Genomic DNA, 41,565 nt, shown 5'->3' with positions numbered 1-41,565 from the left:
CGGTCAATTTATGATTTAATTCTTTATTTGAAAAATAAGGATAAATATGTCCTTCCAACTTATTGTTATTATTTTTTATAGTAGTAAACTCCTTGTCTAATCGCAAACCATATAATCCTTTTTTTAATAGAACAGCTATGAATTTAAAACTGAACTTACCTGAATCAAATTCGAAATCAATAGAAGGGGGAGTTCTGGGAAAGAAACCTTTCTCAGCAATAAAATTAAAAGTAGAAGGTCTATCTTGAAACGGTACTACGTCTCCTATCACAGTACTATTCTCAGAAAATTGGGTTAATCCAATTACAAACCCTAAACTGCCAGAAAGTGTACCTTCAAATGTTTTTTTTCTTTGTCGGCTAAGGTCTGTCACTTCTACGGGATTGCTTATAGCTGCCGAAAAAATCAAAGTATCCCCTATGTTCAAGGTATCTTTAAGATTTGAAACCAATACGGGTACATTAACTCGATGCTGATCTTTATCAAAACCAATATCGAAAATACATCCATATAGGGTCACAGAAAATGCAATAAAAATAATAGCTATCTTTTTCATAGTAACTGAATGTTAAAATCCCTGCCAAGCGACAAAACTCTTGGCAGGGGCTAAAGATTATGGTTTTATATAAATTAGATTTTGACCATTATCATCATAAGGCCACCATTTTAGTCGGTCAAGAGCTTCGTTAGGGTCGGCATCATACCGTTGGAGTATAGTGTCAGGTCTATTGTCATAATATTTGAACTCAGTCTGACTATCCAACTTTAAATCCGGTCTGACTATCGTCTGACCTTGCCCTTCACTATCGTCTGACCTACACCTTCACCACTTCGTTTCGTTCGATATAGACCAGCAACGCCTCTACCTGCTTTTTCCCCATTTCTTTGAACAAATTCACGTACCGTTTTATTTGTCTATTATGGCTGTCGAGCGGAATCCCCGTTTTGTAATCTAAAATTACGACACGCTCTTCTGGTAAAAACACAACGCGGTCGGGGCGATGAAGGTTACCATCGGGCGTTAATATTTCGCGCTCGTTGAGTACCATATTTTCAGCGTCGAACAACCCTTTCAAATCAGGATGTTTCAAAATATTTTCGAGGCTTTTCTGAATTTCTGCGGATTCGGAGGCATCAATAACGCCGTCGGTTTGCATTTGAGCCAAAGCCATTGGAACATCACTGGGCGTTTTAACCTTCGATAACGCGTAGTGAACTTTATTTCCGTGGTCTTTTTTTCTTTCAAAAGTCTCCACGTCAAACACCCTATTGGCCAACCGACGAAGGCGCAATTCACGACTTCGGTCGGTCGAAATGACATTGGGAATGTAGAAGGAATGTCGAGGGTCGAGTGAAGAATGTCGAGTTTGGAAGCCATCCCCTACTAAAGGCTGACTGCTAACTGGCAACTGCTCCTCGCTGCCCGCTGACTGCTGGTACTGATACAACCAATAACTGATGCGGCGAGGTGTTTTGATTTTTTCAAAATTTTCCCCTTTGGCCAGTACGTACAACCGACGCGTAGGGCGAGTAAAAGCCACGTACAACAAATTCAAGTTTTCGACAAATACCCGCTCGCATTCTTCGCGGTACTGCGTTGCGATGGCATCGGGGGTTTGGTCGAGGGCAGAAGTGACTCGTACAGAGCCTGTTTTTAAGAATTTTTCTTCCATGTATTCTATCGCCTCTCCTGCCTCTACCTTTCCTGCCTCCCACGACGACACGCCCAATGCTTCAGCTGGCTCTAAATTTACCCACATAGTATCCCGTTTGGCACTAGGTACAAACTCCCAATCGGCATACGGAATGATAACAATGGGATATTCAAGCCCTTTGGAACGGTGGATGGTCTGGACGGTAATGGCGTTGGGATCGGAAGGAGCCGAAATCGAAATTTTGTCTTTTTGGGTTTCCCAATACTCTAAAAAGTCGGCTAAGTGACTACCGCGTTGCGTACTAAATTCGAGCACCACGTCCAAGAAGCGGAATAAATAGTCTCTTTCGTCCACCAGTTGAAATAAACGAAACACCTGAATTAGTTTTTCCGAAAGCTCATAAGCGCTCATTTGCAGAAACTTATAAGGCGTTAGTTGAGTGTCTAGGGTAGAAGGCAGAGTGTCGAATGGTTTCACGCCATAAACCGTATTTTGCAACTTATTTACGTATTCATAAAATACGTGTACGTCAGTCGATTCTACAGCCGCCTTGATGAGTCGATTATCGTTGGCATCGGGAATCCGCTCCAAAATCAAACGGAAGTAAAGATACAGTGCTTCGTATTTGTCCAAGCGACTGTCGGGTTTTACCAACACCCGCATAAACGCCGTCACCAAGTTGACCGCCGCCGAAAACCGCAGCGATAGAGAATCATCCGAAATAATATTGTATCCGTTTTCTTTTAAGTGGTTGGCAATCTTTTTGGCATCTCGTTTAAAACGGCACAACACCGACACGTCTCCCAACGAAAAACCCTCTTGCTCTGTCACTTGCCGAATCAACTCCAGCGTTCGGGTAATCATCACGGGGGTGTCGTTTTCGTCATCGCCTTCTTTCCCTTCTACAAATTCGATGTTCACTTGGCCGCCCGTTTTAGGGCTAGGCGGAATTTCTTGGGCAACTTGGGCAAACACTTCCTGCGCCAAAGGAAATTGGTCGCGATATAGTTTTTCAACCGTTTCAAAAAAGGCATTGTTAAATTCAATGACTTCGCGGGCGCTTCGGCGGTTGGTACGAAGCACGTCGTCTTTGAGGTGCCAGCGAATATTTTCGAGGCGCTCCACTGTCAGTTCACTGTCGCCCAAAGAACGGTACAAACGATCCATTTTTTTGGAATGAAGCGCAATAATCTGGTCCATGTCCCCTCCGCGAAAACGATAAATCGCCTGCTTAGAATCGCCCACGGCCAAGTTGAAATGCTCATACCCTAAACTGTTGTCAATCAGTGGCAAGAGGTTAGCAAACTGCAATTTTGAAGTATCTTGAAACTCGTCAATTAGTATGTGGTTAAATTTCTCTCCCAGTCGTTCGTAAATAAACGGTACGGGGTCTTCGGTGACGATTTTGAGGATTTTTTGGTTAAATTCCGAAATGTGGACGCGGTTATTTTCTCGCAGCTGACGGTCAAATTCTTCCTTAATTTCGTTCAACAACGACAAATGGTACAAGTGCGGAATCAGCTGTTGATACAAGAAATACTGTTTGCTGTTTTCGAGACGAATTTTCTCGATGTGTCCGTAGCAGTCGGCCAATTGCGGTTTAAGGGTTTCAACTGCCTCCACCACAAACGGACGTGCCGACTTTGTCAACCATCCTTTGTCATTTTCAAACGCATCTTTTTCGCGACTTCCTGGCTCAGTCATCGTTTCCGAATCTTCGGTGCGTTTTTTAAAATACTTAAAGACGGTTCCGTACGCAAAATCTTTCTCGTCAAGCCCTTTTTCCAAAATTAGCCGTTGCCCTTCCTCCGCCCATTTTATGATTTGATTCTCCCACATTTTGATGGCTGCCACTAACTGCCGACGGATTTTTTTAAAATCTTTGGCCGTTAACTCCGAATTTTGAACAATGGCCGCGTAGCGTTGTTCGTTGAGCAAATCAGTGGCAAAACTCGCCAATGCTTCGGGCAAATTATGATAATTTTGACCATCCTGTCCTGCTTCCAAGTAAAAAGACTCCAAAATATCGGTCAATTCTCCGTAGGAATCATCGCCCGTATGTTCGAGCAAGCGTTCTACTGCCATCAATAAAAGTTCACCCGCTTCCATCTCCACTTCAAACGAAAAAGGCATTCCCAGTTCGTCCGTAAATGCGCTCACTACCCGTTGGACGAAGCTATCAATCGTCATCACTGCGAAGTCGCTATAATCGTGCAAGATTTGCTTAAAAACGCGTTCTGCACGCATCCTCAGCGACAGTTCTTGCACTTTGTAGGCACCTTCTAGGTCATTGAGTGTTTCTGGGTAAAGTTCACGAATAATGTCACCTAACATAGGGTCATTTCCGCCTTCGGCAAATACCTGCAAACGTCCCAAAATACGTTCCTTCATTTCGCGGGTAGCGGCTTTGGTAAACGTAATGGCAAGAATGTGCTTAAAATAATAAGCGTTATCGTTTTGGAGAACGAGCTTGAGGTATTCTTTGGTGAGGGTATAGGTTTTGCCCGACCCCGCCGATGAACTAACGATTTTGAACATAAAGCAACAACGAACTTGTTTTCGAGGTATGCAAGTTAGTCCATTTATAGGGAATCTGACAGAAAACAGTATTTTTGTAAAAACAATAAGTCCTACAAAGCAATGAGTGTAGTTGAAGTATTTGGAAACGTAGCCCAGCTAATTGCACAAATGGCCCCCGAAAAAGTGGCCCATTTAAAAGCCCCAGCCCAGTTATCTGAAGAAGTAGAGCGCTTGGTGAAGCTAAAAAAAGACGGAAAAATAAACCAAGAACAGTCGAGTGAACTAGAACGCTATTTGGCGCTTGACTTATTTATCAGTCTAGCGAAAGCTCAAGCTAGGACATTTATTGCCCAATGAGACAGGCTATTTCGGCTAAAAATCGTCGATTCGTTGCCCAGCGAGCCAGCTTTCGATGTGAATATTGTCGCTTGCACGAAGACGATATGTTCTTAGCCTTTGAAATTGACCATATTATTCCAATAAAGCACGGAGGGACAAACCAAGTTGAAAACTTAGCCTATGCCTGCCCTCACTGCAACCAACACAAAGGAAGTGATTTTGCTACGCTCATCGACGATGAAATTGTACGACTCTTTCACCCTCGATTAGACGATTGGCACAAGCACTTTGAAACTCAACAAGGAAAAATCATTGCCAAAACACTGGTTGGAGAAGCAACCTTAAAAATATTTCGCTTTAATCATCCCGACTTACTCATCTTACGACAACTACTCAGCCTACAAGGCAGGTATCCATAGAGTTTCACTTCAAGACGACAACCTTCTGCGAAAACGTCTGGTTATCAAGATAAACCCGAATCGTATAAGTGCCATTGGGTAATAAACGAGGCAGTGTACTTGATTTTTCACGCGTCGAAATGTTGTTTTCCTGTAAAACCACCCGACCTAAGGCATCTAGCAGCTCAAAACGCCATGGACTGCCTGTTTGCCCCGTTACTTTCACCACAATGCCTGATTCGGCAGGATTAGGGCTTACTGTTGCTGAAACCCGCTCGCTTGGGGTGAGTTCAATCCCCGTAATTGTCGTGCTTGGAGGTATCACAACTACGCTCGTTTGGCCTACCAATTTATCCGAAAGTTCATTGAGGTAACATTCCAAATTGGTGTAACCTTCTACTCCCGTAAACTTTTTAGAGAGTTGTGTCCCGTTGTGGTCTTGTACACTGGGATTCAATCCATTGGCAGTTTCCCAGTCGTTGGGCATTCCATCGTTATCGGTATCAGCAGGTGGCGGTGGGGCGGTGGTAAAATCTAACGTAAATGCGTCGTTGAAATAATCGGTACCGTTGATGGCTTGGGAAGCCATCGTATTTGAGGCAATTGGTGCCAACAAACGCCGATCCATCGGGTCACGGGGGAATGCTCCCACGTTTTTGGTGGCATACATCGGCAAGTCAGTCGCCGTTGTAGGCGTAATCAATGGAAACGAATGGCGCGTTGTAAGGCGTTGGGCGATGCCTAAACTGGTGTTGGGGGCGTTTGTATTAAAATCATTGCAGCAGTAAAACAACTGATAATCTGAATATTGCGTATATCTATTCAAACGATTTCCCGAAACGAACAGCCGATTAGACGCGTTGGACAAGAAATCGGCCGAGGCTAATGGGCCGTTGTAAGTAGAACGAACCACCGAATAGTTGTTAGTAAAATTGAGGTTCAGTCGAAAATTTGTACAGTCACTCCCACCCGACGTACAAGCGTTGTACCACGTCTGAATTTGCTGATCCCAAAAAAGATTCGAGGTGATTTCGATATTGAGCGGTGCCGAACTACAAAAAGGTGACTCACACGACAATTCAGGGAAACGCCCCCCAATCCGATTCCAAACATTGTGGTGAATGCTGATATTGTCTTGCGGGTGGTCGGCACGCGAATAATTGACCAACATTCCCCCCAAATGAAAGTGCTCGCCGAGGGTTTCGGACAGCATACTGTTTTGAATAGTAATATTGCGTGAATGCGAAATCTGCACGCTTTCGTCAATGGCATTGGCAAACGAGCAATGATCCACGATGACGTTTGAAGCGCCGTCGAATCGCAAGCCGTCGTCGAGTACGTACCCTTGGTTGGGCAATGTTTGGGTAGGTTTCGGGCGTGAACGCAGGTGACGAATAATCACATTGCGGGAATTGGTGTTTTGCTCGTAGATTTCGTCCAAAATAATGCCCCGAACGATGATTCCTCCTGGCGAAGTTTGCCCTGCAATGGTGACATCGCCCTTAAAAATTTCGGCGGCACACGGAATAACCCCACTCACTTTGAACAAAATATACTTAGCTCCCGCTTGGTTCAAACCGTTTTGTAACGACCCCGCGCCTGAGCAATTGAGATTGGTGACGTAATAAACGTTCCCACCGCGCCCTCCCGTGGCCACCGCTCCAAAGCCTTCAGCTCCTGGAAACGCGGGAATGATTTGCGCCAAAACTGACCATGAAATACCTACAATCGAGACAATACTCAACAATAGCTTTTGCATACAACTTTGTGTTCTATTTTGAAAACAAAGCTCGCTTTTTACCATAAAACGCAGACCTACAAACACGACAAAAACTGGTACAATCGCGTCAAATTACGTTTTTTGGGCTTTTTCTTGAAAATCAGAGGGAGTTTGTCCAAAGTGTTTCTTAAAAATTCGGGAAAAGTAGGCAGGGTCAGAAAAGCCCAATTCGTAGGCAATTTCGGTAACGTTTTTTGGAGAAGATACCAGCCAGAGCGCTGCTTTTTCTAATTTGATTTTACGAATAAAATCCGTGGGGGTCATATCCGCTTCTTCTCGCAACTGGCGCTGAAGCTGGCGCAAACTTAGATGGAGGTGTTCAGCAAGGTCAGACGGAGAAAGTTCTTGTTGAAGATTTTGCAGCACAAATCGCTCTGCTTTTCCAACAAGAGTCGCGTCGTCCACAGGTACGTCCGTGGGCGCAATCACTCGATAGACTTTTTCTTCGACGGTCACAATGGTCGGGGAACGGCGCATCCATTGCCAAATTCCGAAAGCGATGACAATCAAAACGATACCCAAACCCACTCCCATGCCCTTGGTAAAAGTACGTTGAAAGCCCGTCCACCAAGTTGCTTCTCCCACTAACGCGGCCGCTTGCCAGGTAGTCGGAAAGCCAAAGTCTTTGCCACCGCTGATACTTTCATAATCATAAAAAGGAATAGACGCTTCTTCCGCCAAGGGGCGAATGTCGAGGTAATGGTCGGCGTCGTTGAGGCAAATATCCACCTTAAAGCGTTTTTGCGTCTGAGGGCGAACTCCCAAAGCAGCCCATGCCACCCGAAACTCAATAAGATACCCCTCGTCTTGGTCAGTTGCATCATTGACAGTTCCCTTACGAACCACTTGATAATCCATCACAAAATGTGACGTCATGGTGTCTTTGGGCACTTTCGATTCGTTTACTTTTATCAAAAACTTATCTCCTCCCCTAAACACAGTCAAATTTCCCATGGCATCAATAATCAACTGATAGTCATCATCTTCCATCAGCGATTTGCTATTATTTTGGGTATCGATGTAGAACTCCACGCCATCATTAAACGTAATACGCGGGCTACCACTTTTATCGTTGGCAAGATTGACCAAATGGGCATCTTTGACCTCAAAAAAGCCGTACAAATACATTTCATCAAAGCCCAGCGCATACCGCATTTCGTTAGGAGATTTTGCCAAACGGCTTTGGGGGCGATACCTCCGCAAAAACTCCTGAGGCCATTCGTTGGACTGACCGTCGATGGTTGGGAGTTCGTCAAGGTAGTGAATAGGTAGTTGAGCGCAAACGCAATGCACGAGAAGCACGAATACCAGCTGTAAAGCGAGTTTTTTCATAGAATTGTGCACAAGTTAGCTATTTTTTGTTTTTTTGTAAATAGCCCTAAAATAACAAACCTCTTTCCTTTTGTTACATGCTCACATCGCCCTCCGATTGGCCACTTTGGCGTAAAGTCATTTTTCGGTTCACAGCCATTTACCTTGGTTTTTACTGTATCAATTTCTTTGGTTTTGCGCAGCTACCTTTAATAAACACGGTGTACGGCCTTTATACCGCCACTGAAAAAGCAGCGGTAGAATGGCTCAACCAGTCCTTGTTTCATATCAAAGACACATTGGTTCCCGTGGCGGGCAGCGGCGACACCTCGTTTGGGTACGCAGAGCTATGCTTTCACAGCCTCATGGCCGTCGTCGGAACGGCACTTTGGTCGCTGCTCGACCGCAAAAGGCCAAGTTACGAAACTGCCTATTATTGGCTTATTGTAGGGCTTCGGTATTACGTCAGTATGGTTTCGTTCGTGTACGGGATTATCAAAGTGTATGCCCAACAAATGCCTTTTCCCAATTTGAGCCAGTTCGCCACTCCCCTTGGCGAGTTGTCACCGATGCGCCTTGCTTGGTTTTTTATTGGGTATTCGCAGCCCTACGAGGTATTTTCGGGGGTGATGGAATGCCTTGCGGGAGCGTTGCTCATTTTCCGACGCACAAGTACCTTGGGGGCGTTGGTGGCTGCGGGCGTTTTTCTAAACGTGGCAATGATGAATTTGGCCTACAACATCCCTGTAAAGCTGTTTTCGATGCACTTGTTTGTGTTTAGTTGTATTTTATTATTTACCGATGCCCAACGCCTTCTTCGCTTTTTTGTTCTAAATCAGCCTACCGAGCCACTTCCACCCGCCTATGTATTTTCGCAAAAATGGATGCAGACGTCTCGCATTTTGCTAAAAATTGCTTTCATCGGTTTATTTATCGTTTTTCCTTTTTACTCCTCCTACCAATCAAGCCTTCATCCGTTTAATTACTCCCCGCCCAAAGACGTATTAACAACAGGTATTTTTGACGTGGCCTCGTTTGAAACCTCGGGGCGAATGGCGGCCGATAGCCTCCGCTGGAAGGATGTGATTTTTGAGAAAAACAACAGCGGAAGCATTCAGACCACCGACACCCTGTTCAGAATTCGGTACGGGCGGGCGTATTTTGGTTATAAATTGGATTCTCTACACCAAACGATTTCCTTCAAAAAACGCTCCAGCGATAGCGCTCATTTGTTTATTCTCCAATGCACTTTACCCGACACCAACACCCTAATCCTCAAAGGAAAAGTGCAAAATGACTCGTTGAAAGTGGTCTTAAAGAGAAAAAACAAAACATTTCCCTTGGCTAAAAAACCATTTGATTGGATGTTGGAGACAGTGCCTTGAGGACGTTTATTTAAGCTTGATTACAAGTTGCTCTACATCTTCAAAATCTTGCATCAATTTTTTCAACGACAATTTAGGAAGCAGCTGGGAAGCTGTTTGAATTTTGCTGTATTTTACTTTTTTCCATTTGCCTTTTTTTTCTTCTTCAAAACACCCCAATAAATATCCTAAAACACTATCTGGGCTCGGAATCTGGCTCACAACTTTGGAACTCAAATGCGTATTTACTTTCTCTTCCCAAGCCTCTCTACGATGTTTTAGATAGCGAAACTCATTGTAAATTATGTCAGGCTGGGAAAGTATCCAAGCTTCCATCGTCTGAATCATAAAAAATATAACATCCTGATAATATGTCCATTCTTTTCGTGGTTGCGGCCAATACCCAGATGCTATTTTTTCATCCGCGAAAGCAAGCAGATTCTTTTTATGTTCTTCTGCATTTTCTCCTCCAAAATCACGTTTTAATTCTTGAAAATCAAGAACTGTATAGGCTCTTACATCTGAAAATCTACTCAGAAAATTTACAAAGGCAAATAACGTTTGCTTATATCCACCACTCGGGCGTATATCAAAAACTACTTTTAAATTGGGAATTTCTTGCTCAAATAAGCGATAAAATGCCGTTTGCAGCAAAAAAGCTTGCTCTGTTAACCCTGCAAACTCTCCCTTCAACTCAGTAGTAGGTGGCCCTCCTCCTTCAATAAATACCGTATCTTTCATCTACCCCCAGCGTCTGCCTCCTAACAAACCACTCAACCACAATTTACCAGGTAAAAACTCTTCGAACCAGTTTTCAAAATCTTCTTCCGATTTCGAGGTTATTAATGTTTGGTTTGCCTCATCTTTTTCAAAAATCCAAACATCATCTAACTCAAAGCAATTTAATAGCATTGGCGAATGAGTCGCAATAATAAACTGCTTCCCTAACTTTACCCCTTCTCGCAACGTTTCAGCAAGAATACTAATCATATCAGGATGCAACCCCAATTCTGGCTCATCAAAACAAATCAGTTTTCCAGCACTCGGGTTGTAAATAATCGCTAACAAAATCAAGTACCGCAATGTCCCATCAGAAATACTTTCCAATGGAATATTCTGAATGAGTTGTTTTTCGGTAAGAATAATCCGAAAATTGCCCCCTATATAATCAAAAGTAATGTTTTTAAAATAAGGATTAACCTTTGTAACAGCTTCTTGAATTTTTCCAAAAGCCAGCGGATATTTCGCGTTAAGGCGCTGAAAAACAAGCGACAAATTACTAGCATCACCATGTAGTCTATCCTCGCCTAAATCTTTATTCCATTGACGAGCTCGACTATTCAATGTCACATCAAAATAAGTATAAACATCTAGGTCTTCGATAGCCTTACGAATTAAAAACAGAGGAAAAAAGCGTAGTGTATCGGTTCCTACCTGACTAAGTACCAATTCTTTATCATCAAAAACGCCCCCTACTTCCTTGTATTCTATCTGTATTGTATCCGTTTCTTTCCAAACCAGCCTACTTTTTCCATCTTTTCTTTCAGAGATAAACCCTTTTCCATTTTGCATGTCTAAATAGACAAATGGGCGTTTTCCTCCTACCCCTTCATTGTATAGCTTTTCAGAAATAAAATAAGAAGAATCGTTCCCCAAGCTGTGAATTACAATTTCATAAAATGGGTTATTCGGGAAAGCGAACCCCTTTTTATCTTCTATTACTGAATTGAGGTATGTTTTATCAAACTCAAAAACCATCCTAATTTGTTTGGACGCTTCTTGAGAAAAGTTAGCTACCGAATTGAATCCTCCCCACAAATTAAATGTCTCTTGAAATCCATTTTTCTTCCTTATGGCATTATTGAGTAAGGTAAATGCTTTGATGAAATTTGATTTCCCGCTCCCATTAATACCTACCAGAAGGTTAATTCCTGCATTAAGACAAACCTTCTGGGAAGTTCTTGTACCAAAGAAATTTTCTACCTCAATACTTTTAATCATGCGCAAAGAATTTATTATTATTTATCACAAAAATAGCTAAAAGGTCTTTAAAGCCTTAATCCTCCCAACGAATTAAACGTTTTCCGTAAAAATAGTGTTAGACCATCATACCAAACAGCAAACGTAACCAATTCGCGCGCCTTTGAAAGCACTTGCCCACCTCAACAAATATCTCGTCAAATACAAGTGGTACCTTATTCTTGGAACACTTTTCACCATTATTTCCAACCTTTTTGGCATCATTCCTGCCCAATTGGTACGCTATGCCCTCGACTTGGTAAAAGATACCCTCGACGTCTATTTTTTGTTTGAAGGCTCCAAAATTCAGTCCAGTTTTTACGACATTTTTGCCTTCAGTATCTTATTGTACGGGATGCTGATTTTGGCCATGGCGCTGCTGAAAGGGGTTTTCTTGTTTATGGTGCGGCAAACCCTCATTGTGATGTCGCGGCACATCGAATTTGACCTCAAGAACGAAATTTATACGCATTACCAAACCCTGCCGCTGAGTTTTTATCGACGCCACAACACAGGCGACCTCATGGCGCGGATTTCAGAAGATGTCAGCAAGGTGCGGATGTACGTAGGGCCGTCGATTATGTACGGCATCAACCTCATAACGCTGTTTATTTTGGTGATTAGCTACATGGTATCGGTCAACGCCAAACTGACTTTTTACGTTTTGCTGCCGTTGCCTGTCTTGTCGTTGAGTATTTATTACGTCAACAACATCATCATGAAACGCTCAGAGGCATTGCAAGCACAGCTTTCATCGGTTTCGACGTTTGTGCAAGAATCATTTTCAGGGATTCGGGTGGTCAAAGCCTTCGTTCGGGAACGGGAACAACTTCGCCATTTTATCAATCAAAGTAACGATTATCGCAACAAATCGCTTGGATTAACGCTCGTCGATTCGCTTTTTTATCCCTTTATTGTTGTGTTGGTAGGCTTGAGTAATATTTTGGTCGTCTATATTGGTGGGCAGGAAATCATGGCAGGACGGCTCACCCCTGGCAACATCACTGAGTTTATTTTGTACGTAAGTATGCTGACATGGCCCGTGATGGCCCTCGGCTGGACAACCAGCCAAACCCAGCGAGCGGCGGCGTCGCAGGTACGTATCAATGAGTTTTTGACCACCAAAACTGACATTGTTTCGGAGAAAAATACAGTACGCGAGATTCAAGGCGCCATCCGTTTTGACAATGTTTCGTTTGTTTATCCCGACACGGGCATCAAAGCCATCAAGCAATTTAATCTAAGCGTGAAAGCGGGGGAAACGGTAGCTATTTTGGGAACAACAGGTTCGGGGAAAAGTACCGTAGCCAGCCTTCTTACACGTTTGTACGACCCTACCGAAGGGCAGATTTTGATTGATGGTGTTCCTCTCAAAGAGTATAACCTTCAATCGCTCCGAAGCCAAACGGGCTACGTGCCCCAAGACGTCTTTTTGTTTTCAGATTCTATTGCTCAAAACGTAGCGTTTGGAACAACAGGCTTGCCATTTTCTAAAATTGAACAAGCGGCCAAAGACGCTGATTTGTACGCCAATATCATTGATTTCCCCGAAGGTTTTGATACGAAGGTGGGTGAGCGCGGCATCACGCTGTCAGGAGGTCAAAAACAGCGACTTTCGATTGCGCGCGCTATTGCCCGCGACCCTAAGATACTGATTTTGGACGATTGCCTTTCTGCCGTAGATACGCAAACCGAAAACACGATTTTGAGCAACCTCCAACGCATCATGCAAGACCGTACGTCGGTGATTATTTCTCACCGCGTGTCGTCGGCCAAACTCGCCGATTTCATCGTGGTCTTAAACGACGGCGAAATCATCGAACAAGGCACGCACACCGAGCTTCTCGAACGAAACGGCCCTTATAAAGAATTATACGACAAGCAGTTGCAAGGCGAAGAAGTGTAAAACACGCCAAACCTTGCTTACTTTTCGTCCAAACTCATCAAATAGAGCGTTTCTACTTTTTGCCTAGCCCACGGAGTTTTACGAAGGAATGCTAGGCTTGATTTGATACTTGGGTCAAATTGAAAGCAGCGGATGTTGACGTATTCGGCCATAGTTTCCCACCCATAATGTGCCACCAAATGATGCAACATCATTTCAAGGGTTACGCCGTGTAACGGATTATTGGCTTGCGGATTATTCATACATACTTTAAGGTTATTGTTTCTTCAAAAATCAGTTAATTATTTAGCATCTGACACAAAATAACGCACTTCCATTGCGGTATCTTTCAACAATTCACGCGTTCGGTCAGGACGGGCATCGGTCAAAAAAACTTGCCCAAAGGTATCTTTTTCAATGAGATGAATCAGTTTTTGAATGCGACGGTCGTCGAGTTTATCAAAAATATCATCCAGCAACAACAACGGTTTCATTTCTTTTTCAATCGAAATCAGGTCAAATTGCGCCAATTTCAGGGCCAACACAAACGACTTTTGTTGTCCTTGAGAACCAAATTTCCGCAGTGCGACCCCGTCCATTTCAAAACCAAAATCATCTTTATGGATACCCATTAGGGTACGTTGGGCGTTCAAGTCGCGCGATCTGTGCTCCCTAAAATGATCACGAAAATCGAGGTTTTCAACTTCTGATTCATACTTAATCGTTACCGCCTCTCGCCCCTCTCCCAAAAACGAATAATAATGCTGCACCAAAGGTTCAAAACCCTCTAAAAATCGCTGACGTCGTTCAAAAATTCGATTAGCAAGAGCAACGAGTGGCTCGTCGTAAGTATCTAACAAGTCATCGTCCACGTAGCGGCGGTCATAAAAAATCTTCAAAACCCCGTTTCGCTGCGCCAATAATTTATTGTATTGAAGTAAATCTTGGAGATAGTGTTGATCAAGCTGCGACAATACCCCGTCAAAAAAACGGCGTCGTTCTTCGCTCCCGTCGCGGACTAAATCAGTATCATTGGGCGCTACCAACACCACGGGATACAGCCCAATATGGTCGCTGATACGCTCATACGGCTTTTTATCTGACAAGATTACTTTTCGCTGACCACGCTGCAAACTGCACGTAATCTGCGTAGTTTTATAATCTTTCCAAAACACCCCATCGACCATCATAAAATCAGCTTCGTGCTGAATGCTAAAAGCATCTTGCACCTGAAACGCGCTTTTGGTCAGCCCCAACCAATAAATAGCATCGAGCAAATTGGTTTTGCCACTACCGTTTTCCCCCACGATACAGTTAAGGGAACGACTAAACTCAAAACGTCCCTCTTCGTAGTTTTTAAATCCCATAAGTTGGAGTTTTTCTAGGTATAGCTGTGGCATTGAATGGTTTTATGCTTAATTTCGCGTGGCAAAGATAGAACAGTCAACAGTTCACCGTTCATTGTTTGACCAGAAAACCTTATTTATTGTAAAAAATGGCAACCAAAACCAAAGCAACCCCAGCTAAAATAACCCATCCCAAAGAGAGATACATGTATTGGTATGAGTCGATGTTGCTTCAACGTAAGTTTGAAGAAAAAGCAGGACAACTCTATGGGCAACAAAAAATACGTGGTTTTTGTCACCTTTATATTGGTCAGGAAGCCTGCTCGTCAGGAAGTGTCAGTGCCCTTACCAAAGACGACAAGTGGATTACAGCTTACCGCGACCACGGCTTCCCATTGGCGCTAGGTACAGAACCTAAAGCCATCATGGCCGAGTTGTACGGAAAAGCAACTGGTACCACCAAAGGAAAAGGCGGCTCAATGCACATTTTTGACAAAGAGCACAATTTTATTGGCGGCCATGGTATCGTAGGAGCGCAAATTCCACTAGGTGCTGGTATTGCTTTTGCGGAAAAATACAACAAGACATCAAACCTCTGTATGTGCTTTTTTGGTGACGGAGCCGTTCGCCAAGGTGCACTACACGAAGCCTTTAACATGGCAATGACGTGGAAACTCCCCGTGATTTTCGTCGTTGAAAACAACGGATACGCCATGGGTACGTCAGTTAATCGTACTTCTAACGTGACCGATTTATATACCATTGGAGAAGGTTACGATATGCCATCAGAACCCGTGGACGGCATGGATGTAGAAGCTGTACACGATGCCGTTAGCCGTGCCGCTGAACGCGCTCGCCGTGGCGATGGCCCTACTTTCCTCGAATTCAAAACGTACCGTTACCGTGGTCACTCTATGTCTGACCCCCAAAAATACCGTACCAAAGAGGAGGTAGAAGAGTACAAAAAGCGTGACCCAATCGAAATGACGAAAGACCGCATTTTGACAAATGGCATCGCAACTGAAGAAGATCTTGCTGCGATTGATGCAAAAATCAAACAAATTGTGGAAGAATCTGTAAAATTCGCGGAAGAGTCTCCGTGGCCAGATCCATCTGAAATCTTTACGGATATGTACGTAGAACCTGATTATCCGTTTATTGTTGATTAGCCGATAGTCGATAGTCCACAGTCGATGGTCGATAGTAAAATTACTGTGGACTATCGACCATAAACTATCGACTGTCTCAAAAACCATGAAAACGTTAGGAAGGTATTTTATTTTTTTAGGGTCTTTGCTACGAAACCGTGAGAAGTTTCGGGTCTATGTAAAGTTGGTGCTCGACGAATGTATTGAGATTGGTATCAATTCCGTCTTTATCGTGGCAATCGTGGCGACCTTTTTGGGGGCAGTAACCTGCGTCCAAACGGCCGACAACTTAGTAAGCCCTTTTGTTCCCAATTATATCATTTCGCTCATTGTGCGCGACAGTAGTATTTTGGAATTCGCCCCCACAATTACGTGTATCGTACTTTCAGGAAAAGTAGGCTCTCACATTGCAGGTGGACTGGGTACCATGCGTATTACGGAGCAAATCGACGCCCTTGAAGTAATGGGAATCAACTCCATTTCGTACTTGGTTCTCCCCAAAATCGTAGCGGCCATCGTCATGTTTCCCATGTTGGTCATCCTTTCGGGTTTTCTCTCCATCTTTGGAGGATACGTGGCAGGCGTAGCAACGGGCGTAATTACCCCCGAAGATTATATTCGTGGTTTACGTTTCGATTTCCGTACGTTCAACATTCCTTTTGCCATCATCAAATCGGTCTTTTTTGCCTTTTTGATTACGTCTATTTCTTCTTTCAAAGGCTTTTTTACCCAAGGCGGAGCACTCGAAGTAGGCCAAGCCTCTACCGCCGCTGTGACCAATAGCTGTATTGCGGTTTTGATTGCCGATTATTTGCTCGCCCAACTCTTACTTTTGTAGGGTGTGTTGGGTTGCTCACAACCCAACCTTTTTCCTCCTTTACCAAACAATTTCTTCCAATCCTCGCCCGCGAAGGTAGTTGTTGGCTTGGCTAAAATGTTTGGTTCCGAACCACCCTCCACTGTTGGCCGACATCGGCGAAGGGTGTTTGGCCTTCAGCACAAAATGGCGTTTGGGGTCGATAATCTTACCCTTGTCCTGCGCATACCGCCCCCAAAGCATAAATACAACGCCTTCCTTTTGGTCGTTAATACATTTAATTACGGCATCCGTAAAACGCTCCCAACCACGCCCTTGGTGTGAGCCTGGGCTTGCTTCTCGTACGGTGAGGGTGGAGTTGAGTAACAACACACCTTGCTCGGCCCAACGTTCCAAGTTGCCCGACACAGGGAAAGGCTGCCCAAGGTCTTCCTGAATTTCTTTGAAAATATTAATGAGCGATGGTGGTTTGGTAACACCGTCGTTGACCGAAAAGCATAATCCATTGGCTTGTCCGCGCCCGTGGTAAGGGTCTTGTCCCAAAATCACCACTTTTGTGTTGTCAAACGGGCACTTGTCGAACGCATTAAACATCAGTTTCCCAGGCGGATACACTTGTTGCGTTTGGTATTCATTTCGTACAAATGTCACCAAATCAGTAAAATACGGTTGCTCAAATTCTGATTGCAAATGAGCTTTCCACGAAGCGTCGATTTTAACGTCCATTTTTCTAATTTTTGCGTCAACTATTGGTTTTTCAACTACAACGACCTAATTTTGGTTACAAAGTTAGGAAAGTATCAAACAACCATGACATCAGCGATAACAGAAGGTGTGAGAGTAAGCGTCATGACGCAGTATCAGCCCGAGTATTCGAGCCCAGCGCAAGCCCATTTTGTGTTTACGTATCGCATTACCATCGAGAACCACAGCGAGCATACGGTTCAGCTTTTACGTAGGCATTGGCATATTTTTGATTCCAATGGCACCATCCGCGAAGTAGAAGGGGAAGGCGTAGTGGGTCAACAGCCCACGCTCGAACCTGGCGAAATTCACGAATACGTATCAGGTTGTAATCTTCGTACCAGCATTGGTAAAATGGTAGGCACTTATTTAATGGAACGCCTTGTCGATGGCAAGCAGTTTAACGTAGCCATTCCAGAATTTACCATGATTGCGCCCTATCGTTTGAATTAAAGAAAACTTCTTACCTAATTACCCTATTTTGCAATTACGTTCGCTTTTCAACTACTTTTTGAAAGCTCAAGATGAGCATGGACTTCACTCACCTTTTGTATTTGACTTGTACCTTCAAATCATCAAGCAAGATACAAAAACCGCTTCCTTTGAACCAATTGAAGCCATTCGCCAAACGATGCTTCACAGCCAAGAAACCCTCCAAATCACTGATTATGGCGCAGGTTCTCGGGTCAATACTTCCTCTACCCGACAAGTAAAAGACATTGCCCAGCATTCTAAAAAATCGGCGCGATTGGCGCGGTTGTTCTATCGCCTCATTCAGCGTTTTGAGTATAATTCTATTTTTGATTTAGGCACGTCACTTGGCCTTACCACTCTGTATATGGCGCAAGCCAATCTTTCAGCCCAAATTACCACCTTTGAAGGCTGCCCCGAAACGGCAAGCGTTGCGCAACAAAATTTTAAGACCTGGGCCAACCGCGCATTGTCTCCTCAACACCCCCTGCCTATTCAGACGGTTGTAGGGAATTTGGACGAGACACTTCCCAAAGCCGTTGAAAACGCACAACGCCTTGATTTTGTCTTTTTTGACGCCAATCATCGCTACGAACCTACAGTAAGATACTTTGAAACCTGCCTTACCAAAGCGCACAACGATAGTCTCTTCGTTTTTGACGACATTCATTGGTCGCCCGAAATGGAACAAGCCTGGGAATACATCAAAGCCCACCCTTCCGTTTCAGCGACCATCGACCTGTTTGCGGTAGGTTTGGTGTTTTTTCGGCAACAACAACCAAAACAGCATTTCGTGCTTCGTTGGCCTTTTTGGAAGTAAAAACAAATGGGCAAAAGGCAAGTTTACAAATAGCATTCTAAAGCGCGACAAACTCTACTCGGCGATTTCTTTTGCGATTTTCTTCCGACGTATTGGGGGCAATTGGGTCAAGGGGACCTCGGCCGCGACTCTCTAGGCGGTCGCCACTGATGCCCTTTGTTTTTAAATATTCTACCACCGCTTGACAGCGTTCTCGCGAGAGCTTTACATTCAAGTCAAAATCTCCTGCATTATCGGTATGTCCCCGAATTTCGATACGTGCCGCTGGATTTTTTTGCAAAATCGCGACCAGTTCATCCAATTGTGGCGCCGACTCGGGGCGTAGTACGGGACTACTTTGGTCAAAATAAATATTATTTAGCGTAATGACCTTCCCTTTCACCAACTCGCTGAAAGGCGATGGTGCTGGTGGTTTAGGCGGTTCTTTAGAAAATACCGACGTTCTAGGTGGTTCGTTGGTCGCAGCAGTAGCCTTAGGAGCAGCGGGGGGGGGCGTGGTCGCTACCGCAGGAGGGGGCGTAGGGGTTGGCGCGGGTGGTGCAGGAGCAGCAGCTGCGGCCGTTTTATCCAATCGGTAAGTTAGTTCGTACGATTTACCAGTAAGGGCTGTTTCTATCGTTATTTTTTTGGTATCAGGAGTGAATCCTTTCGCCGATGCCTCCACTTCCAGTTGCTCTTCGGCATCGTAGGTCAGTTCAGTAAAACCATCTTTTAGAGCCATAAACTCAACGTCATTATTGCTTTTGGTACGTACATTGAGAATACTTCCGATAATGGGACGGTCAGTCGCTTTGTCTAACACCCTAATTTTCAGTACTGATGGCTTTATTTTTTGAAGCTCAAACCCCAACACTCGGTCGTGCTTGATGTCATTGATATTGGCCGAAGCCTCGGTATATCCTTTGGCCGTCACGTAGATGCTAACGACGGTATTGGGCAAGACATTGATGGAAAAATTTTTATCCGTGCTGTTAAATTTAGGCTCAAACTCCTGACCTGTTTTGGCATCTTTGGTTTTCAATTTAACCCGTGTAAGCAGCGCATTTGTTTCCACGTCTCGAATCGCAAAGGTCACTTTAATCAACCCCGACTGTTTTTCTGAATCAACAATCTGAGCATCTCTAACTTTTAATTCCCCTTTGTTATTCTCCAGCGTTGACTTTACGACCGTTTCTTTGGTCTTCTTAGGTTTGACCGTATCAGCAACGGTCAGCGAAATCTCCTCTTTTTTGGTAAAATAACGGGTTGGGAGAGCAAATGAACCCCATGCTTCTCCTACACACACCCCCACTAAAAGCAACATCGTCTTCATATAGGCCAAATATCGGGCTTATTTTTTGTTCATCAAACAGTTTTTTAACACGGTTTTAGTAGCAAATTACCGTCTATCGTGGCTTACGATTTGATAGTCAGATATTCTTGTTTTATTTTGCAAATCAATAGTTAGTAAGCCAACTTGTGTTTCTAGGTCTATAGTAAACGATAAAAATGACTCACCCATCTGATTCCCGTGCTTATTTTTTTAAAATCGACACCACCATTAAAAAAATCAGGAACGTCCTACAAAAGCGTTTTAATGAAGCTGGCTTTGACCTGACAGTGGACCAATGGGTGCTCATCGACCACGTGGCTCGAAACGAAGGAATCAGCCAAAATACCCTTGCCGAGCTTACCACCAAAGATGCCCCCACCGTTACTCGGATTCTGGATTTGCTCGTTAAAAAAGATTTGGTCGAACGGCGCATGTCGGAAGAAGACCGTCGGAAATTTAATATTTATTTAAAACCCGAAGGCCAAAAGACCTTTGAAACGGTATTGCCTGTCGTCAAAGAGATACGTCGGCAAGGCTGGGGACAGCTTAGTGAAGAAGATTACGGGCATTTTGTTCGGATTATGGACTCGATTTATCAAAATTTTAGCGATTAAGCACTGGCCTTTTCGTCGAAAAAATCCCCTTTTCTAGCATTATTTATTACCAGTTAGTACCTGTTTAACCCCTTAAATCGTCTGCTCAAAATAAGGATTTGATATTTTTTACATAAAACCCTCCTATATTTGAAGGCAGAATTGGGACCAAACACACCCTCCATGTCAAAAAACTTAGTAATAGTAGAGTCGCCGGCTAAGGCCAAAACCATTGAAGGATACCTCGGGAAAGACTTCACCGTCAAGTCCAGTTTTGGGCACGTGCGTGACTTACCCGATAAAGATTTAGGGGTAGATGTCAAAAATGGTTTCCAACCCCTCTACGAAGTATCGCCTGATAAAACCAAAGTTATCAACGAGTTGAAAAAGCTTGCCAAGTCTTCTGAAGAAGTATGGCTCGCTACCGACGACGACCGTGAAGGAGAAGCCATTTCGTGGCACCTCAAAGAAGCATTAGGCTTGTCTGATGGCACCAAGCGGATCGTTTTTAGGGAAATTACCAAAACCGCCCTACAAAAAGCGATTCAAAGTCCACGTTCGATAGACATGGATTTGGTCAACGCCCAGCAAGCACGTCGTATTCTCGACCGCCTGGTGGGTTATGAGCTTTCGCCTGTCTTGTGGCGTAAAATCAAAATCGGCAACAACAGCGCCCTTTCTGCGGGACGGGTGCAGTCGGTGGCCGTACGCCTCATCGTAGAACGCGAGCGAGAAGTGGATGCCCACGAGTCGAAGTCCACCTATAAAGTAACGGCACGTTTCGATTTGGCAGGGGGCAAAGTATTGGAAGCCGAACTTCCTAAAAACTTTGAAACCGAAGCCCAAGCACGCGCATTCTTGGAAAAATGTAAAGGAGCTACGTTTAGCATCCGTAACTTGGAAGTTAAACCTGCCAAAAAATCACCTGCTCCACCATTTACGACCTCTACCTTGCAACAAGAGGCTTCGCGTAAGTTGAGTTTTTCGGTGGCCCAAACCATGACGGTAGCTCAAAAACTTTACGAAGCAGGTAAAATCTCGTACATGCGTACGGACTCTACCAACTTATCGGAAGAGGCACTCCAAAAAGCAAAAGACCAAATTACGACCGAATACGGCGACAAATATCACCAACAGCGGGTTTTCAAGACCAAATCGGAATCGGCACAGGAAGCCCACGAAGCCATTCGTCCGACCAATTTTGGAGAACTTAAAGCCAGTAGCGACCGCAACGAACAACGCCTCTATGAGTTGATTTGGAAACGTGCCATTGCGTCTCAAATGTCTGATGCGCAGCTGGAACGTACCATTGCGACCATTGGCATTTCGACTGCCTCGGAAGAACTCGTGGCCCAAGGAGAAGTTATTAAATTTGACGGTTTCTTAAAGGTATATCTGGAATCAAAAGACGACGAAGAAGAAGATACCAAAGGAATGCTTCCTCCGCTCAATATTGGGCAAGTGTTGGCCTTAAATATCCTTAAAGCAACGGAGAAATTTTCACGTCCAAAACCACGCTATACGGAAGCAAGTTTGGTGAAGCAACTCGAAGAAATGGGTATTGGCCGACCATCCACCTATGCGCCTACGCTTTCGACCATCATTCGCCGCGAATATGTGGTAAAGCAAGACAAAAAAGGGCAAGAACGCGAATACAATGAGCTTTCGCTCCGCAACGACCAGCTGACCGAAACCAAAGGCAAAGAGACGTTTGGGGCCGAAAAATCAAAACTGTTCCCTACCAACACAGGCATGGTGGTGAATGACTTTTTGGTGGACTTATTCCCTGATGTCGTTGATTTTTCTTTTACGGCCAATGTCGAAAAAGAATTTGACGAAATTGCCGAAGGTAAACTGTCGTGGCAACAAATGATTGATGGTTTCTACCAAGGTTTTCACCAAAAAATCGGGGATGTAGAAGGCTCAAACATTGTTAAGAAAAATACAGTTCACGACCTAGGAATCGACCCTAAAAGCGGGAAGCCAGTCTCGGCACGGATCGGCAAATTTGGCCCATACGTTCAGATTGGAGAAAACATCGAGGGTGAACCCAAACCGCAATACGCCAACCTCAAAAAAGGGCAGTTGGTAGAAACTATTTCGCTCGAAGAAGCACTCGAACTCTTTGCCCTACCGCGGGAGGTTGGGTTCTTTGAAGACAAACCGATGATTGTGGGGGTTGGAAAATACGGGCCTTACGTAAAACACGACGATAAGTTTTATTCGCTCGACCGCAACGACGACCCTTATACCGTAGGCGAAGAGGCGTGTGTAATGGCCATTAAGCTCAAACGCGGCGACCTTGCCAACGAAGGCGAAGGACTCGGAGAGCTTGAAGGCAAACCGATGACAACAGGCACAGGAAGATACGGGCCGTTTATTAAGCACGATGACAAGTATTACTCATTGCCCAAAGGCTCAAGTTTACAGCGCCTCACTCGCGAAGAAGCACTGGAAATCATCCAGAAAAAGCGGGAAGCAGAAAGTAATAAAATCATCAGAGAATTTCCCGAGAATACAACGGTGAAAGTGCTTCGTGGCCCTTACGGCCCATACATTGCCGTTGGAAAACGTAACATTAAAATACCAAAAGATACCGACCCAACGACGCTAACCCTCGAAGACTGCTTAAAGTTGGCAGGAAGCTAAGGCGAGTTTAGGTAGGTTTAAAAAAGTACGGGGTTGTCTCAAAAGTAAAAGTTTACAAAATATTCTTTGGTTTCAACCTCATCCCAACCCTTCTCCTTTCTGGAGAAGGGCTCTAAAAGTCCCCCTCTACTGAAAGGAGAGGGGGATTTAGGGGGTGAGGTTGAACAGAGACCGAAGATAATTTGGTGATACTAGACTTTTGAGACAGCCTCTTTTTTATTAAAAAATTCTTTTGAGCGTGTCTTAAAATCTCCAAAAAAACAAGTAGTTTTCACTCCAAATTGTGTTATTAACTTACTCACAATCAATACCCATACTAAACTACTTACCATCATGGATCAACGCATTATTAACCTCTTCGACGAGTACACCCACAAACCCCTCAAGCGCGAAGATTTCTTTCAACGTCTTACTTCCCTCACGGGTAGCACCGCCGCTGCCATGGCCGTTTTGCCTCTTTTGGAGGTCAACTATGCCAATGCAATGACGGTCAAACGCAACGATGAGCGTCTTACGACCGAGTACGTTACTTATCCAGGGGAAGAAACCCAAATGAAGGGCTACTTGGCTCGTCCTGCGGGAACTGGCAAATACCCTGCCGTGGTGGTCATTCACGAAAACCGTGGGCTTAACCCTCACATCGAAGATGTAGCTCGCCGTGTGGCTTTGGCGGGTTTTATTGCCTTAGCACCCGATGCGCTATCGCCCTTTGGAGGAACACCCAACGGAGACGACGAAAAAGCCCGTTCCTATTTTGGACAACTCGACGCAAAGAAAAACCTCAGTAATTTCATCAAAGCTTTTGATTACTTAAAAGGCCGCGCCGATTGTACGGGCAAAACTGGCTGTGTTGGGTTCTGTTGGGGCGGCGCCATGGCCAATCAGCTCGCCGTAAACGTGCCTTCACTCAACGCTGCCGTCGCTTACTACGGACGCCAAGCCGAAGCAGCCGATGTCCCTAAAATCAAGGCGTCGTTGATGCTCCACTACGGCGGTCTCGACGAGCGCGTTAATGCGGGTATTCCTGCCTATGAAGAAGCCCTCAAAAAAGCAGGTACTGACTACCAAATTTTTGTGTATGAAGGTGCCCAACACGCTTTCAACAACGATACAGCGCCTACCCGCTACAACGAGGCCGTGGCCAAACAAGCTTGGGAACGGACAATTGGGTTGTTTAACAAAAAACTGAAATAAATTTCAAAAAATCGGGGTTGTAAGCAACCCCTGTCATAGGAGGTTGTGAGCAACCTCCCGCACAGTGAAGAGCAACCTTCTGCCCAGTAGTTGGTGAGCAGCCTCCCGTACGGTGGAGGAGGTTGCTCACAACCTCCTCTATCACAAGCAAAAGCCCCTCCGATTGCTCGGTAGGGGCTTTTTTCTAACGATATGGATATAATCAAAAAGCTGTCCTAACCACCACGGCGTCCACCCATGCCGCCTCCACCACCTTGGCCACCGCCATCGTTGGAGTTATCACCGCCTTGTTTCGAGTCGTCGTTGTTTACGCTTTTCTTACGTTGGAAGAAGTTGCCATCAAATGACATCTTACCAAAACGCTTGCGGAACGTGATACGGAAACCACGGTTGTACATGTAGTTAACTTGCTCCTGAGTAAATACGTTACCCGGTGTGCTGCTGCTTAAATTAGTACGCTGTTTGAAGGCATTTTGCAAGAAGTTCTCAGCTCCAAAGCCAAGGCTTGCTTGTTTCTTTTTAAATTCTTTCAAGATGTTGAAGCTATATCCCATAAATCCACCTTGCGTTCCTTGCAACTGAATTTCACGCGCACGGCCAAATCCGAACAACTGAGCGCTCCAGTCTTTACCCAATTGGTATTGCACTTGCCCAAAAAGGTTAAATGTCCAGTTTTGGTTACTGATACCCAACGCAGGGCTGTTCAACATGATATAACGCACATCGAAGTTACCATTGATGGTCAATCCACGGGCTGGTTTTACCATCGCAAAAACGTTAAGTCCATACGCACGGTTGCTTCCGATGTTTTGGAAAGTCGTTAATAGAGTATTATTACCAACGACGACCGTTCCAGTATTTACCCCTTGTGCTAAGGTCAGTTGGTTGAACAACTCTTGGCCACCGCGATAACGAACAGTCTCAATTGAATTGTCGGTCATACGGGTATAAGCCGAGAAGTTCAAGGTCGTTGTTTTGAAGAACGTACTCAAGTTTACTTCAAAGTTGTTAGTGTATTCAGGATTCAAGTTCGGGTTACCAAACGAGATATTGAATGGATCACTTTGTGAAACGTTAGGATTCAAGAACTGAATCGAAGGACGCTGAATACGACGGTTGTAGCTAAAACGGATTGTTTTTCCACCTCTCAAGCTTTTCGATATCGTCAAGCTTGGAATCAATGAGCCAAAATCAGGCAAGTTTGTTTCGGGAGCATCTTGGTACTTAGCAGCCAATTGCGTGTATTCGTAACGAAGACCAGGTTTGAAGCCCCATTTATTTTTTGTTTGAAACAAGAAAGACAAATAACCTGAATACACATTTTGGTCGTAGCTAAATACGTTGGTACGAAGCGGATTGGCTTTCAATATACCTGTTCCTGTGCTGTCGTAGTTGAAACGGAAATCACTTTCGATGTGGCGCAAAATCATTTTAGCCCCTGTTTCGATTTGTACGTATTGGCTCAACGGGTCTTGGTAGTCAATTTGTACCGTGCGTTCTTGCGTCTTGCTTTTGTTGGGGTTGCTTTCGCGGTAAGTGATTTCTCCTACTGACAATCCTTGGTAAAGGTCACGCGTGTAGCTATTGTCACCTGCATTTTGGCTAAACTGTGCCAAAACACTAAACTCTTTTCCTTCTTTCTCAAACTTGCGGGTATAGTCCAAGTTGAGGTCTAAGTTGTTTCCCAAGTTTTTGGTATTAATTTCGTTACCAAACGTTGGCGTTTTTACGCTATTAATGAAGCTATACGACTGCTGAGTGTTATCAAGGTTAAACGCACGGCGGCTATTGCGGGCACTAAACGTAAGGCTATTTTTAGCGTCAATCGAGTAGTCTAAGCTCAACTGAACGTTTCCAAAACCACCCAACTGTTGTCCGTTATTTTCTTGACGTGTACGAAGTGTTTCACCGTTGGCAAGTTGGCGGCTGATGTCGATATAACCACCCGTTGGCGGGTACATCATACGTCCACCTGCATTGAGGCCAACCCCCAATTTCTTGGTCCGCAAGTTGATGTTTCCAAACAAGTTGCTTGAACGGTTACCACCTGCTATATCAACCGACCCTGTGATTCCTTGAAGGTTATTTTTCTTGGTAATGATATTGATAATACCTGCCGAACCTTCCGCGTCGTATTTTGCTGAAGGCGACGTGATTACTTCAATCGTTTTGATTTGGTCAGAAGGAATCATTTTCAACGCATCTGCTACGCTGTTGGCAACGATGGTCGAAGGCTTGCCATTGATAAGAACGCGAATGTTTTGGCTTCCACGCATCGACACGTTTCCGTCCAAGTCCACCGAAAGCATCGGCACTTTACGAAGTACGTCTCCCGCATCACCACCCGCGTTTGAAATGTCTTTTTCGGCATTATAGACCAAGCGATCCACTTTGTCTTCGATAAGGGCTTTTTCACCTTTTACCGTTACTTCGGTCAGCGTAAGTACATCTGGTGGAAGGCTTACATTGCCTAAGTTTTGCTCTTTTTGGCCTTTACCAATGGTCAATTTAGCAACTTCGGTGTTTTTGTAACCGATAAAACTTACCACAAATTTAAAATCACCATCGGGCACACTCTTTAACAAAAATGCTCCTTTCACGTCCGTTACTGTTCCATCAACAGGCTTTCCTGACTTTACATCAAAAATGGCCACAGTAGCATATTCCACTGGCTTGCCTGATACTGAGTCAACCACAATTCCTGAGATACGACCGTTCCCTTTAGGAAGATCAGGCAACGCTTTCTGTTGCTGATTCATTCCTCCCATTGAACCGTTGCGATCTCCTCCTCTTCCCATACCTCCACCGCCAAAGCCTCCTCCTCCTGGGAACTGAGCAGAAGCGGCGTAATTCATACCTAAAACGGCTGTTAGAATGTAAAATATTCTCTTCATTGTTGTATTTATAAAAGGTCTGTCTATGTATTAGACAATAATTCAAGTACAAATGTTGCTGACTCTCTGTTAGTATTCAGAGAAAAACGACCAAATGCAAGGTCTGGACGACTAAATGGGGGTAAATTATAGACGAACTATTAGTCAAATAGCGGCCAATTGAGACCAAAGCCCAAAGAGCGCCCCACAACGGGATAAAGCGGAGTAGAGAAATAACCACGGTTAAAAGGCCCTTGAAAGCCTTGACCCGCGTTGGCCATTTTGAGAAATAAACGCACACGATTGATACGGGCATTCACAAAAAATTCAGTGTAAACCACACCTTCCGCTTTTGTTGAGTTTTGAAGATGGAATTGTTGCGTTAGCGGCATGTATGTATCCGCATAATACGTTGATTTATAGTGAATTTCCGCCCCTAATTGCAAGAATAATACTTTATAATAAACGAAGTCAAAAGTAGCTCTAAAGTTGGCCATGAAGCGGGGAATCCGCAGTACGTTGTCGTTCGACACAAGTGTATAGTAAGTTTGACTCAAAAACTGAAATTTCCCTGGTTTCCATTGCGTCAATGCCCCAACCTTTATTACACTAAAGGGAGACGTAAATTGTCGTGCCACCGCCGCCGTATCATAATAAATATAATTGCTAATTAAATGATAATCAAGGCGTGGGCTGAAATGCACTTTTTTGGCCGCTAGATTAAGTTGGCCATAAATGTTATTAGAATTGACTAATCTCGACGTATTTTCCCACTTTAGGTGATTACTGGTGTACATCAATTGAAGCATCGTCGGCGATGAAAGCACCGAATAATACCCCGCCGTAAACCACTTACTGACAATCTCACCTTTTATTTTAAAATCCCGCCCCAACGAATACTCAAATTCGGCCGTAGCGCGCTGTGTACTGTCTTTGAGGTAATACGCTAACCAAAGCCCTACAAAGTTTTCAAAGCGATTCAACTTGTACGTTGCGTTCGTAGAATCCGACAAGTTGTACGTGCCATTCATCGACAAAATTCGTTGACGATAGTGCGCCCGATAGTTAAACCCTTGGTAGCGCCCCTTGATACCAAACTTATTTTCAAACAACCTAAACCGCACCTTTTGAAGCGTATTTGTATTGCTATAGTAATAATTAGGGTAAAAATTATTGGCTTGAGCTTGTGACAGGTCAGTATCAACGTACTGATCTATCGTTCTTTTATAATCAAACACATGATATACCTGAAAACCTTGCGCCAATACGTATTGCTGGTAAATATGCCAATTGTTACGGCGTTCCCACGATTGAGCCGTTTTTAGAATTGCCGAAGGGTTGTTGTATTCTATCGTCCCATCTGACCGAAAATTCAGTGTATCCGACGACATCCCACCTTGCTCGTATGCGCTGTGATTCAGGTGGTTAAACTGCCCCATTAGCAGATATTTCTCATCTTTGGAACGATAATTTCCGTGAAAAACAAAGGCCCAGTTTTGCGTCAAGTTGTTTTGGGAATCACTGGTCCCACTGGTGCCGAAGTACTTGTTGGTTGTAAAACGCTGGGCGTTGATGCCCAAATTGAGGCGAGGCGTAATGTTTTGGCTATGGTCAAAACGGGCGATATTTTGCCCTAAACCACCCAGTGCTAAATACAGATTGGTGTAAGGCGATTTGGTATCGTAGTATTTTACATCCTGAATGGCATACGCGTACGGAGTATAAGCGTCATAGCCAAACTGCGTCCCAATCTGCTCCACAGGACGGTAAAAGAGGGAACGAGAAGCCGTTCCCAAATTTCCCAAATCGACCAGCTGAAAATCGGCCCGCTGGACGAAATTATAGCGATGAAAACCGTCATAAGACGTATCTATGGCATAGAGCGTCTTGCGGTTGTTGAAGACATCTTCTTCCAAAAAATAGCGCGACGTATGCGGCCCATAAATCATTTTGGTCGAATCGTCGAGTTTGACTTGTCCACCTTGACCTAAGCCACCTCCTCCGCCGCCGCCAAACGACCCATTTCCTGGCATACGAATTTGGCCGTAGCTTACTGCCGACCAAATGCTACAAACGATGATGAATAACCACTTTTTCACACCGCAAAGTTAGCATAAGTTTCTGCTCAATGCGTTTTCAAAAAGGATTTAAGAAAATTTAACCAATCAAAAATTAATCTGGCAGTATCTTTACCATGATGTCTTTGTACATCACTTTGCTTTTGGGGTCGTGGGCTTGGAGCGCAAAGGTACCACTGCTGATTTTACGCCCTTCTTCGATTTTCTGACCTACTTCATCGGGTTCGGTATAATCCATCACCGTCTTGTCGTTGATTTTGACCCGAATACGCTTGCCTTCGACGATGATGTGCTCAGTGTACCATTCGTTATCGTTGACAAATACATCTTTCAAATCTTGAATTCCATACACACTTCCCGTGCGGCGCCAGTCAGAATGGGAATTATTTACTTGAATTTCGTATCCTTTGGAAGGCCAGCCTTTTTCTTGGTATTTGGTGTGAATATACATACCAGAATTGGCACTTGGGAAGGTCATTACTTGGGCTTTGTATTCAAAATTTTTGAAGTCGTGGCCGTTGATTTCGCCGTCGTAAAACAAGTGACCGCGTGGGCCATTGACCACAATAGCGCCGTCTTCAACTTTGAATGAAGCCGCGTTTTCGCCTACTTTCCAGCCTGCCAATGATTTTCCGTCAAAAAGTGAAATCCATTTTCCTGTTTTTGCTTTTTGGGCAAACCCAGCCGTCGCCAAAAAGAGTAGTGCGACAAGACTAACCGTTTTTTTCATCTGTGTTATGGATATAAAGGTTTAAAACTGTATAAGGATGTCGAGGGGTTATTACTACTTTTGTTGTGTCAATTCTTTTTGTCAACCATCGTAATTTTAACTTGTTTTGATTGAGCAACTACTTCTTCGTCATGACTTTGCACCTGTGGTTCCTTTTCAGTGGTCGAAAGGCAATTACCTTGTGCTTGATTTTACGGACAACAATCCCGACCTAGCCACCATCGATTTACAAAACAGTGAAGCCTTCTCTGACTATGTTTTTGGAAAGCTGCAACAAGCCAAAGTGGTGGTAGGCATAGGTGGGTACAACGAGCACCGCACGATTTACCGCCGCAGTGCGCATTTCCAACAAACCGACGAACCGCGTTGTATTCACTTGGGCATTGACATTTGGGCCTCGGCTGGTACACCCGTTTTTGCTCCACTCGACGGCAAGGTGCATAGTTTTGCCAATAATGATAACTTTGGTGACTATGGCCCAACAATTATTTTGGAACACCAACTTGAAGGAACGACTTTCTATTCGTTGTACGGCCACCTCAGCGAAGAGTCGCTGCGAGGGCTGTATGAAGGCAAGGTCATTGAAGAAGGGGAACGTTTTGCCAGTTTTGGCAATTATCCTATCAACGGCGACTGGCCGCCTCACCTTCATTTTCAGCTAATGACAGCTACGCTTGGCCTCAAAGGCGACTTTCCTGGCGTATGTTCATTGGCAGAACGAGAAAAGTTTTTGCAACTTTGTCCCAATCCGAATCTTATTTTGAAAATCGAAGAACTGTAATAGGGAGTGTCGAGGGTCGAGTGCAGACGGGGTCGCCCGAGCAATGTCGAATGTGGGGAGAATTGCTCTCGTGGGAAGGGTTGCTAATGTGGGGAGGGTTGCTCTTGTGAAGAGGGTTGCTCACAACCCGACGAGCGCTGCGAATGTCGAGTGCAGAAGGTAGAATGTCGAATGTGGGGAGGGTTACTCTCGTGGGGAGGGTTGCTCACAACCCGACGAGGACGTATTGTCACCCCGACACTAGGAGGGGTCTATAGCCTTAGATTCCTCGAAATGATAACAGAAACTAGAAAAAAGTAAATATAACTATGGGAAATCGTCGTTTGCGAATGGGACAGTATAACCGCTTGAAGGTTATTAAGCAGCTGGATTTTGGAATTTATCTCGATGGCTACGAAGACGAGATTTTGGTTCCCAAACAGTACGTTCCAGCCGATATACAAATCGGGGATTTTTTGGATGTCTTTATCTATCGTGACTCCGAAGACCGTGCCATTGGTACTACACTTGAGCCCTACGGAACGGTAGGCGAGTTTGTGTATTTGACGGTTACAATGGTCACTTCGTTGGGCGTTTTTATGGATTGGGGACTTCCTAAAGACCTTTTTATTCCGTTCAAACAACAACGGGATAACATGCTCGTGGGTAAAAGTTTCTTGATTTTTATCCACCTCGATACCAAAACCGACCGTATTGTGGGTTCGGCTAAAATTGAACGTTTTTTGGAAGAAGATATTTCGGAACTGTCGGAAGGGATGCAAGTCGATCTTTTGCCCTACGAATACACCGACATGGGTATCAAAGCCCTTATCAACCAGCGGCATCTGGGGGTTTTGTACCGCGACGAGGTTTTCAAAAACATCGAATTAGGAAAGCCTACGGTAGGGTACATCAAGAAAATCAGGGAAGATCAAAAGATTGATTTGGCACTGTTAGAGCAGTCATACAACCGCATTGAAGGTAGTAAAAGTGACCTCTACACCCAACTCCAAGAAGCCCAAGGATTTTTGCCTTTTACGGACAAATCAGCCCCCGAATTGATTTATAAAACCTTCGGAATGTCGAAAAAAGACTTCAAAAAAGCCGTGGGTGGATTGCTCAAAGAACGTAAAATTGAGCTAAAAGACGACGGAATGTACTTGCTGTAAAGCAAAAAGAGCGTGGCCATAGGTCACGCTCTTTTTCACTAATTTCTATTGTTTACCCCAATAGATGTCTTTATATTCAAACGGGAATGTCAGCGTTAATAGGTAGCTACCACCCTAAAGACGCACCTACTGAGGAAAAGGTTGGAATCGTTTTCAATTATTTTTCACTTTCTTTCATTTTTTTCAAATCTTCCTTCTGATCGTCGCGCAAAGTAGGGTATTTGATGCCTAATTGTTCCAAATACGTCTTGTACTTGGTAGGGTCATAATAATACTTCGACAACTCAGGTTTGAATTTCTCCATGATGTTGCGATTCAAATACACCGCAGGTACTTCTTTGGGCGAAATCAACGGCTCATACTTCTGATCTTTGGTTTGCTCGTTGCGATAATACTCCCATGCTTCTTTAATAATTTCGGGTTTCAGCAACATATCAATCAAGGTCATCGCTTCGGCTTTGGCTCCGTACACCACGCCTTTGTGCGCAATCGGCGTCGCCATTGAAATAGCGTTCGACCAGTGGTGACCTGGCAAGCCAGGAATGTTGGAAGGGTAGCGCAGCACAATGGTTGGCAACGACCACGAAATATCCGCAATGTCGTCGGAGCCACCACCTACCGACATGGCCTGTCCACCCATCATGCGCGTGGGTGAATCCGCAGGCAAACTTAACGTGTCGAGTTTTGTGGCCAATCCTGAAATTTTCGGCGCTTCAAGTTCTTTTTGGGATGCTTTTGCCAACATTTGATCTTCTTCCGACCACGTAGGTAATCCTACTTTTTTGATGTTTTGGTACATCGCTTCCGCAATTGGCTTATTGAAGTGCCCAGGCCAAGCCGACCCCAAAATTTCGTAGGTAAACTTCGTATCAGTCATCAAAGCCGCACCTTCCGCGATTTTCACGCCGATGTCAAACAGTTTTTTGATTTTAGGATAAGAACGCTCGCGGAAATAATACCAAACCGCCGCTTTAGATGGCACAACGTTGGGCTGATCGCCCCCATCTGGAATGACATAATGCGAGCGCTGCGTTACTTCCAAGTGCTCACGACGAAAGTTCCAACCTACGTTCATCAATTCGACCGCATCCAAGGCGCTACGACCGCGCCACGGTGCACCCGCAGCATGGGCAGCCGCCCCTTCAAAATTGAAACGAACCGACACCAAACCGTTGTTGCCTGCATCGCCGTAAGAAACGCCCAAATTGTTAGCTACGTGCGTAAAAATGCAGGCATCCACATCTTTGAAATACCCATCACGCACATAAAATGCCTTCGCTCCTACCAATTCTTCGGCTACGCCAGGCCACAACACCAACGTGCCTGGGATTTTCTCACGTTCCATGATTTCTTTCACGGCCAACGCCGAAATTATATTGAGTGCCTGCCCCGAGTTGTGCCCTTCACCGTGGCCTGGTGCTCCTACCACGATGGGATCTTGATAAGCTACCCCAGGTTTTTGGGAGGCTTTGGGAATGCAGTCAACGTCCGAGCCAATCGCGATAATGGGCTTACCACTGCCCCATTTTGCCAGCCAAGCCGTAGGCATATTGGCAATACCCCGCTCGATAGTAAATCCATTTTTTTGAAGCAGTTCGGTCAAATAACGCGCACTTTCGACCTCTTGAAACCCTAATTCAGAGAAGCTAAACAGCATGTCGTTGATTTGTTGTCCCAATTCAGCACGTTTTTCAACGCCTGAGACGGCTTCTTGTTTGAGTTTTTCGAGGCGAGCCTGTTCGGGGGTGAGCTTGGGCGCTTTTTTGGATTGGGCAAAACTAACGATGCCTAATCCCACCAAAAGCACTGCGGTGTAGAGCGTTTTTTTCATAGTTTGGGTTAAGAAAAAGTGTAACTTACCCAAATGTAGGAAAAAACGCTCATTTTGGCCTATTTTGCCCTTAAAAGTAATTTTTAGCGGGTAGTTTTTAGTGCAATTCCCCCGTCGTATCCTTCAATAAGCGTCGCGTATTGTTCTTCAAATTTGGATTTACGGTCACTTTTTTTCCACGAAACCGCTGAGTAAAATTTACCTTCGTAACGATTGATTTCTTCCTCCTGCACGGGTCTGCCGTCCAACATATAAATCAGCCTAGCATTTTTTTCAAAACCCGAAAAAAATGGTTGATTATACACAAACCCTCGCACGACAATCATCATCACCTCATTGCCCTCATTGTTTTTAAGAAAACGCTTGCTCAATCGTTTATTCGTCCTATTCAATATTTTTCTTATGTTTTCTACAGCCAACATTCGTTCTTGTTCCGTTTTGAAAAAGCAATCATCAATCGTCTTTATATCCACCACTCCGTCCACTGCCCGAATTCCGTATTTTAAAATGGCTTTAGAGTCATTAGGTTTTACTATGTAAGTCATCCCAAATTTACTTGGATCAACGCGCGTCAGGACACTTGCTGGAAATTCTTCTCCATTGATAAAAACTAACGGATTTTCGCCCAATTCATTTGCTGGTAAAAAAGTACGTATGGTATCTGCAGGCCCTCCTGAGCGAAGCGATAATTTCTTATCAAGCTTGGGAGCTGGAACTTTTTTGAAATCAAACGCTTTTCTCTCTATCCACACAATTTTTTCATTTTTCACCTCTAGTTTGTGTTTCTTTACAAACGCAGAATATCTATTATACTCAGGCTCAAGTATATCTACTTTTTTTATGTGAGATGGCTTCAGCGACTTTACCACATCCTCTTGCACCTTTATACCATCCAAATAATAAATCGGGAATTTGCCCATTCCCACTACCAAACCTGTTGCTGCTGTGCCCTCACCACCTCGAGCAAAAACCAACATTTCTTTTGGCCCATCTGCTTTTGATGTAATCTCAGCCCGTTTGAAGAACATATCCTTTGAGCGCATCTCTTGCACAATCTTGTTAAATTCTTCAAATGAATTTTCATCAGGAAGCGTTTCTTTTTGAGCCGTTTCTTCAGGAGCAAAAGGCGTTAAACGTTCTTGCTTCTTCATCGCTTCAGTCCGTTCCGTAGCTAAATTCTTGTCATGCACCCTCAACGGGTATGCTTTCACAGACATTTCTTTTACCTTTTTAGGCGCTTCAGGCTTTTCGTTGTACACGAGCACTTCTTTACGCGGCGCAAAGGCCAAAACTCCCGCTACTCCCAGCGGTAATCCAAAAGCATACAATAGTTTTTTCATGGCAGAAGTTGGTTTTTGAAATAAAAAGTGAATACGATTTGTGACAGGATGTTTTCCAAATGAATGCACTAGCGGATGCGAAGATTGGGTCGCCAATTTCAAAATCAAATGAGCGTAGGTTTTGGCACCAACGTAGCTTACCAACTGTTCATCTACCTCATATTCATGAACTTCGGCAAGTGATTTTTTATAAAAATACACAACGGGATTGAACCATAAAATCACTTTACAGAGCTCAATCAGCAGCACATCTACTGAATGAAATAGCCGAGCATGGGTTTGCTCATGCAACAACACTTGTTGGGCTTCATCGTCGCTCAATGCTTCTGAATTCATAAAAATAATCCCGAAAAACGAGGCCGCCGTAAATGATTCCGACACTTCTACCCAGTCTTTGTGGGAGGCGTTTTGTCGTTTTCTGCTCAAACGTACTATCTCCCAAAGTCGTCGTGCTAATGCCAACAAGGATACCAAAAGACCCATAACGTACCCCCCTATACTCCCTTGTTCCCACGTCAGCATCACTAACCAATCCTTCTTTTCAGGGATAGACTCCACCTCTCTTAATTTACTGTTAATCAGCTGACTAGATTCTCCATCCAACGACTGGGCGCTTTGCTCAAAAACCTCACTTTGTGGTGAAGTGACAGATTCTTGCGCTACGGGAACGACCTCTACGATTCGCTTTTGCTCTATTTCTACCCACGGAATCATAAAGCTCAACCCTAAAGTCAGCAGCAGGTAAATCCGATTGAGGCGATGAAAAGTAAACCGTCGGAGTAGAAAATAGTACAACCCATAAAACAGCCCCAAACAGGCCGACACTTTGAGCAAATAGAGCAAGAGTAGCATCTTACTGGTTGTTTATAAATTGGCGAAGTCGTTCAATTTCAGCCGCATCCAACGTTTTGTCATTGACCATAAACGACAACAAACTGGCGGGTGAGTTGTCAAAATAATTGGCCAATACCTTGTGAAAGGTTTGTTTTCCGTACGACTCTTTGGGGATAATAGGAAAATATTCGTACGTCTTTCCGTAGGCTTTGAACCCAACAAATCCTTTTTTTTCCAAAATACGAACGACCGAAGAAATCGTGTTGTAAGGTGGCTTAGGCTCGTCGTCGAGTCGCTCAATAATGTCTTTGACAAAGCATCGTTCCAAATCCCAAATGATTTGCATGATGCGCTCTTCTGTGCGTGTTAGTTCTTCCATGGCTCAAACTTGCACCTGATTTTTCAGTTATACAACTGTTTTATCAGTTTTATTTAAAAAAGTTTTCAATAACCTGAAATACGTATATTTGTCTATTGCCCTTCTAACTTCACTTCAAACCATTTACTTACTCGTATGAGACAACTTTTGCTTGCCTTTTTTATGGGCGTGACCCTGTGCCTTCATGCCCAAAACGGTTACTTTTTTCCCAACAAAAAATTTAATCCTTCGATACCCACCCCCGAACAGTTTTTGGGACACGCGATTGGCGATTACCAAACCCGCTACGACCGCTTGGTGGCTTATATGTACGAACTCGACCGTTTGTCGGAGCGTGTGCAGGTGAAAGTCATTGGAGAAACCTACGAAAAGCGACCTCATTTGGTGGTATTTTTCTCGTCGCCCGCCAACATGGCCAAGTTACCCGAATTACAAAACGAGCACCTAAAACTCACCGACCCCAACGCTCCCCTGCCTGACGTGGCCAAAATGCCCGTTTTTGTGCAGCTTGGCGCCAACGTACATGGCAACGAAACCTCGGGAGGAGAAGCCATGATTTTGGCGGCGTATTATTTCGCCGCTTGCGAAGACGAAGATGCCAGAAAGATGTTGGACGAATCGGTAGTTTTAATTGAACCCGTGCTCAACCCCGACGGTCGCGACCGTTTTGTGAGTTGGGTCAACCAACATCGCGGTACGCCTTTGGTGTCGGACAACAACGACCGCGAACACCTCGAAGTATGGCCAGGCGGCCGCACCAACCACTACTGGTTTGACCTCAACCGCGACTGGTACTTGGCCGTCCACGTCGAAAGTCAGAATCGCTTAAAGTTTTACCACCAGTGGCTGCCTAACGTCGTTACGGACCACCACGAAATGGGCACAGGATCGACCTTTTTCTTTGAACCTACCAAAGAAAACGCCGAAAACCCGCTCGTGCCGCAGTACGTTTATAAAACCCTCAACGGAAAATTTGCGAAGTACTACGAAAAAGCGTTGAACGCCATTGGATCGTTTTACTATACCAAAGAGTCATTTGATAACTTGTACCCTGGCTATGGCTCTAGCTACCCCGACATCCAAGGAGGACTTGGATTATTGTTTGAACAAGCAAGTTCGCGGGGGTTTGTGCAAGACAGCCCCAACGGCCCCGTTACCTTCGCGTTTACGGTACGTAACCAACTCGTATGTGCCTTGGCTACCTGCCAAGCTTCGGTGGACGAACGCCAAAATTTACTCAAATTCCAACGCGAGTTTTTTGCTTCCGCCATTTCAGAAGGCAATAAAAATCCCATCAAAGGCTACGTAGTAGGTGAAAGTGTGGACGCAACGCGCCTGCGACGTTTTACGCAAACGCTGTTGCATCACCGCATCGAATGTTACCAGCTTACTGACAACTTTACCATTGATGGAAAGGTGTATGAAAAAGGGAAAGCTCTCTTTGTTCCTACGGCTCAACCCCAATACCGCCTCGTGCAAAGTGTGTTTGAAAAACCAACCAAATTTGCCGACAGCCTTTTTTATGACGCATCTGCGTGGAATTTGCCGTTGGCGTTTGGATTGGCCCAAGGAGAAGTACGTACACCACTTACTAAAGGGGCTCGCATTGGAGATGAATTTGTAAAAAGCACGGTCATTGCTCCTACTAAATCACCGTACGCCTACCTGCTCGACTACTCCGACTTTATGGCCACCAAGGCACTGTATCGCCTTATCAGCCAAGGAATTTCGGTAAAAGTAGCTACCAAATCGTTTAAGATTGGCGACAAGAGCTATTCACACGGAGCGCTGATGATTCCCGTAGAAACCCAGCAGGGTATTTCGCCCGATGCGCTTTATGAAGCGGTAAAAGCCGCAGGACAGGAAGCAGGCGTTTCGTTCGTAGGTGTACCGACGGGTTACAGCCAAATGGGGGTCGATTTGGGGAGTAACACTTTCCAAAAAGTCTCAAAACCCGAAGCACTTATCGCCGTTGGACAGGGCGTAAACGGCAACGAAGTGGGTGAAGTATGGTATTGGCTCGATACACACGTTGGGATGCCCATTACGAAAGTGGACGTCGGTACGCTTCCACGGCTAAACCTCAGTAAGTACAACGTCATTGTGCTGGTTTCAGGACAATATGACCGTGCTCTTGCGCCTAAAATCAAGCAGTGGGTAGCCAACGGCGGCACGCTCATTACGCTCAAAACAGCTACCGAGTGGGCGATTAGGAGTGACATTGTCAAAGAAAAACTACGGGTAAACAGCAAAGCTGACTCCGCCGCCCTTGCCAAACGAGGTCGCATCAACTACGAAGATGCCGCTGCGACTGAAGGCTCAAAAAATACGGGAGGAACTATTTTTGAAGCTGATTTGGACATAACACATCCCATTGGTTTTGGGTATAAAAACCGCAAAATTGCCCTTTACCGCAACAATAATACCTTTTTAGAACCCTCAGCGAGTCCTTACAATACGGTTGTTCAATATTCCGACAAACCCTATTTGACGGGCTATGTACATCCTCAATCGTTGAAAAAAATCAGCAGTTCCGCCGCCGTTGTTGTAGCTCCTGAAGGCAGCGGACGCGTCATTCTTTTCTCCGATAACCCAAGTTTCCGAGGCATTTGGTACGGTACTGAGAAAATGCTTCTTAATGCCATATTTTTCGGCGCCAATATCAATAGTCCTAACCCAATGGGCGGCGAGAAAGAGGAATAGCGTGCGTCACCGTGCGTCAGGGTACTCATACCCTGACCTTTTTCGGCGATAACGGCGGAACCCGCTCCACAGTGCGTCAGGGTACTCATACCCTGACCTTTTTCGGCGATAGCGGCGGGGTAGAAGCAACCTCCTTCACAAACCAAATTAGAGTAAAATTAGCTCATTTTTGCTTTTGTATTCTATATTAGATTCACCTCTTAACGCCCAAAAATGATGCTTACTACGGAAGAAATTGAGTTTTTGGAGACCAACGGCTATCTCAATTTGGGGCAACTGTTATCGCCTGAGCAAGTGAAACAAGTCAATGACCGCCTCGCCGAGTTGATGGAGACCGAAGGCGAAAATGCGGGGGCCGAATTGGCCGAGTCGAAGTACATTCGCCATCCCAAAGAAGAAGGCGCCGACCGTCTCGCTGATTTGGTCAACAAAGGAGAAGTATTTGACGTTTTTTATACGCATCCGCGCGTTTTAGCTGGGATTGAAGCGGTGTTAGGACAGGAAATCAAGTTGTCGTCGCTGAACTACCGAGCGGCCAAGCCTGGCAAGGGACACCAAAAACTTCACGTCGATTGGCGCAACTCCGTTGCTGGAGGCGCTTATAAAGTTTGTAATAGCATTTGGTTGTTAGACGACTTTACACCTTCCAACGGCTCTACTCGCATTGTCCCGAAAACGCACAAATCAAGCCTTTTGCCCGACGAAGCCATGACTGACCCCAACGATAAACACCCCGATGAGATTCGTATCATTGCGCCTGCGGGCTCGGTGTTTATCTTTAACTCTCACGTTTGGCACGGCGGCACTACCAATCAAACGAACCAAGACCGCCGTAGTATTCATAGCTATTTCTGCACGAGAGAACAACCGCAGCAAATAGATCAGAAAAAGTACATTACCGAGGCTACCCTCCAGCGCATTGGAGAAAAAGGCAAGTATATTTTAGACGTTTAAGGAAACCCAAACCGCAAAAATTTAACCCACTATGTCAACCCCAAAAGTCCTCACTATCTCGGCGGATAAGATGAAGAAAACCTTGAAAAAGATTCTTCTTCAGCACCAGTTTCCCAACAAGAGAGCGGAGGAATGTGCCACGGTATTTACCCAAAATAGCGTTGATGGTATTTACACCCACGGTATCAATCGTTTCCCTCGTTTTGTTCAATACATCCAAAAAGGCTACATCGTCCCCGATGCGAAACCTACGATTGTGCATCGTTTTGGAGGTATTGAGCAATGGAACGGCAACTTAGGCGCAGGTCCTTCTAACGCTATTTTTGCCACAGAACGCGCCATGAAATTGGCCCAAAAACACGGAATTGGGTGCGTTGCGCTGGCTTATACCAACCACTGGATGCGCGGCGGGGCGTACGGTTGGCAAGCGGCAAAAGCTGGTTTTGCGTTCATCGGCTGGACCAACACCACCGCCAACATGCCCGCTTGGGGAGCCACCAACCCTAAATTAGGCAATAATCCCCTCGTTTTTGCCGCCCCTTACGGCGACGAAGCCATCGTGCTCGACATGGCTATGTCGCAGTATTCGTTTGGTGCAATGGAATTGGCCGTAATGAAAAATGAAAAACTTTCGGTGGTGGGTGGTTACGATAAAGACGGCAATCTCACCGACGAGCCTGATAAGATTTTGGAATCGTGGCGGTCACTGCCCGTCGGTTTTTGGAAGGGCGCGGGACTTTCGTTTTTGTTGGATGTCTTAGCCGCTACCTTAGCCAACGGACTAGCCACGCACGAAATCACGCAGAAGCCCGCCGAAATGGCTTCTTCTCAGATTTTTATTGCGCTTGATTTGTCGAAACTAAGCAACTTTTCAAGTATTTCTTCGACCATTGACGCCATTATTGAAGACTATAAAACCTCCGTTCCCATCAAAGCGCAAGGCAACGTAAGCTACCCCAGCGAGCGAGTATTAGCCACCCGACTCAAAAACAGTCAACAGGGAATTCCTGTACTGGAAAACGTCTGGAAAGAGGTGAACGGGTTTTTTTATAAAGATGTTATACTTAAAAACACATAGGGCACAGTAGAATCAACACATAGTAAATGTAGAAGAAAACCGCATTTCCCTTCTAATTGTTTTCTATGTAAAAACTCTTTGTGATCTATGTGTTTACCTTTGCCTACTTGGGCTTCCCTTGGAAATTACTTTTTCAAAAAATATTTTCAAAAAATCCACTCCAAGTTGAGTGGATTTTTTGGTTAAAAACTGTTGAATTATAAAAATAATACTATTTATGTCAACTAATATGAATCTTTTCTACGTTTTTCTAACGTATTAACACAGTTTAATAACCATCCTATTTTAAATAGAGCGGGTAATTTCTTGACGTTTCCTTTATTTTATGCAGCTAATAGAAATGTACTCTTTCCCTTTTTCCTTCTCTTTGCAACCTTAACGGCATTGGCAGTGTGAATTCCGAAAAATAGCCAAACTTCTTCAGTCTGAGGATTTTTAGCTTTTATCTTATCAAGCAAATAATGTTCTTTT

General features: G+C 44.6%; 32 protein-coding genes. 16 read left to right on the top strand and 16 right to left on the bottom strand.

Annotated features, from left to right (window positions below):
• On the bottom strand, positions 1–556 hold a 556-nt coding region (locus K339_RS37640), incomplete at its 3' end, for a hypothetical protein (protein ID WP_037301979.1).
• Positions 557–815: 259 nt separating this feature from the next.
• Positions 816–4,193 carry a UvrD-helicase domain-containing protein gene (locus K339_RS0126290; RefSeq protein WP_028526272.1) on the bottom strand — a complete coding sequence of 1,126 codons (3,378 nt, stop codon included), beginning with the start codon at positions 4,191–4,193 and terminating at the stop codon, positions 816–818.
• 102 nt (positions 4,194–4,295) lie between these two features.
• Here K339_RS0126290 and K339_RS0126285 point away from each other — a divergent pair, with 102 nt between their 5' ends.
• Entirely contained in the window at positions 4,296–4,532 is a 237-nt protein-coding gene (locus K339_RS0126285; RefSeq protein ID WP_028526271.1) for a hypothetical protein, read from the top strand.
• Complete coding sequence (locus K339_RS0126280; protein WP_028526270.1) at positions 4,529–4,933, top strand: HNH endonuclease; 405 nt, start codon at positions 4,529–4,531, stop codon at positions 4,931–4,933. The genes K339_RS0126285 and K339_RS0126280 overlap by 4 nt, the downstream gene beginning before the upstream one ends.
• A gap of 4 nt (positions 4,934–4,937) precedes the next feature.
• On the opposite strand, the gene K339_RS36255 is transcribed toward K339_RS0126280, so the two are convergent.
• On the bottom strand, positions 4,938–6,671 hold the full coding sequence (locus tag K339_RS36255; protein ID WP_051398270.1) for a T9SS type A sorting domain-containing protein: 1,734 nt from the start codon (positions 6,669–6,671) through the stop codon (positions 4,938–4,940).
• Positions 6,672–6,764: 93 nt separating this feature from the next.
• Entirely contained in the window at positions 6,765–8,024 is a 1,260-nt protein-coding gene (locus tag K339_RS0126270; RefSeq protein WP_028526268.1) for a helix-turn-helix domain-containing protein, read from the bottom strand.
• A gap of 77 nt (positions 8,025–8,101) precedes the next feature.
• On the opposite strand from K339_RS0126270, the gene K339_RS0126265 reads away from it, so the two are divergent.
• A complete protein-coding gene (locus K339_RS0126265) occupies positions 8,102–9,388 on the top strand; it encodes a hypothetical protein (protein WP_028526267.1) in 1,287 nt (428 codons plus the stop codon).
• A gap of 6 nt (positions 9,389–9,394) precedes the next feature.
• On the opposite strand, the gene K339_RS0126260 is transcribed toward K339_RS0126265, so the two are convergent.
• Together K339_RS0126260 and K339_RS0126255 are read right to left on the bottom strand one after the other, a co-directional pair.
• Complete coding sequence (locus K339_RS0126260; protein WP_028526266.1) at positions 9,395–10,108, bottom strand: DUF4276 family protein; 714 nt, start codon at positions 10,106–10,108, stop codon at positions 9,395–9,397.
• Entirely contained in the window at positions 10,109–11,368 is a 1,260-nt protein-coding gene (locus K339_RS0126255; protein ID WP_028526265.1) for an AAA family ATPase, read from the bottom strand.
• Between the two features lie 142 nt (positions 11,369–11,510).
• On the opposite strand from K339_RS0126255, the gene K339_RS0126250 reads away from it, so the two are divergent.
• Complete coding sequence (locus K339_RS0126250) at positions 11,511–13,292, top strand: ABC transporter ATP-binding protein (protein ID WP_028526264.1); 1,782 nt, start codon at positions 11,511–11,513, stop codon at positions 13,290–13,292.
• Between the two features lie 17 nt (positions 13,293–13,309).
• Here the strand turns inward: K339_RS0126250 and K339_RS0126245 are convergent, their stop codons facing one another.
• Together K339_RS0126245 and recF are read right to left on the bottom strand one after the other, a co-directional pair.
• Positions 13,310–13,534 (bottom strand): VF530 family protein, encoded by a 225-nt coding sequence (locus K339_RS0126245; RefSeq protein WP_028526263.1) that lies wholly within the window; start codon positions 13,532–13,534, stop codon positions 13,310–13,312.
• A gap of 39 nt (positions 13,535–13,573) precedes the next feature.
• Positions 13,574–14,671 (bottom strand): DNA replication/repair protein RecF, encoded by a 1,098-nt coding sequence (recF, locus tag K339_RS0126240; protein WP_028526262.1) that lies wholly within the window; start codon positions 14,669–14,671, stop codon positions 13,574–13,576.
• A gap of 95 nt (positions 14,672–14,766) precedes the next feature.
• On the opposite strand from recF, the gene pdhA reads away from it, so the two are divergent.
• Together pdhA and K339_RS0126230 are read left to right on the top strand one after the other, a co-directional pair.
• On the top strand, positions 14,767–15,786 hold the full coding sequence (gene pdhA / locus K339_RS0126235) for a pyruvate dehydrogenase (acetyl-transferring) E1 component subunit alpha (RefSeq protein WP_028526261.1): 1,020 nt from the start codon (positions 14,767–14,769) through the stop codon (positions 15,784–15,786).
• Between the two features lie 85 nt (positions 15,787–15,871).
• Entirely contained in the window at positions 15,872–16,603 is a 732-nt protein-coding gene (locus K339_RS0126230; protein WP_028526260.1) for an MlaE family ABC transporter permease, read from the top strand.
• A 39-nt stretch (positions 16,604–16,642) separates the two neighbouring features.
• On the opposite strand, the gene ung is transcribed toward K339_RS0126230, so the two are convergent.
• Entirely contained in the window at positions 16,643–17,308 is a 666-nt protein-coding gene (gene ung / locus K339_RS0126225; RefSeq protein WP_028526259.1) for a uracil-DNA glycosylase, read from the bottom strand.
• An 84-nt stretch (positions 17,309–17,392) separates the two neighbouring features.
• On the opposite strand from ung, the gene apaG reads away from it, so the two are divergent.
• Both apaG and K339_RS0126215 read left to right on the top strand, forming a co-directional pair.
• Positions 17,393–17,779: a Co2+/Mg2+ efflux facilitator ApaG/CorD gene (gene apaG / locus K339_RS0126220; RefSeq protein ID WP_028526258.1), complete on the top strand. Its 387-nt coding sequence runs from the start codon at positions 17,393–17,395 to the stop codon at positions 17,777–17,779.
• 58 nt (positions 17,780–17,837) lie between these two features.
• Positions 17,838–18,617 carry an O-methyltransferase gene (locus K339_RS0126215; protein WP_229598819.1) on the top strand — a complete coding sequence of 260 codons (780 nt, stop codon included), beginning with the start codon at positions 17,838–17,840 and terminating at the stop codon, positions 18,615–18,617.
• Between the two features lie 37 nt (positions 18,618–18,654).
• On the opposite strand, the gene K339_RS36250 is transcribed toward K339_RS0126215, so the two are convergent.
• Positions 18,655–19,929 carry an OmpA family protein gene (locus tag K339_RS36250; RefSeq protein WP_084332321.1) on the bottom strand — a complete coding sequence of 425 codons (1,275 nt, stop codon included), beginning with the start codon at positions 19,927–19,929 and terminating at the stop codon, positions 18,655–18,657.
• 176 nt (positions 19,930–20,105) lie between these two features.
• On the opposite strand from K339_RS36250, the gene K339_RS0126205 reads away from it, so the two are divergent.
• From K339_RS0126205 to K339_RS0126195, 3 genes are all read left to right on the top strand, one after another.
• A complete protein-coding gene (locus K339_RS0126205) occupies positions 20,106–20,543 on the top strand; it encodes a MarR family winged helix-turn-helix transcriptional regulator (RefSeq protein WP_028526256.1) in 438 nt (145 codons plus the stop codon).
• 162 nt (positions 20,544–20,705) lie between these two features.
• Positions 20,706–23,171 (top strand): type I DNA topoisomerase, encoded by a 2,466-nt coding sequence (gene topA / locus K339_RS0126200; protein ID WP_028526255.1) that lies wholly within the window; start codon positions 20,706–20,708, stop codon positions 23,169–23,171.
• 333 nt (positions 23,172–23,504) lie between these two features.
• Positions 23,505–24,365, top strand: a complete 861-nt coding sequence (locus K339_RS0126195) for a dienelactone hydrolase family protein (RefSeq protein ID WP_028526254.1) — start codon at positions 23,505–23,507, stop codon at positions 24,363–24,365.
• A 215-nt stretch (positions 24,366–24,580) separates the two neighbouring features.
• Here the strand turns inward: K339_RS0126195 and K339_RS34880 are convergent, their stop codons facing one another.
• The 3 genes from K339_RS34880 to K339_RS0126180 all read right to left on the bottom strand — a co-directional run bounded on the left by K339_RS34880 (position 24,581) and on the right by K339_RS0126180 (position 30,046).
• Positions 24,581–27,259 (bottom strand): TonB-dependent receptor, encoded by a 2,679-nt coding sequence (locus tag K339_RS34880; RefSeq protein WP_037301976.1) that lies wholly within the window; start codon positions 27,257–27,259, stop codon positions 24,581–24,583.
• A 140-nt stretch (positions 27,260–27,399) separates the two neighbouring features.
• On the bottom strand, positions 27,400–29,337 hold the full coding sequence (locus K339_RS0126185; protein WP_028526253.1) for a putative porin: 1,938 nt from the start codon (positions 29,335–29,337) through the stop codon (positions 27,400–27,402).
• A 73-nt stretch (positions 29,338–29,410) separates the two neighbouring features.
• A complete protein-coding gene (locus K339_RS0126180) occupies positions 29,411–30,046 on the bottom strand; it encodes a 3-keto-disaccharide hydrolase (protein WP_028526252.1) in 636 nt (211 codons plus the stop codon).
• Positions 30,047–30,152: 106 nt separating this feature from the next.
• Between K339_RS0126180 and K339_RS0126175 the strand changes: the two genes are divergently transcribed.
• Positions 30,153–30,827, top strand: coding sequence for a peptidoglycan DD-metalloendopeptidase family protein (locus tag K339_RS0126175; RefSeq protein WP_051398267.1), 675 nt, complete (start codon positions 30,153–30,155; stop codon positions 30,825–30,827).
• A gap of 308 nt (positions 30,828–31,135) precedes the next feature.
• A complete protein-coding gene (locus K339_RS0126170; protein ID WP_037301974.1) occupies positions 31,136–31,975 on the top strand; it encodes a CvfB family protein in 840 nt (279 codons plus the stop codon).
• A 157-nt stretch (positions 31,976–32,132) separates the two neighbouring features.
• On the opposite strand, the gene K339_RS0126165 is transcribed toward K339_RS0126170, so the two are convergent.
• The 3 genes from K339_RS0126165 to K339_RS0126155 form a co-directional block, all read right to left on the bottom strand.
• Positions 32,133–33,806: an amidohydrolase gene (locus K339_RS0126165; protein WP_028526249.1), complete on the bottom strand. Its 1,674-nt coding sequence runs from the start codon at positions 33,804–33,806 to the stop codon at positions 32,133–32,135.
• A gap of 83 nt (positions 33,807–33,889) precedes the next feature.
• The gene (locus tag K339_RS0126160; RefSeq protein ID WP_028526248.1) at positions 33,890–35,998 is read right to left on the bottom strand and encodes a M56 family metallopeptidase; all 2,109 of its coding nucleotides are present in this window, start codon (positions 35,996–35,998) and stop codon (positions 33,890–33,892) included.
• A gap of 1 nt (position 35,999) precedes the next feature.
• Positions 36,000–36,359 carry a BlaI/MecI/CopY family transcriptional regulator gene (locus K339_RS0126155; RefSeq protein ID WP_028526247.1) on the bottom strand — a complete coding sequence of 120 codons (360 nt, stop codon included), beginning with the start codon at positions 36,357–36,359 and terminating at the stop codon, positions 36,000–36,002.
• A 135-nt stretch (positions 36,360–36,494) separates the two neighbouring features.
• Between K339_RS0126155 and K339_RS0126150 the strand changes: the two genes are divergently transcribed.
• The 3 genes from K339_RS0126150 (at position 36,495) to yiaK (ending at position 41,094) form a co-directional block, all read left to right on the top strand.
• Entirely contained in the window at positions 36,495–39,062 is a 2,568-nt protein-coding gene (locus K339_RS0126150; protein WP_028526246.1) for a M14 family zinc carboxypeptidase, read from the top strand.
• Positions 39,063–39,278: 216 nt separating this feature from the next.
• Positions 39,279–40,016, top strand: coding sequence for a phytanoyl-CoA dioxygenase family protein (locus K339_RS0126145; protein WP_028526245.1), 738 nt, complete (start codon positions 39,279–39,281; stop codon positions 40,014–40,016).
• Positions 40,017–40,047: 31 nt separating this feature from the next.
• Positions 40,048–41,094 carry a 3-dehydro-L-gulonate 2-dehydrogenase gene (gene yiaK, locus K339_RS34875; protein ID WP_051398266.1) on the top strand — a complete coding sequence of 349 codons (1,047 nt, stop codon included), beginning with the start codon at positions 40,048–40,050 and terminating at the stop codon, positions 41,092–41,094.
• Positions 41,095–41,565: the final 471 nt, after the last annotated feature.

It is taken from the genome of Runella limosa DSM 17973 (assembly GCF_000482465.1).
In the GTDB taxonomy this organism is placed as follows: Bacteria; Bacteroidota; Bacteroidia; order Cytophagales; family Spirosomataceae; genus Runella; species Runella limosa.
Note: the sequence above shows the minus strand (reverse complement) of the source record. Positions and strands in the feature narration are given on the sequence as shown.

What these genes read in the sequence shown, in the direction of transcription:
- K339_RS0126290 (WP_028526272.1), bottom strand. Translation starts at nt 4,193, where the DNA reads ATGTTCAAAATCGTTAGTTCATCGGCGGGGTCGGGCAAAACCTATACC.
- K339_RS0126285 (WP_028526271.1), top strand. Translation starts at nt 4,296, where the DNA reads ATGAGTGTAGTTGAAGTATTTGGAAACGTAGCCCAGCTAATTGCACAA.
- K339_RS0126280 (WP_028526270.1), top strand. Translation starts at nt 4,529, where the DNA reads ATGAGACAGGCTATTTCGGCTAAAAATCGTCGATTCGTTGCCCAGCGA.
- K339_RS36255 (WP_051398270.1), bottom strand. Translation starts at nt 6,671, where the DNA reads ATGCAAAAGCTATTGTTGAGTATTGTCTCGATTGTAGGTATTTCATGG.
- K339_RS0126270 (WP_028526268.1), bottom strand. Translation starts at nt 8,024, where the DNA reads ATGAAAAAACTCGCTTTACAGCTGGTATTCGTGCTTCTCGTGCATTGC.
- K339_RS0126265 (WP_028526267.1), top strand. Translation starts at nt 8,102, where the DNA reads ATGCTCACATCGCCCTCCGATTGGCCACTTTGGCGTAAAGTCATTTTT.
- K339_RS0126260 (WP_028526266.1), bottom strand. Translation starts at nt 10,108, where the DNA reads ATGAAAGATACGGTATTTATTGAAGGAGGAGGGCCACCTACTACTGAG.
- K339_RS0126255 (WP_028526265.1), bottom strand. Translation starts at nt 11,368, where the DNA reads ATGATTAAAAGTATTGAGGTAGAAAATTTCTTTGGTACAAGAACTTCC.
- K339_RS0126245 (WP_028526263.1), bottom strand. Translation starts at nt 13,534, where the DNA reads ATGAATAATCCGCAAGCCAATAATCCGTTACACGGCGTAACCCTTGAA.
- recF (WP_028526262.1), bottom strand. Translation starts at nt 14,671, where the DNA reads ATGCCACAGCTATACCTAGAAAAACTCCAACTTATGGGATTTAAAAAC.
- pdhA (WP_028526261.1), top strand. Translation starts at nt 14,767, where the DNA reads ATGGCAACCAAAACCAAAGCAACCCCAGCTAAAATAACCCATCCCAAA.
- K339_RS0126230 (WP_028526260.1), top strand. Translation starts at nt 15,872, where the DNA reads ATGAAAACGTTAGGAAGGTATTTTATTTTTTTAGGGTCTTTGCTACGA.
- ung (WP_028526259.1), bottom strand. Translation starts at nt 17,308, where the DNA reads ATGGACGTTAAAATCGACGCTTCGTGGAAAGCTCATTTGCAATCAGAA.
- apaG (WP_028526258.1), top strand. Translation starts at nt 17,393, where the DNA reads ATGACATCAGCGATAACAGAAGGTGTGAGAGTAAGCGTCATGACGCAG.
- K339_RS36250 (WP_084332321.1), bottom strand. Translation starts at nt 19,929, where the DNA reads ATGAAGACGATGTTGCTTTTAGTGGGGGTGTGTGTAGGAGAAGCATGG.
- K339_RS0126205 (WP_028526256.1), top strand. Translation starts at nt 20,106, where the DNA reads ATGACTCACCCATCTGATTCCCGTGCTTATTTTTTTAAAATCGACACC.
- topA (WP_028526255.1), top strand. Translation starts at nt 20,706, where the DNA reads ATGTCAAAAAACTTAGTAATAGTAGAGTCGCCGGCTAAGGCCAAAACC.
- K339_RS0126195 (WP_028526254.1), top strand. Translation starts at nt 23,505, where the DNA reads ATGGATCAACGCATTATTAACCTCTTCGACGAGTACACCCACAAACCC.
- K339_RS34880 (WP_037301976.1), bottom strand. Translation starts at nt 27,259, where the DNA reads ATGAAGAGAATATTTTACATTCTAACAGCCGTTTTAGGTATGAATTAC.
- K339_RS0126180 (WP_028526252.1), bottom strand. Translation starts at nt 30,046, where the DNA reads ATGAAAAAAACGGTTAGTCTTGTCGCACTACTCTTTTTGGCGACGGCT.
- K339_RS0126170 (WP_037301974.1), top strand. Translation starts at nt 31,136, where the DNA reads ATGGGAAATCGTCGTTTGCGAATGGGACAGTATAACCGCTTGAAGGTT.
- K339_RS0126165 (WP_028526249.1), bottom strand. Translation starts at nt 33,806, where the DNA reads ATGAAAAAAACGCTCTACACCGCAGTGCTTTTGGTGGGATTAGGCATC.
- K339_RS0126160 (WP_028526248.1), bottom strand. Translation starts at nt 35,998, where the DNA reads ATGCTACTCTTGCTCTATTTGCTCAAAGTGTCGGCCTGTTTGGGGCTG.
- K339_RS0126155 (WP_028526247.1), bottom strand. Translation starts at nt 36,359, where the DNA reads ATGGAAGAACTAACACGCACAGAAGAGCGCATCATGCAAATCATTTGG.
- K339_RS0126150 (WP_028526246.1), top strand. Translation starts at nt 36,495, where the DNA reads ATGAGACAACTTTTGCTTGCCTTTTTTATGGGCGTGACCCTGTGCCTT.
- K339_RS0126145 (WP_028526245.1), top strand. Translation starts at nt 39,279, where the DNA reads ATGCTTACTACGGAAGAAATTGAGTTTTTGGAGACCAACGGCTATCTC.
- yiaK (WP_051398266.1), top strand. Translation starts at nt 40,048, where the DNA reads ATGTCAACCCCAAAAGTCCTCACTATCTCGGCGGATAAGATGAAGAAA.